This window comes from Streptomyces lavendofoliae, assembly GCF_014649735.1.
Classification (GTDB): domain Bacteria; phylum Actinomycetota; class Actinomycetes; order Streptomycetales; family Streptomycetaceae; genus Streptomyces; species Streptomyces lavendofoliae.
In genome coordinates, this window is record NZ_BMTP01000007.1 from 169524 (window position 1) to 227194 (window position 57671).

At 71.7% G+C, this 57671-nt stretch carries 45 protein-coding genes, 2 tRNA genes and 1 pseudogene (2 of these 48 cut by a window edge); 14 read left to right on the plus strand and 34 right to left on the minus strand.

What is annotated here, in order from left to right:
• Window positions 1–896, plus strand: the 3' end of a protein-coding gene (locus IE109_RS15475; protein ID WP_189551453.1) for a glycosyltransferase family protein. Its footprint begins 1237 nt before the window's first position; only the last 896 of its 2133 coding nucleotides appear in the window; the start codon falls outside the window, past its left edge; the stop codon is at window positions 894–896.
• A gap of 58 nt (window positions 897–954) precedes the next feature.
• On the opposite strand, the gene galE is transcribed toward IE109_RS15475, so the two are convergent.
• From galE to IE109_RS15570, 19 genes and pseudogenes are all read right to left on the minus strand, one after another.
• Window positions 955–1923, minus strand: a complete 969-nt coding sequence (gene galE, locus IE109_RS15480; RefSeq protein ID WP_189551454.1) for a UDP-glucose 4-epimerase GalE — start codon at window positions 1921–1923, stop codon at window positions 955–957.
• Between the two features lie 86 nt (window positions 1924–2009).
• Window positions 2010–3293, minus strand: a complete 1284-nt coding sequence (locus IE109_RS15485; protein ID WP_189551455.1) for a nucleotide sugar dehydrogenase — start codon at window positions 3291–3293, stop codon at window positions 2010–2012.
• Window positions 3290–4918, minus strand: coding sequence for a glycosyltransferase family 2 protein (locus IE109_RS15490; protein WP_189551456.1), 1629 nt, complete (start codon window positions 4916–4918; stop codon window positions 3290–3292). Before IE109_RS15490 ends, IE109_RS15485 begins: the two co-directional genes overlap by 4 nt.
• On the minus strand, window positions 4915–5928 hold the full coding sequence (locus IE109_RS15495; protein WP_189551457.1) for a Gfo/Idh/MocA family protein: 1014 nt from the start codon (window positions 5926–5928) through the stop codon (window positions 4915–4917). Before IE109_RS15495 ends, IE109_RS15490 begins: the two co-directional genes overlap by 4 nt.
• A complete protein-coding gene (locus tag IE109_RS15500; protein ID WP_189551458.1) occupies window positions 5925–7046 on the minus strand; it encodes a DegT/DnrJ/EryC1/StrS family aminotransferase in 1122 nt (373 codons plus the stop codon). The genes IE109_RS15495 and IE109_RS15500 overlap by 4 nt, the downstream gene beginning before the upstream one ends.
• 397 nt (window positions 7047–7443) lie before the next feature.
• Window positions 7444–11668 (minus strand): annotated as a pseudogene (locus tag IE109_RS15505) (Rne/Rng family ribonuclease).
• Between the two features lie 183 nt (window positions 11669–11851).
• Window positions 11852–12634 (minus strand): TIGR03936 family radical SAM-associated protein, encoded by a 783-nt coding sequence (locus IE109_RS15510; protein WP_189551459.1) that lies wholly within the window; start codon window positions 12632–12634, stop codon window positions 11852–11854.
• A 125-nt stretch (window positions 12635–12759) separates the two neighbouring features.
• On the minus strand, window positions 12760–13734 hold the full coding sequence (locus IE109_RS15515) for a hypothetical protein (RefSeq protein WP_189551460.1): 975 nt from the start codon (window positions 13732–13734) through the stop codon (window positions 12760–12762).
• A 71-nt stretch (window positions 13735–13805) separates the two neighbouring features.
• Window positions 13806–15731 carry a TIGR03960 family B12-binding radical SAM protein gene (locus IE109_RS15520; protein WP_189551461.1) on the minus strand — a complete coding sequence of 642 codons (1926 nt, stop codon included), beginning with the start codon at window positions 15729–15731 and terminating at the stop codon, window positions 13806–13808.
• A 133-nt stretch (window positions 15732–15864) separates the two neighbouring features.
• A complete protein-coding gene (locus IE109_RS15525) occupies window positions 15865–17376 on the minus strand; it encodes a CYTH and CHAD domain-containing protein (RefSeq protein ID WP_189551462.1) in 1512 nt (503 codons plus the stop codon).
• Between the two features lie 38 nt (window positions 17377–17414).
• A complete protein-coding gene (rodA, locus tag IE109_RS15530; protein ID WP_189551463.1) occupies window positions 17415–18614 on the minus strand; it encodes a rod shape-determining protein RodA in 1200 nt (399 codons plus the stop codon).
• Between the two features lie 6 nt (window positions 18615–18620).
• On the minus strand, window positions 18621–20810 hold the full coding sequence (mrdA, locus tag IE109_RS15535; protein ID WP_189551464.1) for a penicillin-binding protein 2: 2190 nt from the start codon (window positions 20808–20810) through the stop codon (window positions 18621–18623).
• 19 nt (window positions 20811–20829) lie between these two features.
• Window positions 20830–21495, minus strand: a complete 666-nt coding sequence (gene mreD, locus IE109_RS15540) for a rod shape-determining protein MreD (protein ID WP_189551465.1) — start codon at window positions 21493–21495, stop codon at window positions 20830–20832.
• Window positions 21496–21497: 2 nt separating this feature from the next.
• The gene (mreC, locus tag IE109_RS15545; protein ID WP_189551466.1) at window positions 21498–22445 is read right to left on the minus strand and encodes a rod shape-determining protein MreC; all 948 of its coding nucleotides are present in this window, start codon (window positions 22443–22445) and stop codon (window positions 21498–21500) included.
• A gap of 131 nt (window positions 22446–22576) precedes the next feature.
• Window positions 22577–23596, minus strand: a complete 1020-nt coding sequence (locus IE109_RS15550; RefSeq protein WP_189551467.1) for a rod shape-determining protein — start codon at window positions 23594–23596, stop codon at window positions 22577–22579.
• Window positions 23597–23859: 263 nt separating this feature from the next.
• Window positions 23860–24273 carry a nucleoside-diphosphate kinase gene (ndk, locus tag IE109_RS15555; RefSeq protein WP_126884896.1) on the minus strand — a complete coding sequence of 138 codons (414 nt, stop codon included), beginning with the start codon at window positions 24271–24273 and terminating at the stop codon, window positions 23860–23862.
• A gap of 287 nt (window positions 24274–24560) precedes the next feature.
• Window positions 24561–24896: a DUF4233 domain-containing protein gene (locus tag IE109_RS15560; RefSeq protein WP_189551468.1), complete on the minus strand. Its 336-nt coding sequence runs from the start codon at window positions 24894–24896 to the stop codon at window positions 24561–24563.
• A gap of 8 nt (window positions 24897–24904) precedes the next feature.
• Window positions 24905–26413, minus strand: a complete 1509-nt coding sequence (folC, locus tag IE109_RS15565; RefSeq protein ID WP_189551469.1) for a bifunctional tetrahydrofolate synthase/dihydrofolate synthase — start codon at window positions 26411–26413, stop codon at window positions 24905–24907.
• Between the two features lie 93 nt (window positions 26414–26506).
• Window positions 26507–29128, minus strand: coding sequence for a valine--tRNA ligase (locus IE109_RS15570; RefSeq protein WP_189551470.1), 2622 nt, complete (start codon window positions 29126–29128; stop codon window positions 26507–26509).
• Window positions 29129–29266: 138 nt separating this feature from the next.
• On the opposite strand from IE109_RS15570, the gene IE109_RS15575 reads away from it, so the two are divergent.
• Window positions 29267–30217, plus strand: coding sequence for a hypothetical protein (locus IE109_RS15575; protein ID WP_189551471.1), 951 nt, complete (start codon window positions 29267–29269; stop codon window positions 30215–30217).
• A gap of 75 nt (window positions 30218–30292) precedes the next feature.
• Here the strand turns inward: IE109_RS15575 and clpX are convergent, their stop codons facing one another.
• The 5 genes from clpX to IE109_RS15600 form a co-directional block, all read right to left on the minus strand.
• Window positions 30293–31576, minus strand: a complete 1284-nt coding sequence (gene clpX, locus IE109_RS15580) for an ATP-dependent Clp protease ATP-binding subunit ClpX (RefSeq protein ID WP_031070473.1) — start codon at window positions 31574–31576, stop codon at window positions 30293–30295.
• A 136-nt stretch (window positions 31577–31712) separates the two neighbouring features.
• Entirely contained in the window at window positions 31713–32387 is a 675-nt protein-coding gene (locus IE109_RS15585; RefSeq protein WP_031070475.1) for an ATP-dependent Clp protease proteolytic subunit, read from the minus strand.
• Window positions 32388–32430: 43 nt separating this feature from the next.
• The gene (locus IE109_RS15590) at window positions 32431–33036 is read right to left on the minus strand and encodes an ATP-dependent Clp protease proteolytic subunit (protein WP_189551623.1); all 606 of its coding nucleotides are present in this window, start codon (window positions 33034–33036) and stop codon (window positions 32431–32433) included.
• Between the two features lie 271 nt (window positions 33037–33307).
• Entirely contained in the window at window positions 33308–34681 is a 1374-nt protein-coding gene (gene tig, locus IE109_RS15595; RefSeq protein ID WP_189551472.1) for a trigger factor, read from the minus strand.
• 174 nt (window positions 34682–34855) lie between these two features.
• Window positions 34856–34932: transfer RNA gene (locus IE109_RS15600), tRNA-Pro, on the minus strand.
• 132 nt (window positions 34933–35064) lie between these two features.
• Here IE109_RS15600 and IE109_RS15605 point away from each other — a divergent pair.
• Window positions 35065–35135: transfer RNA gene (locus tag IE109_RS15605), tRNA-Gly, on the plus strand.
• Between the two features lie 122 nt (window positions 35136–35257).
• On the opposite strand, the gene IE109_RS15610 is transcribed toward IE109_RS15605, so the two are convergent.
• Window positions 35258–35452 (minus strand): hypothetical protein, encoded by a 195-nt coding sequence (locus IE109_RS15610; protein WP_189551473.1) that lies wholly within the window; start codon window positions 35450–35452, stop codon window positions 35258–35260.
• A gap of 410 nt (window positions 35453–35862) precedes the next feature.
• Between IE109_RS15610 and IE109_RS15615 the strand changes: the two genes are divergently transcribed.
• Window positions 35863–36966: an acyltransferase family protein gene (locus IE109_RS15615; protein ID WP_189551474.1), complete on the plus strand. Its 1104-nt coding sequence runs from the start codon at window positions 35863–35865 to the stop codon at window positions 36964–36966.
• On the opposite strand, the gene IE109_RS15620 is transcribed toward IE109_RS15615, so the two are convergent.
• Entirely contained in the window at window positions 36963–37424 is a 462-nt protein-coding gene (locus IE109_RS15620; RefSeq protein WP_189551475.1) for an HD domain-containing protein, read from the minus strand. The two genes, IE109_RS15615 and IE109_RS15620, sit on opposite strands and share 4 nt — an antisense overlap.
• 10 nt (window positions 37425–37434) lie before the next feature.
• A complete protein-coding gene (locus IE109_RS15625) occupies window positions 37435–38580 on the minus strand; it encodes a PP2C family protein-serine/threonine phosphatase (protein WP_189551476.1) in 1146 nt (381 codons plus the stop codon).
• A 107-nt stretch (window positions 38581–38687) separates the two neighbouring features.
• Between IE109_RS15625 and IE109_RS15630 the strand changes: the two genes are divergently transcribed.
• Complete coding sequence (locus tag IE109_RS15630) at window positions 38688–39917, plus strand: GNAT family N-acetyltransferase (RefSeq protein ID WP_189551477.1); 1230 nt, start codon at window positions 38688–38690, stop codon at window positions 39915–39917.
• Here IE109_RS15630 and IE109_RS15635 read toward each other — a convergent pair.
• Both IE109_RS15635 and IE109_RS15640 read right to left on the minus strand, forming a co-directional pair.
• Window positions 39905–40714, minus strand: coding sequence for an Fpg/Nei family DNA glycosylase (locus IE109_RS15635; protein WP_189551478.1), 810 nt, complete (start codon window positions 40712–40714; stop codon window positions 39905–39907). The genes IE109_RS15630 and IE109_RS15635 overlap by 13 nt on opposite strands.
• Window positions 40714–41208: a ribose-5-phosphate isomerase gene (locus IE109_RS15640; protein WP_189551479.1), complete on the minus strand. Its 495-nt coding sequence runs from the start codon at window positions 41206–41208 to the stop codon at window positions 40714–40716. Before IE109_RS15640 ends, IE109_RS15635 begins: the two co-directional genes overlap by 1 nt.
• Before the next feature lie 149 nt (window positions 41209–41357).
• Between IE109_RS15640 and IE109_RS15645 the strand changes: the two genes are divergently transcribed.
• Window positions 41358–42791, plus strand: a complete 1434-nt coding sequence (locus IE109_RS15645) for an amino acid permease (protein ID WP_189551480.1) — start codon at window positions 41358–41360, stop codon at window positions 42789–42791.
• Between the two features lie 272 nt (window positions 42792–43063).
• Here IE109_RS15645 and IE109_RS15650 read toward each other — a convergent pair whose 3' ends face one another.
• Window positions 43064–43648, minus strand: coding sequence for a biotin transporter BioY (locus tag IE109_RS15650; RefSeq protein ID WP_189551481.1), 585 nt, complete (start codon window positions 43646–43648; stop codon window positions 43064–43066).
• Between the two features lie 252 nt (window positions 43649–43900).
• Here IE109_RS15650 and IE109_RS15655 point away from each other — a divergent pair, with 252 nt between their 5' ends.
• The 4 genes from IE109_RS15655 to IE109_RS15670 all read left to right on the plus strand — a co-directional run bounded on the left by IE109_RS15655 (window position 43901) and on the right by IE109_RS15670 (window position 48799).
• Window positions 43901–45286: an amino acid permease gene (locus tag IE109_RS15655; protein ID WP_189551482.1), complete on the plus strand. Its 1386-nt coding sequence runs from the start codon at window positions 43901–43903 to the stop codon at window positions 45284–45286.
• Between the two features lie 162 nt (window positions 45287–45448).
• Complete coding sequence (locus IE109_RS15660) at window positions 45449–46861, plus strand: amino acid permease (RefSeq protein WP_189551624.1); 1413 nt, start codon at window positions 45449–45451, stop codon at window positions 46859–46861.
• A 146-nt stretch (window positions 46862–47007) separates the two neighbouring features.
• Complete coding sequence (locus tag IE109_RS15665) at window positions 47008–48078, plus strand: glycerophosphodiester phosphodiesterase family protein (protein ID WP_189551483.1); 1071 nt, start codon at window positions 47008–47010, stop codon at window positions 48076–48078.
• A 76-nt stretch (window positions 48079–48154) separates the two neighbouring features.
• Entirely contained in the window at window positions 48155–48799 is a 645-nt protein-coding gene (locus IE109_RS15670) for a superoxide dismutase (RefSeq protein WP_189551484.1), read from the plus strand.
• A gap of 175 nt (window positions 48800–48974) precedes the next feature.
• Here IE109_RS15670 and IE109_RS15675 read toward each other — a convergent pair whose 3' ends face one another.
• The gene (locus IE109_RS15675) at window positions 48975–49616 is read right to left on the minus strand and encodes a mycothiol-dependent nitroreductase Rv2466c family protein (RefSeq protein WP_189551485.1); all 642 of its coding nucleotides are present in this window, start codon (window positions 49614–49616) and stop codon (window positions 48975–48977) included.
• A gap of 148 nt (window positions 49617–49764) precedes the next feature.
• Here IE109_RS15675 and pepN point away from each other — a divergent pair, with 148 nt between their 5' ends.
• Both pepN and IE109_RS15685 read left to right on the plus strand, forming a co-directional pair.
• Complete coding sequence (gene pepN / locus IE109_RS15680) at window positions 49765–52314, plus strand: aminopeptidase N (protein ID WP_189551486.1); 2550 nt, start codon at window positions 49765–49767, stop codon at window positions 52312–52314.
• A gap of 310 nt (window positions 52315–52624) precedes the next feature.
• Window positions 52625–53614 (plus strand): putative endonuclease domain-containing protein, encoded by a 990-nt coding sequence (locus tag IE109_RS15685; protein WP_189551487.1) that lies wholly within the window; start codon window positions 52625–52627, stop codon window positions 53612–53614.
• 168 nt (window positions 53615–53782) lie between these two features.
• On the opposite strand, the gene IE109_RS15690 is transcribed toward IE109_RS15685, so the two are convergent.
• From IE109_RS15690 to IE109_RS15700, 3 genes are read right to left on the minus strand one after another with little or no spacing between them, the layout of a single operon-like run.
• Window positions 53783–54238, minus strand: a complete 456-nt coding sequence (locus IE109_RS15690; protein ID WP_189551488.1) for an NUDIX hydrolase — start codon at window positions 54236–54238, stop codon at window positions 53783–53785.
• A gap of 9 nt (window positions 54239–54247) precedes the next feature.
• Window positions 54248–55153, minus strand: a complete 906-nt coding sequence (locus IE109_RS15695) for a pyridoxamine 5'-phosphate oxidase family protein (protein ID WP_189551489.1) — start codon at window positions 55151–55153, stop codon at window positions 54248–54250.
• A 23-nt stretch (window positions 55154–55176) separates the two neighbouring features.
• Window positions 55177–55644 carry a VOC family protein gene (locus tag IE109_RS15700; RefSeq protein ID WP_189551490.1) on the minus strand — a complete coding sequence of 156 codons (468 nt, stop codon included), beginning with the start codon at window positions 55642–55644 and terminating at the stop codon, window positions 55177–55179.
• Between the two features lie 127 nt (window positions 55645–55771).
• On the opposite strand from IE109_RS15700, the gene IE109_RS15705 reads away from it, so the two are divergent.
• Window positions 55772–56314 carry a CGNR zinc finger domain-containing protein gene (locus tag IE109_RS15705; RefSeq protein ID WP_189551491.1) on the plus strand — a complete coding sequence of 181 codons (543 nt, stop codon included), beginning with the start codon at window positions 55772–55774 and terminating at the stop codon, window positions 56312–56314.
• 195 nt (window positions 56315–56509) lie between these two features.
• Window positions 56510–57671, plus strand: the 5' portion of a protein-coding gene (locus tag IE109_RS15710) for a S8 family serine peptidase (protein ID WP_373297712.1). The gene runs 2159 nt beyond the window's last position; only the first 1162 of its 3321 coding nucleotides appear in the window; its start codon is at window positions 56510–56512; its stop codon lies beyond the right edge, outside the window.

Here is a 57671-nt window from a genome sequence, read left to right on the forward strand (position 1 = left end):
AAGTCGAGCGGCTGATGCGGCCGTACCTGGACTGGGCGGACACCGTCTTCCTGGACTGGTCGGTGGGCCCGGCGGCGATGCTGACGACGATCGACCCGGGCGACACCCGGATCGTGGTCCGTCTGCACAGCTACGAGGCGTTCACGCGCTGGCCGCACATGACGGACTTCTCGCGGGTCGACGACCTGATCTACGTCGCCCCGCACGTGAAGGACCTCGTCGAGTCGCTGGTGCCGATGCTGCGCGGTGACAGCGCGCCGCGTGCGCACCTCATCGACAACGCGATGGACCTGTCGGGCTTCGCCCGCCCGAAGCCGGCCGACGCCCGCTTCAACCTGGGCCTGGTGGGCATCAGCCAGGTCGCCAAGGACCCCATGTGGGCCGTGGACGTGCTGCGGCGGGTGCGGGAGCACGACGAGCGGTACCGGCTGCTGCTGGTGGGCGGCGACATGAACCCGAAGACCAGCCGGGCCACCCGCGACTACCGGCGCCAGTTCGACAAGGAGATCGCCCCGCTCATCGAGCAGGGCATCGTGCTGAAGCTCGGCCCGACCGACGACGTGCCGTCGGCGCTCACCGACATCGGCGTGATCCTGTCCTCGTCGGTACGCGAGGGCTGCCACGTGGGCCTGATGGAGGGCGCGGCGAGCGCCGCCGTCCCCGTCGCCCGTGACTGGCCCTTCTACGCGGGCAAGCCCAACAGCGCCCGCACGCTGTACCCGGAGGGCTGGGTCGTCGGCTCCACCGAGGAGGCCGCGAAGCGGATCCTGGAGACCACGGCGACCGAGCAGGCGTGGCAGGACGCCGGGAAGCTGGCGTCGGAGTACGCCCTGTCGACGTGGGACTGGCCGGTCGTGAGCAAGGCCTTCGACAAGCTGTTCCTCGGCGAGGGCTAGACCGTACGGGAAAGGGCCCCGGGAGCGATCCCGGGGCCCTTTCCCGTGCCTGCCGTGGTCACGGGTGGCGCAGCCGCCAGCCCGCCCACGCGGACTCGACCATCTCGCGCACCCCGTGGCGGGCGCTCCAGCCGAGTTCCTCGGCGATGCGGTCGGCGGAGGCCACCACGCGGGCCGGGTCGCCGGGGCGGCGGCCGGTGACGAGCGGCTTGACGTCGGTGCGGCCGGTGACGTCCTGGATGATGTCGACCATCTCCGTGACGGAGACGCCCTCCCCGCGCCCGATGTTCAGGACCAGGGACGCCTCGGGGTCGGCGACCAGCCGGCGGGCGGCGGCGACGTGCGCGGAGGCGATGTCCTCGACGTGGATGTAGTCGCGGATGCAGGTCCCGTCGGGCGTCGGGTAGTCGTCCCCGAAGACCAGCGGCTGCTCGCCGGCCGTGAGGCGTTCGAACACCATCGGTACGAGGTTGAAGACGCCGTCGTCGCCCAGTTCGGGCGTGGCGGCGCCCGCCACGTTGAAGTACCGCAGCGACGCGGTCGCCATGCCGTGGGTCCGCCCCGCCGCGGCGACCAGCCACTCGCCGGCCAGCTTGGTCTCGCCGTACGGGTTGATGGGCGCGCAGGGAGTGGTCTCGGTGACCAGGTCCACGTCGGGCATCCCGTACACGGCCGCGGAGGACGAGAACAGGAACCGGGTCACCCCGGCCTCGACGGCGCCCTCCAGGAGCGTGCGCAGGCCCTCGACGTTCTCGCGGTAGTAGTGCAGCGGCTTGGCGACCGACTCGGCGACCTGCTTCTTGCCCGCGATGTGCACGATGCCGGTGACGGCGTGCTCCCGCAGGACGCGGTCGACGGTGTCCCGGTCCAGGACGGTGCCCACCTCCAGGGGCACGCCGTCGGGGAGCCGCTCGGGCCGGCCGGTGCTCAGGTCGTCCAGGACGACGATCCGCTCGCCGCCGGCGGCCATCGCCTTCACCACGTGGGAGCCGATGAATCCGGCGCCGCCAGTAATCAACCAGGTCATGGGTTAACCCTCTGCAAACCGGCCCTGCCCCACAAGTGCGCGGGGCAGGGCCACTGTTCGTTGTTGTACGGGATCGGCCTCGGGGGTCAGCCGCCGATGACGACGCGGCGGACGCCCTCCCAGCGGGCCGGGTCCGTGGTGCGGCGGCCGTCGACCAGGACGGTGACGTCCGGCAGGTCGGAGGCGGCCAGCTCCTTGTACTCGGCGTGGTCGGCCTGGAGGATCGCGGCGGTGACCTTCTCGCCCTGGTGGGGGGTGAGGCCGTGCGCGGCCAGCTCCTCGGCCGTGTACATCGGGTCGGAGACGTACGGGACGGCGCCGCGGGCCTTGAGGGCCTCGACGGTGCCGAAGACGCCGGAGAACGCGGTCTCCTTGACGCCGCCGCGGTAGGCGGCGCCCAACACGAGCACGCCCACGTCCTTCAGGTCGCCGTAGGCGGCGGCCAGCAGGTCGACGGCGTACTCGGGCATCGCGGCGTTGGCCTCGCGCGCCGAGCGCACGACCGTGGCCTCCGGGTCGTTCCACAGGTACATCCGCGGGTAGATCGGGATGCAGTGGCCGCCGACGGCGATGCCCGGCTGGTGGATGTGGCTGTAGGGCTGCGAGTTGCACGCCTCGATGACCTTCAGGACGTCGATGCCCTGCTGGTCGGCGAACCGGGCGAACTGGTTGGCCAGGCCGATGTTGACGTCGCGGTACGTGGTCTCGGCCAGCTTGGCGAGCTCGGACGCCTCGGCGGTGCCCAGGTCCCACACGCCGTTGGCGCGCGGCAGGTCGTCGCGCTCGTCGAAGTCGAGGACCTGCTCGTAGAACTCGACACCGTGCTTCGCCGACGCGTCGTCGATGCCGCCGACGAGCTTGGGGTAGCGGCGCAGGTCGGCGAAGACGCGGCCGGTGAGGACGCGCTCCGGGGAGAAGACCAGGTGGAAGTCCTCGCCGGCCTTGAGGCCCGAGCCCTGCTCCAGCATCGGCGCCCAGCGGGTGCGGGTGGTGCCGACGGGGAGGGTGGTCTCGTAGGAGACGAGGGTGCCCGGCTTGAGGCCCTTGGCGATGGCCTTGGTGGCGGAGTCCATCCAGCCGAAGTCCGGGGTGCCCTCGGCGTCCACGAACAGCGGGACGACGACCACGACGGCCTCGGACCGGGCCACGGCGGCCGCGGTGTCGGTGGTCGCGGACAGCAGACCGGCGTCGACGGTCTGCTTGAGCAGCCGGTCGAGGTCGTGCTCGCCGGGGAAGGGCTCGGTGCCGGCGTTGACCAGCTCGACGACCTTCTCGTTGACGTCGGCGCCGATGACCTTGTGGCCCTTGGCGGCGAACTGCACGGCGAGCGGCAGGCCGATCTTGCCGAGCGCGACTACACAGATATTCATCGGGTCAGTTTCCTCTTCACACGGGACATCAGTTGACGCAGTCGCTTGCCCACGCCGAGCGAGGGCTCCCAGAGCGGAGCCGTGGTGATCACCAGCCGCCCCTTGGGGTTGGCGTTGGCGGAGATCCGGTACGGGATCCTCTCCCGCCAGCGCCGGGCCAGGGGCAGCGGCCTGCCGCGGACCGGCACGGGGACCTCGTACGTCGAGCCTGCCACGTCGGCGTACACGCGCACACCGAGCTTGGCACTCTTCGGTTTGACCGGGATGCGGGCGGTCAGCAGGGTGCCCTCGCCGTCCTCGGTCGGCTTGCGGGTGAACTCGCCCACCAACGCGGGCAGTTCATGTCCTACGGGGAGCCGGCGGGCGCCCGGCTTGTCGGCGCTCTTCGGCATGGCCTTGGTGGCGAGCCGCACGACGGCGGAGCCGGTCTCGCCGGCCAGCCCGAGCCGTACCGTCAGATCGACGGCCATGTCGTCGCCGCTCTGGTCCCACTCGGCCGACACCAGCGACGCGCCCTCGGCCAGCCGGCCGGGGACGGCCTCGCCGATCACCTCGTACACCCGGTCGGGCAGTCCGACCGAGGGGTCGCGGAAGCCGGGGTACCGGACGTACGCCCGGCCGTCCTCCAGCAGCAGCGGCGGTGAGCCGTGCGCGGCCTCGTCCTCGATGGCCTTCACGAGCAGGTCGACCGCGCCGCGCCGGGCCAGGCAGATCCGCACCCGCCGCTTGACGTCCATCGAGTCGCGCAGCCCGTCGGTGAAGTACGCGTCGGCCAGCTTCGCGATGCCCGCGCACACCTCGGCACGCGTCACCGCGTCCAGCGCCGGGAAGTCGTCCTGGACGAGCTTGGCCAGCTCCCAGGTGAAGTGGCGCTCCAGGACCGCGTCCCGCTTCGGGCCCGCCTCGATCAGCGAGGCCGCGAAGTGCATGATCCGCTCGGTGCAGCGCAGCCGGGACAGGTGGTTCGCCCGGTAGGTGATGTTGCTGGCGTCGCCGCGCTTGACGGCGTAGTAGTACGTGTAGTCCGCCAGGACCGAGATCCTCGCGGCCCGTACGCACGCCTCCAGGGTGAACGGCTGGTCGGAGCCGACCGGCAGGTCCTCGGGGAAGCGCAGGCTGTACTTCTCCACCAGCTCGCGGCGGAAGAGCTTGGTGTTGGCCAGCGTGAACGGCAGGGCCGACTCGTACAGCGAGACGTCCGGGTCGCTCTTCTTGTACAGCGCCTGGTGGACGTAACGGCCGTTGGTGCCCACCATCTTGCCGACGACCACGTCGGAGCCGTGCTCGTCGGCACAGGCCACCATCCGGGCGAGGGCTTCCTTGCCCAGGTAGTCGTCGGACCCGATGAAGTACACGTAACGACCGGTGGCCAGCTCCAGGGCCCGGTTGCTGGGAGCGGCCGGGCCACCGGAGTTGGCCTGATGGATCACCTTGACAGTGTTCGGGTACTTCTCCGCGAAGCGGTCCAGTTCCCGGCCACTGTCGTCGGTCGAGCCGTCGTCGACGGCCACGACCTCGAGCCGGTCCAGCCCGATGCTCTGCCCCACCAGCGAGTTCAGGCACTCGGTGAGGTACGGCATCGTGTTGTACACGGCTACCACGACGGTGACATCGGGTGTGGTCAACTGGCCACGTCCTCCGGGGCGAGCCGCACGGTGACGCCGCGGTCGGCGGAGTCGATGACGGCCGCGGCCACCTCCACCGTACGCAGACCCTGGCGCAGCGTGCAGATGTCGTCCGACTCGCCGAGGACGGCGTCCCGGAACAGCTCGTGCTCGACGAGGAGCGGCTCGCGCTTCGGGATGGCGTAGCGGATCATGTCGCCCTCGGACACCCCGCGGAACGCGCGCAGCGCCTCCCACTCGGTGGCGACGGCGGCGTTGGAGTAGAAGGTGAGGTCGGCGGTGAGGGTGTCCGCGATGAAGCAGCCCTTCTCGCCGGTGACCGACGTGAAGCGTTCCTTCAGCGGGCTCAGCCAGTTGACGAGGTGGTTGACCATCGTGCCGTCGGAGAGCTGGCCGACGGCGGAGACCATGTCCTCGTGCGGGCGGCCCGACTTGGACACCGTGTGCGCGGCGATCGACGTGTACTGCTGGCCGGTGACCCAGCCCGTCAGGTCGATGTCGTGGGTCGCGAGGTCCTTGACCACGCCGACGTCCGCGATCCGGTGCGGGAAGGGGCCCTGGCGGCGGGTGACGACCTGGAAGACCTCTCCCAGCTCCCCGGCCTCCAGGCGCGAGCGCAGGGACCGCAGCGCCGGGTTGCAGCGCTCGATGTGGCCGACGCCGGCCACCAGGCTCCGCGACTCGAACGCCTCGACGAGGCGGCGGGCGCCGTCGACGGTGTCGGCGACCGGCTTCTCGATCAGCGCGTGGACACCGGCGTCGGCCAGCTTCAGGCCGACTTCCTCGTGCAGCGCGGTCGGGCAGGCGACGACGGCGTAGTCGATGCCCAGCGCGATCAGTTCCTCGACGGTGGACAGGACGGGTGCGCCCTGGGCCCAGCCGTTCTTGTCGCCCATCGGGTCGACGACGCCGACGAGGGTGACGCCGTCCAGCCCGGCCAGTACGCGGGCGTGGTGGCGTCCCATCGAGCCGAGGCCGATCAGGCCGGCCCGCAGTCCAGCAGCAGTCACAGGTTCTCTCCCAGCGCGTTCACGGCGGTGACGATGCGCTCAAGGTCGTTCTGGGTCAGCGAGGGGTGCACCGGCAGCGAGACGACCTCGGCGGCGGCCTTCTCCGTCTCGGGCAGGTCCCAGTTCCGGCCGGCCTTCTGGTCCGGCTCCCAGTACGGCTTCAGCCGGTGGATGGGGGTCGGGTAGTACACGGCGTTGCCGATGCCGGCCTCGGTGAGCTTCGCCATCGCGGCGTCGCGGTCACCGCCCCGCACGCGGATCGTGTACTGGTGGTAGATGTGGCGCGCGCCCTCGGCGACGATCGGCGTGACGACGTTCGGCGCGGTGATGTGCTCGCTGAGGTACGCCGCGTTGGCGATGCGCGTCTCGGTCCAGCCGTGCAGCTTGGCCAGCTGGACACGGCCGACGGCGGCGGCCACGTCGGTCATGCGCATGTTGGCGCCGACGATCTCGTTGGCGTACCGCTGCTCCATGCCCTGGTTGCGCAGCAGGCGCAGGGTGCGGGCGATCTCGGCGTCGGCGGTGGAGATCATGCCGCCCTCGAGGGAGTGCATGTTCTTCGTCGGGTAGAAGCTGAACGTGCCGCCCGAGCCGAACGCGCCGACCGGGGTGCCGTTCAGGGCCGCGGCGTGCGCCTGGCAGGCGTCCTCGACGACCGCGAGCTTGTGCTTCGCCGCGATGGCCATGATCTTGTCCATGGCGGCCGGGTTGCCGTAGATGTGGACCGGCATGATCGCGGCGGTGCGCGGGGTGATGGCGGCCTCGACCGCGGCCGGGTCGATGTTGAAGCTGTCGGCCTCGATGTCGACGAAGACGACGTCGGCGCCCACGAGACGCACCGCGTTCGCCGAGGCGGCGAACGAGAAGGACGGGACGATCACCTCGTCACCCGGGCCGATGTTCAGCGCCATCAGAAGGAGGTGCAGCGCCGACGTACCGGAGTTGACGGCGACGCAGTGGCGCCCGTCGACCAGCTCGGAGAATCCCTCCTCGAAGGCGGCCACTTCGGGGCCCTGTACGACGCGGCCGGTGCGCAGTACGCGTACGGCGGCCTCGATCTCTTCTTCACCGATGACCGGGCGGGCAGCGGGGATGGGCTGCTCGTTGATGCTCGGCATGGACGTCCTCCTTGAACACCGCAAGAGCTCTTTGTGGCAGAGGTCTGAAGGGTGTTGCGGAGGCTGACAAGGCCGCGCTTACCCCTCCGGCGCGATGCCGACGCCCTACCGAGGAATGCTGGGACCGGTCTGTCCCGGAACCGGGTCGGTCACCGACCGTAGTCTTCGGGCGGGGCCCGCCGACGGCAGCGACCGGCGTCACATTATCAGGAATTTCCTGGTCAATTTCGGGGCCGTTAACTGCTGGAGGCATCGATTCCGAAACAAAATCCCGCCTCGGGCCGGGGTAATCCCGGGTCCGACATGGGACGTTCGACCGGCGCTCACCAACCGTTCGGCGGCCGGGCCGCCCCGGTCCGCCGTGAGCGCTGTCACGGCGGACCGGGGCCCCGCCCGTCTACTGCTCGGCCGGTACGGTCTCCTTCGCGGCCGACTTGGCGGTCTTCGCCGCCTTCGCCGTCTTCGCCGTCTTTGTCGCCGCCGACTTGGTGGCGGTCTTCTTGGCCGTCGTCTTCTTCGCCGCGGTCGTCTTCTTGGCCGTCGTCTTCTTGGCGGCGGCCTTCTTCGCCGGGGCCTTCTTGGCGGTCTTGCGCGCCGCGGCCTTCTTCGCCGGGGCCTCGGCCTCGCCGGCCTCCGCCTCCGGTGCCTCGGCCTCGCCGGCCGGGGCCGCCGCCTTCGGCTCCGGTGCCTCGTCCGTCGCGGGCCGCGCAGTCGAGCCGCTGCTCACGACGATGACCGCGGCTTCCGCGGCACCCGCCGGGGAGGCGGCCGGAGCGGTGACCTTGCGGACCACGCGGCGGCGCGCACGCGGCGGGGCGGCCGCGGGGGCCTCCTCGGCGGCGGGCTGCTGCTCCTGGACCGGCTCGGGGCGCGGCTCCTCGGCCTGCTGGGCCTCGGCCGGCTCCGGCCGGCTCCGGCTGGACCGGCGCGGACCGGACCGGCTCGGACTCCTCGGACGCCACCGGCTTCGGCGGACCCGCCGGGGCGGACGCCTTCCTGGTGGCGCGCCGACGGGTACGGCCCTGCGGAGCCTCGGAGGCGGGAGCCGCCTCCGGGGTGGCCGCCTCGGAGGCGGTCGTCTCCTCGGCGGTCGTCTCTTCGGCGGTCGTCCCGGCGGCCGCGGTGGCGAGCGCCGGAAGCGCCTCCACCTCGATGGCCTCCGGGGCCACTTCGGCGACGCCCGGACGCTGCTCGGGCTCCGCGGCGGCCCTCGGCGCACCGGCCGGAGCCGTCGCCTTGCGGGACGCCCGGCGACGCGAACGGCCCCGGCCCGCGGCCGCCTCGGCCTCCGCGACGCTGGAGTACAGCTCCTCGTCCGGACGGAACGGCTCCTCGACCGCCACCGGGGCGGCGACCTCGGCCGCGAGCTCGGCCTCCGTCTCGGTCTCGGCCTCCGTCTCGACGCCGGTCCCGGTCTCGGTCTCAAACTCGGCGCCGGTCGTCTCCTGCTCCGCGTCGGAGGAGCGGCCACGCTTCTTGGACCGCTTGCCGCCGTTGCCGCCGCCACCGGTGGTGGACGGCTGCTCCATGTGCACGATGACGCCACGGCCGTTGCAGTGGACACAGGTCTCGGAGAAGGACTCCAGCAGGCCCTGGCCCACCCGCTTACGGGTCATCTGGACCAGGCCCAGCGAGGTGACCTCGGCGACCTGGTGCTTGGTGCGGTCCCGGCCCAGGCACTCCAGCAGACGCCGCAGCACCAGGTCCCGGTTGGACTCCAGCACCATGTCGATGAAGTCGATGACGACGATGCCGCCCAGGTCGCGCAGCCGCAGCTGGCGCACGATCTCCTCGGCCGCCTCCAGGTTGTTCCTGGTGACGGTCTCCTCCAGGTTGCCGCCCTGGCCGGTGAACTTGCCGGTGTTGACGTCGACGACGATCATCGCCTCGGTCTTGTCGATCACCAGCGAACCGCCGGACGGCAGCCAGACCTTGCGGTCCAGCGCCTTCATCAGCTGCTCGTCGATCCGGTACGTCGCGAAGACGTCGGTCTCCGACGTCCAGCGCTGGAGCCGGTCCGCCAGGTCGGGCGCCACGTGCGACACGTACCCGTGAATGGTCTTCCACGCCTCGTCGCCGCTGACGATCACCTTCGAGAAGTCCTCGTTGAAGATGTCGCGGACGACCCGGACGGTCATGTCGGGCTCACCGTAGAGAAGGGTCGGGGCGTTGCCGCTCTTCGCCTTCTTCTGGATGTCCTCCCACTGCTCCTGGAGGCGCTCGACGTCACGGCGCAGCTCGTCCTCGCTCGCGCCCTCGGCGGCGGTGCGCACGATGACGCCCGCGTCCTCGGGGACGATCTTCTTGAGGATGGTCTTCAGCCGGGCCCGCTCGGTGTCGGGCAGCTTGCGGCTGATGCCGGTCATCGAGCCCTCGGGCACGTAGACCAGGTAACGGCCGGGCAGGGAGACCTGGCTGGTGAGACGCGCGCCCTTGTGGCCGATCGGGTCCTTCGTCACCTGGACGAGGACGGACTGGCCCGACTTGAGCGCGGTCTCGATACGGCGCGGCCCGTTGGCCATGCCGAGCGCCTCGAAGTTGACCTCACCGGCGTACAGGACGGCGTTGCGGCCCTTGCCGATGTCGACGAAGGCGGCCTCCATGGACGGCAGGACGTTCTGGACCTTGCCCAGGTAGACGTTGCCGACGTAGCTGGTGGCCTGCTCCTTGTTGACGTAGTGCTCGACGAGCACGTTGTCCTCGAGGACGCCGATCTGGGTGCGCTCGCCGCTCTGGCGGACGACCATCACGCGCTCGACGGCCTCGCGGCGCGCCAGGAACTCCGCCTCGGTGATGATCGGCACCCGGCGGCGGCCCTGCTCGCGCCCCTCGCGGCGGCGCTGCTTCTTGGCCTCCAGACGGGTCGAGCCCTTGATGGACTGCACCTCGTCGGACGGCTCGGCCTTCTCGCGGGCGGGACGCGGCTCGCGGACCTTGACGACCGTACGGACGCCGTCGTCCTCACCGGCCGCCTCCGGCTCGGCGCCGGTGTCACCGCTGCGACGGCGGCGGCGACGGCGACGGCGCGAGCTGCTGGTACCGGCGGCGGAGGGAGTGCCGGCCTCGTGCTCGTCGGCCTCCTCGTCCTGCTCCTCGTCCTCCGCCTCGTCGTCGGCTCCGCCGTCCTCGGCGCGGGCGGCCTCCTCGGCCTCCTCCGCCTCGGGGGCGTCGCCACGACGGCGGCGGCGGCCACCACGACGGCGGCGGCGCGACGGGCGGTCACCGTACTCGTCGGTGTCCTCGCCGTCGGCGGCCTCCGCCTCGGCGTCGGCCTCGGGCTCCTCGTCCACCTCGGCCTCGGGCGCGGGCTCGCGGGCCGGGCGTACCACCGGCTCGGCCTCGGCGGCCGGCTCGGCGGACTCGCCGCGACGACGGCGGCGGCGACGGCCACCGGTCGTCTCGGGCTGCTCGGCGACGACCTCGGCCACGGGCGTCTCGGCGACCTCCGCGGTCTCCTCCTGCTCGGCGGCCTCGGCGGCGGCAGCGGCAGCGGCGGTCTCCGGGGTCTGGAACATCGGCTCGGCGAAGACCGGGGCCTGGAACACGGGCACGGCGGGCCGCTCGGCACGGCGGCCGCGGGACTGCTCGGCCCGCTTGACCGGCTCGGCCGTGAACTGCGGGGTGGTGGCGCGACGGCGCGTACGGCCGCGCGACGCGGCCTGCTCTGCGGCGGCGACCTCGGTCCCGGCGTCGTCGGAGGAGATCTGCGCGACGGTGTCGGCCGGCAGGGTCTCGCCCGCCTCGGCGGCGTCCTCGTCCTCGGCCGGGCTCTCCGTGCGTGCCTGCGGGGCGCCGGCGGGCGCGGTGGCCTTGCGGGTGGCACGACGACGCGTACGGCGCGGAGCGGCCTCCGGCTCCTCGGCGGGAGCGGCGGCGGGGGCCTCGGCGACCGGAGCGGTGTCCTGCGGCTCCTCGACGGGAGCCTCGGCGGCCTGCGGGGCACCCGCCGGGGCGGTCGCCTTACGCGTGGCACGACGACGCGAACGCGCCGGAGCGGCCTCCGGCTCCTCGGCCGGAGCGGCAGCGGGGGCCTCGGCGGCCTGCGGGGCACCCGCCGGGGCGGTCGCCTTACGCGTGGCACGACGACGCGGACGCGCCGGAGCGGCCTCGGCGGTCTCTCCGGGCTCCTCGGCGGGAGCGGCGGCGGGGGCCTCGGCGACCGGAGCGGTCTCCTGCGGCTCCTCGACGGGAGCCTCGGCGGCCTGCGGGGCACCCGCCGGGGCGGTCGCCTTACGCGTGGCACGACGACGCGGACGCGCCGGAGCGGCCTCGGCGGTCTCTCCGGGCGCCTCGGCCGGAGCGGCGGCGGGGGCCTCGGCGGCCTGCGGGGCACCCGCCGGGGCGGTCGCCTTACGCGTGGCACGACGACGCGAACGCGCCGGAGCGGCCTCGGCGGTCTCTCCGGGCGCCTCGGCGAGGGAGGCCACGTCGGCCACCTCGGCGGCGGGCGCCTCGACCACGACCTCACCGGCCGGGGCGTCCCCGGCGGTCGCCGTCACCGGCGGTCCCGCGGGGCGCGACGCGGCGCGGCGACGGCGTCGCGGCGGCAGCGTGTCGCTGGGAGAGGTGTTCTCCTCGTTGTGGTTACCGGCGGTGGCGCCGGTTTCGTTCGGCTCGAGCATGCGGGCGGTTCTCCCGTCACGCTCCCGGGCGCCGCGCCTGGCGCGGCGCCGCACGGGAGCTGTTATGTCTGGCTCGCCGGTTCCGTACGCGTTGTACGCACGGCCTGGCGAAAGTCTCCTGTGGGTGTACGCGGCCGGACCCAGGTGGCTCCCGAGTGCCAGGGCCGCGCTACGACGACCGCCCTACGCGGAACCTGCACCTGTCGGCTCCGGGGCGGCGGCGGGTCCGGCGGCCTTTTGTGGGGCGGCCGTGACTGCCTCGCGGTCGGGCGCGAGCGGGTCGGTCACCGTGCCGGACTCCTCGTCGAAGAGCCCCTGCGCCAGCCTGGTCACCGCTGCGGGGACCGGCGGCGCCAGGTCGGCCACAGCTCGGAGACCGGACAGGACGTCGTCGGGTCGTACGGCAGGTGTCACGTGCCGAACAACCAGCCGCAGTATCGCACAGGGGCCCTGCCCGGGCCTATCGGACGGAGCGGGAGTGGCTTGCAGTCCTGCCACGGCGGCCCGCGCGTCGAACGTGCGCATCCCGTTCTTCGTCCTGCGCTGCACCTCGACGGCGTCGGCCGCGAGGAAGGCGGCGACGGCGCGCTCGACGTCCTCGGCCGCCACCCCCTCCAGCCGCAACTCCCAGACGGAGGCGGTCAGCCGGTCGGCGAGACCCGGGGTACGGGCCTCGACGGCGTCGGTGATGTCGAGTCCGTCCGGCAACGACTCGTCGAGCAGTTCGCGCAGCTTCTCCGGGTCACGACGCTCGGTGAGCGCGATCTCCAGGAACTCGGCCTCGGAGCCCGTGCCGGTGGGAGCGGCATTGGCGTACGAGACCTTGGGGTGCGGGGTGAAGCCGGCCGAGTACGCCATGGGCACCTCGGCGCGGCGCAGCGCACGCTCGAAGGCACGCTGGAAGTCGCGGTGGCTGGTGAACCGGAGGCGGCCGCGCTTGGTGTAGCGCAGACGAACGCGCTGCACTGCCGGTGCGGGCGGCGGGCCTTCGGGCTGTCGCTTGCCCAGTGGTTCTTCTCCTCGGTGCGGGGCGGGCGCGGTGGCGCTCCGCCCACGAAAATTCGGGCGGCTCCCGGGGGGCCCCGCCCGGCTCACCCCCGCTTTCGCGGGGAGATCTCGGATGCGGGCGCCACGCCGGGCGCAATCGTTGTACTACCCAGACTACGCGCCGGAGCACCCGTCGGTTCCCCGGCCCGTCCCGGCGCCGGTCCGCCGACCAGCGCCCGCCACGCGTCCCGGCGGGCCCGGCGCACCGTTTCGGCGGCCGAGGCGAGCGCCGCGCGGGTGGCGCGCCCCGCCTCGGCGACCACGTTCCGGACCGGCCGCCACAGGTGGTCGCGCAGCGCGTGCCCCACCGGGGTGCACACGGACCGGTAGCACCAGGCGAGCGGCCGTACCAGCAAGGTCAGGCCCAGCCACGCCAGCGCGCGCCACAGGGCCCGCGAGACGTATCCGGCGCCCCGCCAGGCCATGACGAGGGTCCACCCCACCGGCGCGAGCACCCACCGGTACAGCCACCGCGCGGACGGGACGACCACCCACCGGTGGAGCCACACCAGCGGCACGACGACCCCGTACCACGCCACGGGCACGACGACGTACCGCCACAGCGCCACCCACGGCCACACGAGCAGCGCCTTCGCCAGCCACCGCAGCGCCCACCCCAGCGGGGCGAGTCCCCACCGGTACAGCCACCGCGCCGGTACCACCACCAGGATGTCCGCCAGCCACCGCAGCGCCCGCCCGACGGGGGCGAGGACCCACCGGTACAGCCGGTCGGCCGGCTTCACCAGCCCGTACGTCACCAGCGCGCCGGCCAGCCACGCCAGCCCCCGCCCGAGCGGCACCAGGACGTGCGCGTACAGCCACACCACGGGGAGGACGAGCAGCGCGTACAACACCCGGCCCAGCGGCCGGAGCACGAACCGGTCGCATGCCCGGCCGCACGCGGTCAGGGCGTCCCACACCACACGCACGGGCAGGACGACGAGCAGCACCACGATCCGCACCGGGATCCTGATGGCCGCCGTCAGGCATCCCTCGGGTTCACGCTTCTCCACGTCCATGCCCGACAGGACGCGAGCGGCCCGGCCTGGGGTTCTTCCCCGGGCCGGGCCGTTGCGCGGACGTTACGCGACTACTTGACGACCGTGAGCGGCAGCAGCTTCTTGCCGGTGGGACCGATCTGGATGTGGGTGTCCATCTGCGGACACACGCCACAGTCGAAGCACGGCGTCCAGCGGCAGTCCTCGACCTCGGTCTCGTCGAGGGCGTCCTGCCAGTCCTCCCAGAGCCAGTCCTTGTCGAGGCCGGAGTCGAGGTGGTCCCAGGGCAGGACCTCCTCGTAGGTGCGCTCGCGGGTGGTGTACCAGTCGACGTCCACGCCGAAGGCCGGCAGCGTCTTCTCGGCGCACGCCATCCAGCGGTCGTAGGAGAAGTGCTCGCGCCAGCCGTCGAAACGGCCGCCGTCCTCGTAGACGGCGCGGATGACGGCGCCCACGCGGCGGTCGCCGCGCGAGAGCAGGCCCTCGACGATGCCGGGCTTGCCGTCGTGGTAGCGGAAGCCGATGGAGCGGCCGTACTTCTTGTCGCCGCGGATCTTGTCGCGGAGCTTCTCGAGGCGGGCGTCGGTGTCCTCGGCGGACAGCTGCGGGGCCCACTGGAAGGGGGTGTGCGGCTTGGGCACGAAGCCGCCGATGGAGACCGTGCAGCGGATGTCGTTCTGCCCGGAGACCTCGCGGCCCTTCTGGATGACGCTCATCGCCATGTCGGCGATCTGGAGGACGTCGTCGTCGGTCTCGGTGGGCAGGCCGCACATGAAGTACAGCTTCACCTGGCGCCAGCCGTTGCCGTACGCGGTGGCGACCGTGCGGATCAGGTCCTCCTCCGAGACCATCTTGTTGATGACCTTGCGCATGCGCTCGGAGCCGCCCTCGGGGGCGAAGGTGAGACCGGACCGGCGGCCGTTCCTGGTCAGCTCGTTGGCCAGGTCGACGTTGAAGGCGTCCACGCGGGTGGACGGCAGCGACAGGCCGACCTTGTCCTCCTCGTACCGGTCGGCGAGGCCCTTGGCGATGTCACCGATCTCGGAGTGGTCGGCGGAGGACAGCGAGAGCAGGCCGACCTCCTCGAAGCCGGTCGCCTTGAGACCCTTCTCGACCATCTCGCCGATGCCGGTGATGCTTCGCTCCCGCACGGGGCGCGTGATCATGCCGGCCTGGCAGAAACGGCAGCCGCGGGTGCAGCCGCGGAAGATCTCGACGGACATCCGCTCGTGGACGGTCTCGGCGAGCGGGACGAGCGGCTGCTTGGGGTAGGGCCACTCGTCGAGGTCCATGACGGTGTGCTTGGACACGCGCCACGGGACGCCGGACCGGTTCGGTACGACGCGGCCGATCCGGCCGTCGGGGAGGTACTCGACGTCGTAGAACGCCGGGATGTACACGGAGCCGGTCTTCGCGAGGCGCAGGAGGACCTCCTCGCGCCCGCCGGGGCGGCCCTCCGCCTTCCACGCGCGGATGATCGCGGTCATGTCGAGCACGGCCTGCTCGCCGTCACCGATGATCGCGGCGTCGATGAAGTCGGCGATCGGCTCGGGGTTGAAGGCCGCGTGGCCGCCCGCGAGGACGATCGGGTCGTCGAGCGTGCGGTCCTTCGACTCCAGCGGGATGCCCGCGAGGTCGAGGGCGGTGAGCATGTTGGTGTAGCCCAGCTCGGTGGAGAAGCTCAGGCCGAAGACGTCGAACGCCTTGACCGGCCGGTGGCTGTCCACGGTGAACTGCGGCACCCGGTGCTCGCGCATCAGCGCTTCGAGGTCGGGCCACACGCTGTACGTGCGTTCGGCGAGCACGCCCTCGCGCTCGTTCAGTACCTCGTAGAGGATCATGACGCCCTGGTTGGGCAGCCCGACCTCGTAGGCGTCCGGGTACATGAGCGCCCAGCGCACGTCGCAGTCGTCCCACTCCTTCACCGTGGAGTTGAGTTCACCGCCGACGTACTGGATCGGCTTCTGCACATGCGGAAGCAGAGCTTCGAGCTGAGGGAAGACGGACTCGGCAGGCATCTCGCGACCTTCGTGAGCTGGCAGGGCGACTCTCAAGCGTAACCCGCTCGGAGTCGCCCTCCTGACGACGATCACGTCCCTCCGCCGTCGCTGGCCGGCCGGGCCCCGGCGCGGCGGGCGGGCGCCCGCCCGGTCACGCCAGCGGCCTGCCCGGCCGTGAGGCCCTCGCCCACACCTCCGGCAGCTCCCGCTCCCGCTCGGTCCCGCAGGCCTCCTCCTGGCCGTACAGCAGGCCCCAGGTGAAGGCGGTCTCGCCGGACAGGTGGGCCTGGACGGCGAGGTCGCGCAGGGTGTCGCGGGCGACGACGCTGTCCTGGTGGTCGCCGAGCACCTTCTGCACCGCCTTGACCCGCTTGACGGACCGCCGCGCGGGCCCGCCCAGCACCGGTACGGCGGCCTCGGCGGCGTACCGGGCCCGCTTGGCGGCCTTGCGGGCCTCGTGCAGGGCGACGTCGCGGTCGTGGCCCGCCGGGAGGGCGAGCGCGCGGTCGACGCGCGTGGCCAGCCGGTCGTGGTCCTTCCGGAGCGCGCGCGCCAGCACGGCGCTCGCGTCCTTCCGGGCGGCGGGCCGCAGCGGCGGATCGGCGAGCAGGGCGGCCAGCGAGTCCAGGAGGGCGGTGTAGCGGTCGCTGTCGAGGGCGGCGAGGGTGCGTTCGCGCGCCGCGGCGCGGCCGGCGCCGGTCCAGGCGCGCAGGCGGCCGCGGACCGGGCCGAGGAGCAGGGTGACGGGCAGGGCGTCGACGCGGGCGGTGAGGCGCTCGGTGAGGACCTCCTGGTCGCGGTCGACGCCGAGCTCCCGGGCCAGCCACTTCAGCTCGTCGGCGACGGGCCCGGTGGCAGCGGGGTCGAGGACCTTGCGGTACGTGCTGAAGGCGCTGCGCAGGCGGCGGGTGGCGACGCGCATGCGGTGCACGGAGTCGGGGAGGTCGCGGCGTACGGCGGCGTCGTAGGTGGCGAGCTTGTCGGCCTGCTCGCGCAGGTGGGCGAGGACGCGGCCGCCGGCGGTGGCGTCCTTCGCGGGGGGCGGCGCGGCGGTCGGGGCACCGGTGTCCCGGAGCGCCCTGGCGAGTTTGGACGCCGCCCGGGAGGGTTTGAGGCCCTTCTTGCGAAGCCGTTTGTCGACGGCGTCGAGGAAGGCGGGGTCGCCGTCGTCGGCGAGTTCCACCTCGATCTCGGTCCACTCGGCGGTGCCGCCGTCCCCGCCGGCCAGGCGTTCGGCGCGGACCGTGTCGGTGCTGGCCTCGGCGAGCAGGGCGCCGTCGCCGCCGACCAGGTGGCGCACGTCGCGGCGGGACCGCAGCCGTACCAGCGGCACGAGCGGCGCGCCGCGGGTCCTGGCGCGGACCAGGCCGGCCAGGGAGCCGGGTACGCCGTCCTCCAGCGGGGCGCGCAGTTCGTCCCGCACGCCGGGCGCGACCGGCAGTTTCAGGTGCCAGCCGGCGTCCTCTCCGCCGGTGCGGCGGCGCAGGGTGATGGACGCCGCCGCGAGGCGGAGGTCCTCGGTGTCGTAGTAGACGGCGTCCAGCTCGATGACGCCCCGGTCCAGGACCGCCGTGACACCGCGCACACCGGTGAGGTCCGGGAGCCGGGTGTCGGGGTCGGCCTCGTACTTCCGCTCGATCTCGCGCTTCGTATCGGCCCTCATTCGCATTCAAGTGCCCACGACCGGGCCGTCCATGCGGCCTACGCGGTGAGTGGTCGTTGCACCCTGATCGACTGGAGCAGTCCGATGGCCACCCAGACGGCGAACATCGACGATCCGCCGTACGACACGAACGGCAGCGGCAGGCCGGCGACCGGCATGATGCCGAGCGTCATGCCGATGTTCTCGAAGGACTGGAAGGCGAACCAGGCGATGATCCCGGCGGCGACGATCGTGCCGTACAGCTCGGTCGTCTCGCGGGCGATCCGGCAGGCGCGCCACAGGACGACGCCGAGGAGCGCGATGATCGTGACTCCGCCGATGAAGCCGAGCTCCTCGCCGGCGACGGTGAAGATGAAGTCGGTCTGCTGCTCGGGGACGAACTGGCCGGTGGTCTGGTGGCCGTTGAACAGCCCCGCCCCGTACAGGCCGCCGGATCCGATGGCGATGCGGGCCTGGTTGGTGTTGTAGCCGGCGCCGGCCGGGTCGAGCTCGGGGTTGGCGAAGGCGGCGAACCGGTTGATCTGGTACTGGTCGAGGACGCCGAGCGCGGCGACGAGCACCGCGCCGACGACGCCGGCGCCGATCAGCCCGAAGATCCACCGGTTGGAGGCGCCGGAGGCGAGCAGCACGCCCAGGACGATGACGACCATCACCATCACCGAGCCGAGGTCGGGCATCAGCATGACGATGGCCATCGGCAGGACGGCGAGGCCGAGGGACTTGGCGACCGTCCGGTGGTCGGGGTGGAGCTGGTCGCCCGCGTCGACCTTGGCGGCCAGCAGCATCGCCATGCCCAGGATGATCGTGATCTTGACGAACTCGGAGGGCTGGAGGGAGAAGCCCCCGCCGATCACGATCCAGGCGTGCGCGCCGTTGATGGTGGCGCCGAGGGGGGTGAGGACGAGCAGGACGAGCACCACCGACAGTCCGTAGAGCACCGGCACCGCGCCGCGCAGGGTGCGGTGGCCCAGCCAGACGGTGCCGACCATCAGGGCGAAGCCGATGCCGGTGTTGAGGACGTGGCGGAACAGGAAGGCGTACGGGTCACCGTCGGTGAGTTCGGTGCGGTTGCGGGTCGCCGACCACACCAGCAGGGAGCCGATGAACGACAGGGCGATCGCGGAGAACAGCAGCGGCCAGTCGAGCCTGCGCACCATCGAGTCGCGGGCGGTGAGCCGGCCCCAGGCGCCACGCTCGGGGGCGTAGCGGGAGACGGAGAAGTTGTTGGTTCCGGCCATCGTGGGTCAGTCCCTCCAGGCTGGGGGCGGGCCGGCCAGCTGCGGCTCTCCCTCGCCCTGGCGGTCCGGGTCGACCTCCTGGGCGCTCGGGTCGTAGGGCTTGACGACCGGGGCTTCGATGGAGCCGTCCGGCTGGATCTTGGGCAGTGCGGCCTGCGGCCTCGGCAGCAGGGCGCGCTTGAGGTCCTGGTTGCCGGCGTCGTCGAGGCCGTAGAGGGCGTCGTAGATGTTGCGCACCGCGGGGCCGGACGCGCCCGAGCCCGTGCCGCCCTGGGAGATCGTCATGACGATGGTGAAGTCGTCGGTGTAGGTGGCGAACCAGGAGGTGGTCTGCTTGCCGTAGACCTGGGCGGTGCCGGTCTTGGCGCGCATCGGGATCTTGTCCTGGGGCCAGCCGCCGAACCGCCAGGCGGCGGTGCCGCCGGGCTCCACGACGGACCGCAGACCCTTGTCGAGGTCGCTGATGGTCTCGGCGTCGACGGGCAGCCGGCCGCCGGGACGGGGCTTGATCTCCTCGATCTTCTTGCCGTCGGGGCTGATCACGGCCTTGCCGATGGTGGGCTTGAAGAGGGTGCCGCCGTTGCTGATGGCGGCGTAGGCGGTGGCCATCTGGACGGGGGTCACGAGGACGTCGCCCTGGCCGATGGCGTAGTTGATGCTGTCGAAGGCCTTCAGCTGGTTGCCCTCCAGGCAGCTTTCGAAGGCGATCTGCTCGACGTAGCTGCCGCCCTTCTTGCCCTGCTTGCACCAGGCGTCCTTGTTGGCCTCCCAGAACGCCTGCTTCCACTGGCGGTCGGGGATGCGGCCCTTGACCTCGTTGGGCAGGTCGATGCCGGTCTCGGAGCCCAGGCCGAACTCACGGGCGGTCCGGTAGAACCAGTCGTGGGCGTTCTTCTTGGGCTTGAGGCCGCCGTCGCGCTGCCACTCCTTGTGGCCGAGGGCGTAGAAGACGGTGTTGCAGGAGAACTTCAGGGCCTCGCCGAGGGAGATGGGGCCGTGCCCCTTGGACTCGAAGTTGGCGAAGCTCCGGCTGCCGAGGCTGTAGGAGCTGCTGCAGTTGTAGCTGCCGTCGAAGGGGTAGCCGGCCCGCACGGCGGCGCTGGCGGAGACCACCTTGAAGATGGAGCCGGCCGGTGCCTGACCCTGGATGGCCCGGTTGAGCAGCGGGTAGTTGGAGTTCTTGCCGGTGAGCTTGGCGTACTCCTTGCCGGAGATGCCGCCGACCCAGGCGTTGGGGTCGTAGTCGGGCTGGGAGGCCATGGCGACGACCCGGCCGGTCTTGGACTCCATGACGACGACGGCGCCGGCGTCGGCCTTGTACGGGCGGCCGGTGATCTTGTCGGTCTCCCCGCGGACCTTCTTCATCGCCGCGTGGAGTTCGTACTCGGCGACGGCCTGGACCCGGGCGTCGATGCTGGTGACGACGGTGGACCCGGGCCGGCCGGGGTCGCTCTCCGCCTCGCCGAGGACCCGGCCGAGGTTGTCGACCTCGTAGCGGGTGACCCCCGCCTTGCCGCGCAGCGCCTTGTCGTACGTGCGCTCCAGGCCGGAGCGGCCGACCATGTCGGAGCGGAGGAACGGGGAGTCGGAGTCCTTGGCCTTCTCGATCTCCTCGTCGGTGACCGGTGAGAGGTAGCCGAGGACCTGTGCGGTGCGGGCGCCGCCGGGCGCGGTGTAGCGGCGTACGGCGGTGGGTTCGGCGGTGATGCCGGGGAAGTCCTCGGCGCGCTCGCGGATCTGCAGGGCCTGCTGGGTGGTGGCCTCGTCGGTGACGGGGATCGGCTGGAAGGGCGAGCCGTTCCAGCAGGGCTGGGGGGTCTGGGAGTCGCAGAGGCGGATCTTGTCCATGACGTCCTTGGGCTTCATGCCCAGGACGCCGGCCAGCCGGGTGAGGACGCCCTTGCCGTCGTCCTTCATCTTCAGCAGCTCGGTGCGGGAGGCGGACACCACGAGGCGGGTCTCGTTGTCGGCGAGCGGGACGCCGCGGGCGTCGAGGATGGTGCCGCGCACGGCGGGCTGGACCACCTGCTGGACGTGGTTGTTCTTCGCCTCGTCCGTGTACTCCTTGCCCTGCCGGATCTGGAGGTACCAGAGGCGGCCGCCGAGGGTGAGGAGCAGGGAGAAGACCAGGACCTGGATGACGATCAGCCGGATCTGGACCCGGGGGGTCCGCCCGGTCTCGGGGATGTTGCTCATGACGCGGTTGCCCCCTGGGTCACAGTCGCTTGACGCCCTTGATGCGTCCGGCCCGCGCCGCCCGGTTGCGGGCGGCCTTCATGCGCAGTACGCCGCGCTGCTCGCCGATCCTGAGGCCGGTGCCGTTCGCCATGAAGCCCGAGGCGACGTCGGTGCCGGTGCCGGGGGACTCGGCGAGGGGGTCGTTCTCGGCGCGTCTGGCGAGCGCCATGATCAGCGGCACGGTGAAGGGGGCGAGCAGCAGGTCGTAGACGACGGCGGTGATCAGCAGGGAGACCAGGCCGACGTGGCGGGCCGCGGTGTCGCCGACGAGGGCGCCGACGCCCGCGTACAGCAGGGTCGAGCCGGCGGCGGCGACGACCACCATGACCATGGGGCCGGTGGCGGAGCGCAGCTGGCCGTTCTCGGGCTTGGCGAGGCCGACGAGGTAGCCGATGACGCACAGCACCAGGGCGTACCGCCCGGCGGCGTGGTCGGCGGGCGGGGCGAGGTCGACGAGGAGTCCGGCGCCGAAGCCGATGAGGGCGCCGCTGACGTGCCCGTACACCAGGGAGAGGCCGACGACGACGAGCAGGAGGAGGTCGGGGACGGCGCCGGGGAGCTGGAGGCGCGCCAGGATCGACACCTGGACGACGAGGGCGACGACGACGAGCGTCGTGGAGAGCAGGATCCGGTTGAAGCGCATGGTCACTCCCCCTCCGGCGGCCCGCTCGGGGCACCGCTGGGCGCGGCCGGGGACGGGGTCACCGTCACCGTGACGGTCGGCTCGGGTGTGGGCTTGGGCGGCAGGACGGTGTCGCGGGGGTCTGTGCGCGGGGCCTGGACGACCACGCCGACGATGTCGAGCTTGCTGAAGCCGACGTACGGGCGCACGAAGATGTTGCGGGTGAGGTTGCCGGTGGAGGGGTCGACGCGGATGACCTCACCGACCGGGACGCCGGGCACGAACGGCCGGTCGGCCCGTGAGCCGAAGGTGACGAGCCGGTCGCCCGGCTTGACCTTGGCCTTGCCGTTGAGGAGCTGCACGGACAGCGGGCGGTCGCCCTGGCCGGTGGCGAAGCCCAGCTCGTCGGACCGCTCCATGCGGGTGCCGACGGTGAAGTCGGGGTCGCTGGCGAGGAGCACCGTGGAGGTGCCGGGGCCGACGGTGGTGACGCGGCCGACGAGCCCGTCGCCGTTGATGACGGTCATGTCCCGCTTGATGCCGTCGTCGGAGCCGGCGTCGATGGTGACCGTCCAGGAGAACCCCTGGGCGGCTCCTATGGCGATGACCTCGGCCGCCTTGATGCCGTACTGGCCGGCGCCGGCCTTCTTCAGCAGGTTGTCGAGTTCGCGCACGCGGCTGCGGTTGCGGTCGTCGCTGCCGAGTCTGGCCTTGAGCGCGGCGTTCTGCCGCTCCAGCTCCGCGATGCGGTCGTGGCGTTCGCCCGAGTCCCGTACGGCCGCGATGGCGTTGCCGACCGGGTTGACGGCGGACGCGACGCCGTCCTCGACGGGGCCGAAGACCGTGGCGGCTGCCCGCCGGGCGCCGTCGACGGGTGACTCCTCGCCGCCGCGGATGTCCACCGTGATCAGCGCGAACGCGATGGCGACCAGCAGCACCAGGAGCAGCCGGCTCTCTCGTGTGTCCCTCACGTGGGGCGGCCGTGCCTTCCTCGTAGGAATCTCGTAGGAGATGTTTGTGCCGTTATACCAAGCGAAGCAACCGGATCAACGAGCAGCCGTACGGGTACGACAGCACCCGTACGGCTGACTCGACGGCTCCGCTACCTGCGGGGCTGGGCGTCCAGCACCTGCTGGAGCGCCTCGAACTCCTCGACGCACTTGCCGGATCCGAGCGCCACCGAGTCCAGCGGGTCCTCGGCGATGTGGATCGGCATGCCGGTCTCCCGGCGCAGCCGCTCGTCGAGGCCGCGCAGGAGAGCGCCGCCGCCGGTGAGGACGATGCCGCGGTCCATGACGTCGCCGGACAGTTCCGGCGGGCACTTGTCGAGGGTGGTCTTCACGGCGTCGACGATCGCGTTGACCGGCTCCTCGATGGCCTTGCGGACCTCGGCGGCCGAGATGACGACGGTCTTCGGAAGGCCGGAGACCAGGTCCCGGCCGCGGATCTCGGTGTGCTCGTCGGCGTCGAGGTCGTACGCCGAACCGATGGTGATCTTGATCTGCTCGGCGGTCCGCTCGCCGAGGAGGAGGCTGTACTCCTTCTTGACGTGCTGGATGATCGCGTTGTCCAGTTCGTCGCCGGCCACCCGGATGGACTGCGCCGTGACGATTCCGCCGAGCGAGATGACGGCGACCTCGGTGGTGCCGCCACCGATGTCGACGACCATGTTGCCGGTGGCCTCGTGGACCGGGAGGCCGGAGCCGATGGCGGCGGCCATGGGCTCTTCGATGATGTGCACCTGGCGGGCGCCCGCCTGGGTGGACGCCTCGATGACGGCGCGGCGCTCGACGCCGGTGATGCCCGAGGGCACACAGACGACGACCCGCGGGCGGGCGAGGTAGCGGCGCTTGTGGATCTTGAGAATGAAGTAGCGGAGCATGCGCTCCGTGATCTCGAAGTCGGCGATCACGCCGTCCTTCAGCGGCCGGACGGCCACGATGTTGCCGGGCGTCCGGCCGATCATCTTCTTCGCTTCGGCGCCGACCGCCAGGATGCCGCCGGTGTTGGTGTTGATCGCGACGACGGACGGCTCGTTCAGGACGATGCCGCGACCCCTCACGTACACCAGCGTGTTGGCGGTCCCGAGGTCGACAGCCATGTCACGGCCGATGAACGACATTGAGTTCCCCTTGTTTCCCATGAGGATGCGTCGGGCCTTCCCAATTAGAGCGTTGACGGCTTCTCAGGTCGGCGAGGTGGGTGGTGTGGCGAGGAGTTTCACATCGTAGTCCCGCCTACGCGGACACCGCGCGGTGGCCCGCCTCTGTATAGGTGACGATGTGTCGGAGCGATGCGTTCCCGGTCGGCGCGTTCATATGCCGAAGGGCGACCGAAATTCCTTCGGTCGCCCCAGGTCATGAGCGCTGTATGGCTGACAGCCGCTCAGGAAATACCGGGGAAGAAAATCTTCAGTTCCCGAATGGCGGACTCCTCGGAGTCCGAGGCGTGGATCAGGTTCTCCCGGACGATGGTGCCGAAATCACCACGGATGGACCCGGGTGCCGCGGCGATCGGGTCGGTCGGTCCCGCCAGCTGGCGCACACCCTCGATGACCCGCTCGCCCTCGACCACCAGCGCGACGACCGGCCCGGACGACATGAACGCGACCAGCGGCTCGTAGAAGGGCTTGCCCTTGTGCTCGCCGTAGTGCTGCTCCAGCGTCTCCTGGTCCAGGTGGCGCAGCTCCAGCGCGGTGATGGCCCATCCGGCCTTGCGCTCGATGCGGCCGATGATCTCGCCGATCAGGCCGCGGCGTACGGCGTCGGGCTTGAGGAGGACGAGCGTGCGCTGGGTCATGTGTGTACGGCTCCTTGCAGGCATACATGTGCGGTGAGCCGAGGCTACAGGGGCGGCGGTCCGGCCCGGCACGGGGTCCCGGCTTCCCCGCGCCGGTGGTGCGCTGCCGGGTGCCGGGGCCTGCGGCGGGCGCTCGGCCCACCCCGCGGGGGGACACCCCCCACGGAGCGGCACCCCACGGAGCCGTGCCCCCACGGGCGCGAACCCCGACGGCTACCGCACCGGACGGGCGCGGCCGGCGCGGGTCGCCCGCGAAGAGGCACTGCCCCGCAGGGGCGGGGCGGCCGTCAGGGGGCCTGGGCCGCCCACTTGGCCTTGGCCTCGTCGATCCTGCGGCCGAAGTGGACCGACGCCCACCACAGGCCCGCGAACACCGCGCCCAGGAAGAACATCACCGGCACGACGAAGCCGCTCAGGATCAGCGCGACCTGGAGCGCCCATCCGAGCTGTATCCCGCCCGGCCGGGTGATCATGCCGCACAGCAGCACGCTCAGGACCATGAGGACGCCGCACACCGTCCAGACGGTGCCCATCGACAGGCTGTCGTCCTTCATGGCCACCAGCCCGGCGAAGCCGATCACGAAGAACTCGCCGATCAGCGTGGAAGCACAGAGCGTACGCATCGGAAACCTCAGCCCTTCCCGAGCAGCAGCCGGGCCTCGCCGACCGTGATCACCGAACCGGTCACCAGGACGCCCGCCCCCGCGAACTCGGACTCCTCCTCCGCCAGGGTGATCGCCGCCTCCAGCGCGTCGTCCAGCCGCGGCTCGACGACCACGCGGTCGTCGCCGAAGACCTCGACGGCGATCGCGGCCAGCTCGTCCGCGTCCATCGCGCGGTGGCTGGAGTTCTGTGTGACGACGACCTCCGCGAAGATCGGCTCGAACGCCTCCAGCAGGCCCCGGACGTCCTTGTCGCCGCTCGTGCCGACGACACCGACCAGCCGGGAGAAGCCGAACGCCTCGCTGATGCCCTCGGCCGTGGCCCGCGCGCCCGCCGGGTTGTGCGCGGCGTCCAGCACCACGGTCGGGCTGCGCCGCACCACCTCCAGGCGGCCCGGCGAGGCGACGGCGGCGAACGCCCCGCGGATGCGGTCCACGTCCAGCGTCCGCGCTTCCTGGGCACCCACGCCGAAGAACGCCTCGACCGCCGCCAGCGCCACCGCCGCGTTGTGCGCCTGGTGCGCGCCGTACAGCGGCAGGAAGATCTCCTCGTACTCGCCGCCGAGCCCGCGCAGGGTGAGCAGCTGCCCGCCGACGGCGACCTCGCGGGAGACGACGCCGAACTCCATGCCCTCGCGGGCGACGGTCGCGTCGACCTCGACGGCCTTCTTCAGCATCACCTGCGCCGCGTCCACCGGCTGCTGGGACAGGATGACGGTGGCGCCCTGCTTGATGATCCCGGACTTCTCGCCGGCGATCTCGGCGGGCGTCGAGCCCAGCCGGTCCGTGTGGTCCAGGTCGATGGGGGTGATCACGGCGACGTCGCCGTCGATCACGTTCGTCGCGTCCCAGCTGCCGCCCATGCCGACCTCGACGACCGCCACGTCCACGGGCGCGTCGGCGAAGGCCGCGTACGCCATTCCGGTGAGGACCTCGAAGAAGGACAGCCGGTACTCCTGGGAGCCGTCGACCATCTCGACGTACGGCTTGATGTCCTGGTACGTCTCGATGAACCGCTCGTGGCTGATCGGCGCGCCGTCCAGGCTGATCCGCTCGGTGATCGACTGCACGTGCGGCGAGGTGTACCGCCCCGTGCGCAGGTCGAACGCGCCCAGCAGCGCCTCGATCATCCGGGCCGTGGACGTCTTGCCGTTGGTGCCGGTGATGTGGATCGAGGGGTACGCGCGCTGCGGCTCGCCCAGCACGTCCATCAGGGCCGCGATCCGCGACACCGACGGCTCCAGCTTGGTCTCGCCCCAGCGGGTGGCCAGCTCCTGCTCCACCGCCCGCAGCGCCTGGTCGACCTCCGGGTCGGCGGGCCGCTGGGGCACCGCCTCGGCGGCGTCGGGCGGACCGGCCTGGGCGCGCAGCGTACGGCTGCCGGCCTCGATCACCGCCAGGTCGGGATCTCGGTGGGTCTCGGCTTCCACGATGTCGTCGAAGTCGTCGCTGTCGCTGGACGGGGGCTGCTCACTCACGGGGCCAGTCTACGGAGCCCCGCCGACAGTGCCGGGACCGGTGCCGCGACGGCGGGGGTGCGGGGTGTGTTCCCCGCGCCCCCGCCGTCCGGGTCACGCCTCGGGGAGGCTCGCCAGCTGGTTCTCGATGCGGGCGATGTCCTCGTCGGCCTTGGCCAGGCGGGTGCGGATCTTCTCCACGACGTTGTCCGGGGCCTTGGCGAGGAACGCCTCGTTGCCGAGCTTCGCCGTCGCCTGGGCCTTCTCCTTCTCGGCCGCCGCCAGGTCCTTGGTCAGGCGCTTGCGCTCCGCCGCCACGTCGATGGTGCCGGACAGGTCGAGCGCGACGGTGGCGCCCGCCACCGGCAGGGAGGCGGTGGCGTGGAAGCCCTCGCCCTCCGGCTGGAGGCGCAGCAGCTGGCGGATGGCCGCCTCGTGCGGCGCCAGCGCCGTACCGGTGAGGTCCAGGCGGGCCGGGACCTTCTGGCCGGGCTGGAGGCCCTGGTCGGAGCGGAAGCGGCGGACCTCGGTGACGACCCGCTGGACCAGCTCGATCTCGCGCTCGGCGGCCTCGTCGCGGAAGCCGGAGTCGGCCGGCCAGTCGGCGATGACGAGGGACTCCTTGCCGGTGAGGGAGGTCCACAGCGTCTCGGTGACGAACGGGACCACCGGGTGCAGCAGTCGCAGCGTCACGTCCAGGACCTCGCCCAGGACGCGGGCCGAGACCTCGGCGGGCTCGCCGCCGCCGAAGAAGGTGGTCTTCGACAGCTCGACGTACCAGTCGAAGACCTCGTCCCACGCGAAGTGGTAGAGCGCGTCGGAGAGCTTCGCGAACTGGAAGTCCTCGTAGAACGCGTCGACCTCGGCGACCGTGGCGTTGAGGCGCGACAGGATCCACCGGTCGGTGGCGGACATCCGCGACGGCTCGGGCAGCGGTCCGTCCACCGTCGCGCCGTTCATCAGCGCGAAGCGGGTGGCGTTCCAGATCTTGTTGGCGAAGTTGCGGGACGCCTGGACCCAGTCCTCGCCGATCGGGACGTCGGTGCCGGGGTTGGCGCCGCGGGCCAGGGTGAAGCGGACGGCGTCGGAGCCGTAGGCGTCCATCCAGTCCAGCGGGTCGACGACGTTGCCGAACGACTTCGACATCTTCTTGCCGCGCTCGTCGCGGACGAGACCGGTCAGCGCGATCGTCTTGAACGGGACCTCGCCGTCCATCGCGTACAGGCCGAACATCATCATCCGGGCGACCCAGAAGAAGATGATGTCGTGGCCGGTGAGGAGGACGTCGGTGGAGTAGAACTTCTCCAGGTCCGGCGTCCGCTCCGGCCAGCCGAGGGTGGAGAACGGCCACAGGCCGGAGGAGAACCAGGTGTCCAGGACGTCGGTGTCCTGGGTCCAGCCCTCGCCGGTGGGCGCCTCGTCGTCCGGTCCGACGCAGACGACCTCGCCGTCGGGGCCGTACCAGACGGGGATGCGGTGGCCCCACCACAGCTGGCGCGAGATGCACCAGTCGTGCATGTTGTCGACCCAGTCGAAGTACCGCTTCGACATGTCCTCCGGGTGGATCTTCACCCGGCCGTCGCGGACCGCGTCACCGGCGGCCTGGGCGAGCGGGCCGACCTTGACCCACCACTGCATCGACAGGCGCGGCTCGATGGTGGTCTTGCAGCGCGAGCAGTGGCCGACGGAGTGGACGTACGGGCGCTTCTCGGCGACGATCCGCCCCTGCGAGCGCAGCGCGCCGACGACGGCGCTGCGCGCCTCGAACCGGTCCAGGCCCTGGAAGGGACCGTGGACGGTGATGACCCCGCGCTCGTCCATGATCGTCATGGACTCCAGGCCGTGGCGCTGGCCGATCGCGAAGTCGTTCGGGTCGTGGGCGGGGGTCACCTTGACGGCGCCGGTGCCGAACTCGGGGTCGACGTGGGTGTCGGCGACGACCGGGATCGTGCGGTCGGTGAGCGGCAGCTTGATGCGCTTGCCGACGAGGTGCCGGTAGCGCTCGTCGTCCGGGTGGACGGCGACCGCGGTGTCACCGAGCATCGTCTCGGCGCGGGTGGTGGCGACGACGAGCGTCTCGTCGCCCTCGCCGTACCGGATGGAGACGAGCTCGCCGTCGTCCTCCTGGTACTCCACCTCGATGTCCGAGATGGCGGTCAGGCAGCGCGGGCACCAGTTGATGATGCGCTCGGCGCGGTAGATGAGCTCGTCGTCGTACAGCCGCTTGAAGATGGTCTGGACGGCCTTGGACAGGCCCTCGTCCATGGTGAACCGCTCGCGCGACCAGTCGACGCCGTCACCGAGGCGGCGCATCTGGCCGAGGATCTTGCCGCCGTACTCCTCCTTCCACTGCCAGACGCGCTCGACGAACTCCTCGCGCCCCAGGTCGTGGCGGGACTTGCCCTCCTCGGCGAGCTGCTGCTCGACCTTGTTCTGGGTGGCGATGCCGGCGTGGTCCATGCCGGGCAGCCACAGCGCCTCGTACCCCTGCATCCGCTTGCGGCGGGTGAGGGCGTCCATCAGCGTGTGCTGGAAGGCGTGGCCCAGGTGGAGGCTGCCGGTGACGTTCGGCGGGGGGATGACGATGGTGTACGGCGGCTTCTCGCTCTTCGCGTCCGCCGTGAAGTAACCGCGCTCTACCCAGCGCTCGTACAGCTTCCCCTCTACCTCGGCCGGCGCGTACTGGGTCGGCAGTTCGGGAACGGATGCTGGCTGCTGCTGAGTGTTCTCGGTCACGGGCCACAGTTTAGAGGTGTCACAGGGCCGTACTGAAACGGGAATGTTCGGTAACGGTGTGACCCCCGCCGTCCCGCCGGACAAGGGTTTCGGCCAGGATGTGAGGAACGCATAAGCATTCGGAGGGGGAACCCCTTAATGAGTTACAACCAGCCGGGCCCGTACGGCGGACAGCCCCAGCAGCCCGGACCGTACGGTCAGCCGGGTCCTTACGGCCAGCAGCCGCAGGCGCCCCAGCCCGGCTACGGCTACCCCCAGCAGGCCCCGCCCGCGCAGGGCGTTCCCCCGCAGGGTTACGGCTACCCCCAGCAGCAGCCGGGCCAGCCGGGCCCCTACGGCCAGCCGCCGCAGCAGCCCCCCTACGGCGCGGGCCCCGGCGCCTATCCCCCGCCCCCGCCGGCCCCGGGCGGCGGCAAGAAGAAGACGGGCCTGATCCTCGGCGCGGTGGCGGCGGTGGCGGCGATCGCCGTGGGCGCGTACTTCGTCCTCGGCGGCTCCGGCGGCGGCGCGGACCTCGCGGACGACGGCCCGCACAAGCTGGTGACGCCGGCGACGGTGCTCGGCGAGTACAAGAAGGGCAAGAGCGACGGCGGTTCGTCCGACGACGAGGACCTCCTGAAGGAAGCCGCGCAGTGGGGCGTGAAGAACGCCAAGGAGGTCGAGGCGGGGTACCAGTCCGGCGACGAGAGCAACCCGTTCGCGTCCAAGATGCTGCAGTTCGGTGGCGTCTACGGTCAGATCGAGGACCCCGAGAAGGTGGTGGACGCCTTCTTCGCCCATATGAAGACCGAGTCCGAGAAGGACGCCGACGGCGAGGCCAAGCTGGTCGGCAGCCCGAAGGCCTACGAGCCCGCGGGCCTGGAGAACGCCGTCCTGAAGTGCCAGCAGATGAAGGGCCCCACGGGCGCCTCGGCCGGCCAGGGTCCCAAGGACGTCACGCTCACCGTGTGCGTCTGGGGCGACCACAGCACTCTCGGCATGGTGATGCCGATCGACATGGCCAGTGCCATGACCGGCAAGGGCGGCGACCCGGCCACGGCCGCCGACACGACCGCCAAGCTCCGCAAGGAGGTCCGCGTCAAGGCCTGACGTGACACACCGAAGGGCGCCCCGCCGGTTGCTGGAACCGGCGGGGCGCCCTTCGGTGTGTGCGGCCCGGTGCCGCTACGCGGACTTCTCGTGGCGGCCCGGGTCCTTGACGACCCTCGGGACCAGCGTCGGGTTGACGTTGTTGTGGACGACGTCCTCCGTGATGACCACGCGGGCCACGTCCTTGCGGGACGGGACCTCGTACATCACCGACATCAGGACCTCCTCCATGATGGCGCGCAGGCCGCGCGCGCCGGTGCCGCGGAGGATGGCCTGGTCGGCGATGGCTTCGAGGGCCGGGCGGTCGAAGTCCAGCTCCACGCCGTCGAGTTCGAACAGCCGCTGGTACTGCTTGACCAGCGCGTTGCGGGGCTCGACGAGGATCTTCAGGAGTGCCTCGCGGTCCAGGTTGTGGACCGAGGTGATGACGGGGAGGCGGCCGATGAACTCGGGGATCATCCCGAACTTCACCAGGTCCTCCGGCATGACCTCCTGGAACTGGTCGCTCGCCTCGATCTCGCGCTTGGAGCGGATCGTCGCGCCGAACCCGATGCCCTTGGCGCCGGCACGCGACTCGATGATCTTCTCCAGACCGGCGAAGGCTCCGCCCACGATGAACAGCACGTTCGTCGTGTCGATCTGGATGAACTCCTGGTGCGGGTGCTTGCGGCCGCCCTGCGGGGGGACCGAGGCCGTGGTGCCCTCGAGGATCTTGAGCAGGGCCTGCTGGACGCCCTCGCCCGACACATCGCGGGTGATCGACGGGTTTTCGCTCTTACGGGCGACCTTGTCGATCTCGTCGATGTAGATGATGCCCGTCTCGGCCTTCTTGACGTCGTAGTCGGCGGCCTGGATGAGCTTCAGCAGGATGTTCTCGACGTCCTCGCCCACATACCCGGCCTCCGTGAGCGCCGTCGCGTCGGCGATGGCGAACGGGACGTTGAGCATCCGGGCCAGCGTCTGGGCCAGGAGCGTCTTGCCGGAGCCCGTGGGGCCGAGCAACAGGATGTTGGACTTGGCCAGTTCGATCGCGTCGTCCCGGCCCTGCGCGCCGCCGTTCTCACCGGCCTGGACGCGCTTGTAGTGGTTGTACACAGCGACGGAGAGGGCCTTCTTCGCGGGCTCCTGCCCGACGACGTACCCCTCGAGGAACTCGTAGATCTCGCGCGGCTTGGGAAGTTCCTCCCACCGCACCTCGGAGGTCTCGGCGAGCTCCTCCTCGATGATCTCGTTGCAGAGGTCGATGCACTCGTCGCAGATGTACACACCGGGGCCTGCGATGAGCTTCTTCACCTGCTTCTGGCTCTTTCCGCAGAACGAGCACTTGAGCAGGTCGCCGCCATCACCGATGCGTGCCACGAGGTGCTTCCCCTTCGCCTGGGAGCGGCTTGGTTCAGCCGACTCCTGGTGCCTCATATCCGACGGTACCTTGCCGGGCCCCGTGTTCGGGCCCCCCTTGGCACGGTTCACACCGTGCCAAGGGAAGGCGGGGCCGTCAGGCAGCCGCCGCTGCGGTGCTCTTGCGGGTGGAGACGATCTGGTCCACCAGGCCGTACGCCAGGGCGTCCTCGGCCGTGAGGATCTTGTCGCGCTCGATGTCGTCGCGGATCTTCTCGATCGGCTGGGTGGAGTGCTTGGCCAGCATCTCCTCCAGCTGCGTGCGCATGCGCAGGATCTCGTTGGCCGCGATCTCCAGGTCGGAGAGCTGCTCGCGGCCGGTGCCGCCGGACGGCTGGTGGATCAGCACACGCGCGTTCGGCAGGGCCATCCGCTTGCCGGGGGTGCCGGCGGCCAGCAGCACGGCCGCCGCGGACGCCGCCTGGCCCATGCAGACCGTCTGGATGTCCGGCTTCACGAACTGCATCGTGTCGTAGATGGCCGTCAGCGCGGTGAAGGAGCCACCGGGGCTGTTGATGTAGATGGAGATGTCACGGTCCGGGTCCATCGACTCCAGGCACAGCAGCTGCGCCATGACGTCGTTGGCGGAGGCGTCGTCGATCTGCACGCCGAGGAAGATCACGCGCTCCTCGAAGAGCTTCGCGTACGGGTCGTACTCGCGCACGCCCTGCGAGGTGCGCTCGACGAAGCGCGGGACGACGTAACGGTTGTCCACCTGCGGGCCGGTGTAGAGGCCGCTCGCGGAGAAGTTGCTCATATGGGTGTTCACCATCCTGGTGGCGTTCGGCGGGGCTGGGAGGCAGGGGCGGGCCGGCTCAGGCGCCGGTGCCGCCACCGCCCGGAACGCCCGCGGCGGCAGACATGATGTCGTCGATCAGGCCGTACTCCTTGGCCTCCGTCGCGGTGAACCAGCGGTCGCGGTCACCGTCCCGGATGATCGTCTCCACGCTCTGGCCGGAGTGGCGCGCGGTGATCTCGGCCATGCGCTTCTTCGTGCGGAGGAGGTACTCGGCCTGGATCTTGATGTCCGAGGCGGTACCGCCGATACCGGCGGACCCCTGGTGCATCAGGATGTCGGTGTTCGGCAGCGCGAAGCGCTTGCCGGCCGCGCCGCCGGTGAGCAGGAACTGGCCCATGGAGGCCGCCATGCCCATACCGATGGTGACGACGTCGTTCGGGATGTACTGCATGGTGTCGTAGATGGCCATACCGGCCGTCACCGAGCCACCCGGGCTGTTGATGTACAGGTAGATGTCCTTGTCCGGGTCGGCGGCAAGGAGCAGCATCTGCGAGGTGATCTTGTTCGCGATCTCGTCGTCGACCTGCTGGCCGAGGAAGATGATCCGCTCGCCGAGCAGCCGGTTGTAGACATGGTCGCCGAGGCCACCACCGATGGACGGCTCACCCGCGGCGTAAGGCATCAGATTCGTCACGTATCCACCTGCTCGTCTCTGACGGCTCCGGCCGTCTCAGCGTGTTGCGTACTGGGGGCGGGTACTCCCCTGCCCTCGTATTCATGGACCCTAACGCGCAGGTCGGACAACGCCATCCCGGTTCCCGAACTGTTCGCTGGGAGCGCAAGGTAGTTGGGCCGACGAGGGGCGGCCCCGGTCCGTACGGCGACGGGCCCGATCGCACGCGGGTGCGGATCGGGCCCGTCGGACCGTTCGTGCCGGGACCGGCGCCGGGCCGTCAGGCCTCGGGCTTGTCCTCGGACTCCTCGGCGGAGGCGTCGACCGTCTCGGCGGTCTCGTCCTCGTCGTCGAGCTCGACCGGCTCGCCGTTGGTGTCGACGACCTTGACGGCCTCCACGACGACCGCGAGGGCCTTGCCGCGGGCGACCTCGCCGACGAGCATCGGCACCTGGCCGCCCTCGACGACGGCCTTGGCGAACTGGTCGGGGCTCATGCCGGAGGAGGCCGCACGCCGCATGAGGTGCTCGGTGAGCTCCTCCTGGTTGACGTTGAGCTTCTCCTTGTTGACCAGCTCGTCCAGGATGAACTGGGTCTTGATGCCCTTGACCGCCTGCTCGCGGGTCTCGGTCTCGAACTCCTCGACCGTCTTGCCCTGGAGCTCCAGGTACTTCTCCAGGGTCAGGCCCATCTGACCGAGCTGGTGGTGCTCCAGGTTGTGCTTGCGGGTGTTGACCTCGTCCTCGAGGAGCTTCTCGGGGATCGGCACCTCGGCCAGCTTCAGCAGCTCGTCGAGGACGCGCTCCTGGGCCTGGGTGGCCTGGTCGTACTGCTTCATGTTCTCCAGGCGCTTGCGGCTGTCGGCCTTCAGCTCCTCGAGGGTGTCGAACTCGGACGCCATCTGGGCGAAGTCGTCGTCGAGCTCGGGGAGCTCACGGGCGGCGACCTGGGTGACCTTGACGGTGACCTCGGCCTCCTTGCCCTCGGCGGAGCCGCCCTTCAGCTCGGAGGTGAAGGTGGCCTCGCCGCCGGCCTCCAGGCCGGTGACGGCCTCGTCGATGCCGTCGAGGAGCTCACCGGAGCCGATCGTGTACTGCACGCCGCTCGCGACGCCGTCCGGGAGGACCTCGCCGTCGACCTTGGCCTCCAGGTCGACCGTCACGACGTCGCCCTCGGCGGCGGCGCGCTCGACCGGGTTGGTGGAGGCGAAGCGGTCGCGCAGCTGCTCCACGGACTTCTCGACGTCCTCGTCGGTGACCTCGACGGCGTCGACCGTGACCTCGATGCCGGAGTAGTCCGGGATCTCGATCGCCGGGCGGATGTCGACCTCGGCGGTGAAGGCCAGCAGCTCGCCGTCCTTCAGCTCGGTGATGTCGACCTCGGGCTGGCCCAGCACGTTGACCTCGGCCTCGTTGACGGCCTCGGTGTAGAACTTCGGGAGGGCGTCGTTGACGGCCTCCTCCAGCACCGCACCACGGCCGAACCGCTGGTCGATGACACGAGCCGGGATCTTGCCCTTGCGGAAGCCCTTGACCGTGACCTGCTGGTTGATCTTCTTGTACGCCGCGTCGAGGCTGTCCTTGAGCTCCTCGAAGGGCACCTCGACAGTGAGCCGAACCCGGGTCGGGTTCAGGGTCTCCACGGCGCTCTTCACGGTTCGGTCTCCTTGGTGGCTGATTCTTGGATTCTGCCGATGCCGCTTGCGGCGGTTCCGGCGGATTCGGCCCGGTCAGAGAGACACACGGGCACGCAGCTTGCATAGTAACCGCAAGCGGGATGAGGCCCACAATGTGATCTTGGTTGCGCGCGTGATCCGGCGCTCCCGGTGTGGTCGGGGTGGCGGGATTTGAACCCACGGCCTTCCGCTCCCAAAGCGGACGCGCTACCAAGCTGCGCCACACCCCGTCGGTGCGACACGTAGGGTACATGTCCCACGGCGCTGAGTCGGCACGATCGAGGGGTGTGCGACGACCGGGCGCGACCCGCTACGATGACCATGCGTTCGCGCCGGGGTCGGTGACCCACGGTGCGTTGCTCGCGGGCGTAGCTCAATGGTAGAGCCCTAGTCTTCCAAACTAGCTACGCGGGTTCGATTCCCGTCGCCCGCTCAGTCCGGCTCAGGGCCGGGCGGAGGATGCTTCCTCCGCCCGGCCCTGACGCGTATGCGGTACCGCTTCCGGGCGGCGGAACGACCGGCCGGCCGGGGAGACTCGGCGACGGAGCCCGGCCCTCAGAAATTGATCTGGTTGATCGTGGCCGCGATCGAGTCGAGGAACCGCTGTATGGACGGCGCCATGCCGGACGAGGCGAGGAAGAAGCCGAAGAGCACGGCGACTATCGCGGGCCCCGCTTTGAGGGAGCCGCTGCGGATCAGCACCACGAGGATGACCGCCAACAGCACCACCACGGACAGTGAAATGGCCACAACTGATCACACACCCTCGGTCGGTCCGCCTTGCCGGCCCCGGGGTGCGCGGCCCCGCGCCCCCCGTTCGGTCCATCGTGCCATCAACATCTCCCCGTGTGGGGCCCGCTGACACATCGTTCGCACGAGTTCACGGACGGGCTCCGGGCGCCCCGGCGGGCGGCCGTAATGCGGACCGGCGAATTCGGCGGACCCGCTTCTCGCCCGTTGCCCGGCACTCACATATTGGTCACAGGAAATTCGCAGCGTGTCCGGCGAGTAATTCTCCGCCGAAGATGGCGTATTGATACGCCCCATTTAAGGGGGATTAACCGGGGCATAAGGTGCGAGGGCAGGTGGGGCCGGAGAGGAATGGACAGGGGTTTCGGCGGGTTTTACGAATGGGTGGCGGCGTGGCTAGGGTGCCTCAGATGTTCCAGGCGCCGCATGGAAATCAGCAGACCCTGCTCCCCCCGCTCAGGGAGCCCGAGACCACCCCGAGCGTCCGCCGGGGCGGGGCGGAAGGACCCGGCCGGGACCCGTTCTTCGACAACGCCAAGTACCTGGCGATCGTGCTCGTGGCCATGGCGCACGCGTGGGAGCCCGTCATGGACGGCAGCCGGGCCACCCGGGCGCTCTACATGTTCGTCTACGCCTTCCACATGCCGGCGTTCATCCTGATCTCCGGATACTTCTCGCGTGGCTTCACCGGCCGGCCCGACCAGCTGAAGCGCCTGGTCACCGGGCTCGTCGTGCCGTACGTCGTGTTCGAGGTGGCGTACTCGCTCTACCGGCGCTGGGCCGGTCACACGCCCGACCAGGCCATCAGCCTGACCGACCCGATCTACCTCACCTGGTTCCTGATCGCGCTGTTCGTCTGGCGGCTGTCCACACCCCTGTGGCGCGGTCTGCGCCACCCGCTCCCCGTCGCCCTGGCCGTCGCGGCGCTCGGCTCGCTCACCCCCGGCATCGGCCAGGACCTGGACCTCCAGCGGGTGCTGCAGTTCCTGCCGTTCTTCGTGCTGGGCCTGTCGCTGAGGCCCGGGCACTTCGCGCTCCTCCGGCGCCGCGCGGTCCGGGTGGCGGCCGTGCCGGTGGCGCTGGGCGCCCTGACGCTCACCTACTGGATCGCGCCGGACGTCCGGATGGGCTGGTTCTACCGCAGGACCAGCGCCGAGGAGCTGGACGCGCCCTGGTGGGCGGGGCCGGTCATGACCTTCGCGCTGTTCGGCTGCGCCCTGGTGCTCACCGCGGCGTTCCTCGCCTGGGTGCCGCGCCGGCGGACCTGGTTCACCGTCCTCGGGGCGGGCACCATCACCGGTTACCTGCTGCACGGGTTCCTGGTGAAGGCCATGGACTACTGGGCGCTCGTGCCCGGGTACGGACTCGGCACACGGCTCGGCAGGGTGGCCGTCACGGCGGTGGCCGCCGCCGCGGTGACCGCCCTGTGCGCGCCGCCGGTGCGGCGGGCACTGCGGTGGGTGACCGAGCCGCGGATGGAGTGGGCCTTCCGGCGGGACGCGACCGCGCCCTAGCCGCCGCCGGGCCGGCCGCCGAGCCCCAGCAGGGCGCGGGTGCGCGCGTACTTGGCCGCGAGCCGGGCCCGGGTCGCCTCGTCCAGGACCGCGAGGCGGTCCGGGTCGGCGTTGTGCGCGAGGTCTGCCTCCTTGACGAGGAGGGCGCCCGGCACGGCCAGCACGCGGGCGGTGTACGCCTCAAGGTCCTCGCCCGGCCGCTTGGTGAGCGCCAGCACCATGTCCTTGACGGCCTGCGGCAGGGCGGCGTCCCGCAGCCAGGTCTCCGACAGCCTGTCGTCCTCCACCGCGTCGTGCAGCCACGCCGCGGCCACCTGCTCGTCGCCGCCGCCCCGGGCCCGTACGCCCTCGGCGACCGCCCGGAGGTGCTCGGCGTAGGGGCGGCCCGCCTTGTCGGTCTGGCCCGCGTGGGCCTGCCGGGCGATCGCCTCGACCTCGGCCGGTGTCAGGTACGGCATGGCGGCGCTCCTACGCTTCGCGGGTGATGAGCAGCAGCGCGCGGTCGTCGTTGACGTCCTTGGCGCACGCCTCGATCAGGTGCCAGGCCGCGCCCTCGAAGCCGGACGCCACATAGCGGTCGGCCTCGCCGGTGAGCCGGTCGATGCCCTCGGCGATGTCCCGGTCCGCGGCCTCCACCAGGCCGTCGGTGAACAGCATCAGGACGTCCCCGGGCCGCAGCGACCCCTTGACCGGGTGGAAGTCGGCACCGTCGTACACGCCCAGCAGCGGGCCCTCGCCGGACTTCTCCTCCCACCGGCCGCTGCCGGCGTGCAGCTGGAGCGCCGGGAGGTGACCCGCCGACAGCAGCTCGTAGTCGCCCGAGTCGAGGTCCAGCACCAGGTGGATCGAGGTGGCGAAGCCCTCGTCCCAGTCCTGGCGCAGGAGGTAGCCGTTGGCGGCCGGCAGGAAGCCGTGCGGGGGCAGCGAGCCGAGCAGTCCGCCGAAGGCGCCGGACAGCAGCAGAGCCCGGGAGCCGGCGTCCATGCCCTTGCCCGACACGTCGGTCAGCACGACCTCCAGGGTGCGGCCGCCGTGCGTCCGGGCCGCGACGACGAAGTCGCCCGAGAAGGACTGGCCGCCCGCCGGCCGCAGCGCCATCTCGTGGTGCCAGCCCTTGGGCAGCCGGGGCAGGGCGCTCTGCACCCGGATGCGTTCGCGCAGGTCGAACAGCATCGTCCCGCCCCGCCGCCAGGGCACGCCGACCCTGGCGCGGAACTGGGCGATCAGCAGGCCGAACAGCCCGCACGCGGCGACCACCAGGACGGTGCCGGGGGTGACGCGGGCGGCACCCTCCGGGTAGGGGCCGAGGACGGCGGACTCGACGATCAGGGCGCCGGCCGCCGCCGCGTACAGGGCGAGCAGGCTCGCCGGGCGCAGCAGCAGGCCGCCGGCCACGATGGGCAGCACGAGCGCGGCCGGGTCCGCCCACACGGGGGTGGTGACGGTCAGGAGGGTGATCGCCGGGACGGTGAGGAGCAGTCCGGCCAGGGCGATCCAGTCGGAGCCGTCACCGCGGAAGTAGTCGACGCCGGATTTGCGCAGGACGACCTTGACCCGGCGGACGGACCTCCGCAGCCGGGCCGGGTACGCGTCCAGTCGTGCGCCTCGGGCCATTGGGCTGGACCCTATCCATCCGGCCGGGTCCCGTGCAGGGGGACCCCTGTGACATTGCGTTCGAAATTGGGTCGCCCTGGTGGCGTGGGCCCTGGTACCCATGGCATATGACGACAGACTTACGAGTGCTGCGCGCGGCCGAATGGGACCACTGGTACGGGCAGTTGGAGGTGGCGTTCGGCGGGGTTCCGGAGGCCCCCCAGGAGCGCGAGCTGTGGGAGGCGCTCACCGAGCGCGAGCGCTCGATCGGCGTCTGGGACGGGGACGTGTGCGTCGGTACGGCCGGGGCGTTCTCGTTCCGGCTGTCGGTGCCCGGCGGCGCGCTGGTGCCCGTGGCGGGCGTGACGATGGTCGGTGTGGTGCCGACGCACCGGCGGCGGGGCATCCTCACGTCGATGATGCGGCGCCAGCTCGACGACGTGTTCGCGCGGGGTGAGCCGCTGGCCGTGCTGACGGCGTCGGAGCCGGGCATCTACGGGCGGTTCGGGTACGGGATCGCCACCCGGCAACTGCGCGCGCGGATCGACACGGACCGGGTGCGGCTGTCCGTGCCGGACGGGACGGACGACGTGGCGCTGCGGCTCGTGGCGCCGCAGGACGCGAGCGCCGCGTGCGAGGCCGTGTACGAGCGGCTGGTTCCGCTGCGGCCCGGGATGCTCGCCCGCCGCCCCGGCTGGGAGCGGCTGCCGGTGCTGGACCCGCCGGGCGGCCGGGACGGCGGCTCGCCGCTGACCTGCGTCCTGGCGGAGCGGGACGGCGAGGTGGCCGGGTTCGCGCTCTACAGCGTCAAGCCGGACTGGGAGCCCGCGGGGCCGCAGGGGACGGTGCGGCTGCGGCACCTGGGGGCGCTGGACCCGGTGACGTACGCGGCGCTGTGGCGGTTCCTGTGCGGGATCGACCTGACGTCGACGCTCCAGGTGGGCAACCGCCCGGTGGACGACCCGTGGCAGCACCTGGTGTCCGACCTGCGGCGCTGCAACCTTCGGGAGCAGGACGGTCTGCACGCGCGGCTGGTGGACCTGCCCGCCGCGCTGGAGGCGCGCACCTACCAGGTGCCGGTGGACGTGGTCCTGGAGGTGGACGACGCCTTCTGCCCCTGGAACACGGGGCGGTGGCGGCTGTCGGGCGACACCAAGGGGGCGGCCTGTTCGCGCACGGACGACGCCGCGGACCTGGCGCTGTCGGTGCGGGAGCTGGGCGCGGCGTACCTGGGCGGGGTGTCGCTCGCGTCGCTGGCGGGCGCCGGTCTGGTGCGCGAGCTGCGGCGGGGCGCGCTGGCGGAGGCGTCACCGGCCTTCGGCTCGGCGGTCGCGCCCTGGCTGCCTCACGGCTTCTGACAGGCGGGACACCAGAAGAGGTTGCGGGCGGCGAGGGCGGCGGTGCGGATCTCGCCGCCGCACACGTGGCAGGGCAGGTTCGCGCGCCGGTAGACGTACACCTCGCCGCCGTGGTCGTCGACGCGTGGCGGGCGGCCCATGGCGTCGGGGGTGTGCTCGGGGCGGACGGTGTCGATGCGGTTGGCGCGCACGCCCTCGCGCATCAGCGTCACGAGGTCGGCCCAGATCGCGTCCCACTCGTCGCGGGTGAGGTCCCTGCCGGCCCGGTAGGGGTCGATGCCGTGCCGGAAGAGGACCTCGGCGCGGTAGACGTTGCCGACCCCCGCGATGACCTTCTGGTCCATCAGGAGGGCGGCGACGGTGGTGCGGCTGCGGGAGATCCGCCGCCACGCCTTGCCGGGGTCGTCGCCGTCGCGCAGCGGGTCGGGCCCGAGGCGGTCGTGTATCGCGGCCTTCTCGGGGTCGGTGATCAGCGCGCAGGTGGTGGGGCCGCGGAGGTCCATGTACGCGTCGGGGGCGGCGATGCGCAGGCGGACCGTGTCGGTGGGCGGCGGGGCGGGCGCGCCGCCGAAGGTGACCTTGCCGAACAGGCCGAGGTGGATGTGGACCCACTCGTCGCCACCGAAGCCCAGGAAGAGGTGCTTGCCGTGGGCCTCGGTGGTCTCCAGCACCGTGCCGTCGAGCAGGGCGGCGGCGTCGGCGAACTTGCCCTGCGGGCTGGTCACCCGCACGGACCGGCCGCCGAACCGTTCGCGGTGGTCGGCGGCCAGTCGGTGGATCGTGTGCCCTTCGGGCATCAGGCGGTCGGCTCCTGCGGGTGGTGGGCCGGGATCGCGGGGAGCTCGCCGGTGGTCTCGTACGCCGAGAGCATCTCGATACGGCGGGTGTGACGTTCCTCACCCGAGTACGGGGTGTTGAGGAAGGTCTCCACGAACTTCGTGGACTCCTCCACGGAGTGCATGCGACCGCCGATCGCGACGACGTTGGCGTTGTTGTGCTCGCGGCCGAGGGCCGCGGTCTGCTCGCTCCAGGCGAGGGCGGCCCGTACGCCCTTGACCTTGTTCGCGGCGATCTGCTCGCCGTTGCCGGAGCCGCCGATGACGATGCCCAGGCTGTCGGGGTCCGCGGCGGTCCTCTCGGCCGCGCGGAGGCAGAACGGCGGGTAGTCGTCCTGGGCGTCGTAGATGTGGGGTCCGCAGTCGACGGGCTCGTGGCCATGGGCCGTCAGCCACTCGACGAGGTGGTTCTTGAGTTCGAAGCCGGCATGGTCGGAGCCGAGGTACACGCGCATGGGTCCGAGTGTGGCACGCGCGCGGTGCGGGGCGGGCCGGTGGGGCCCTCGTATCACGATCCGGAATCGGCTCTTTCGGCCTCTCCCGTTCTCGTGTTTGCATGCACGGGCTCGTGACCCGAGTGCACCCCAGACGTAAGGAATCGTCCATGACGACGCAGCAGAGCCTGCAAAGGGAAGGCGGAGCGGCCGGCGAACCCGGTACTCCGCAGCCCTCCGACGGTCTCAAGGCGGGGCTGAAGAACCGCCACCTGTCCATGATCGCCATTGGCGGAGTGATCGGCGCGGGCCTGTTCGTCGGGTCCTCCGGCGGCATCGCCAAGGCCGGCCCCGCCATCCTCGTGTCGTACCTGCTCGTCGGCGCGATGGTCGTGTTCGTGATGCGGATGCTCGGCGAGATGGCGGCCGCGAGCCCCAACTCGGGTTCGTTCTCCGCGTACGCCGACCGGGCCCTCGGCCGCTGGGCGGGCTTCTCCATCGGCTGGCTGTACTGGTTCTTCTGGGTCGTCGTGCTGGCGGTCGAGGCGACCGCGGGCGCGGTGATCCTGGAGGGCTGGATACCGGCCGTACCGCAGTGGGCCTGGGCGCTCATCGTGATGGTGGTGCTGACCGCCACCAACCTCGCCTCGGTCTCGTCCTACGGCGAGTTCGAGTTCTGGTTCGCCGGCATCAAGGTCGTGGCCATCGGCGCCTTCGTCGTCATCGGCCTGCTGGCCGTGTTCGGCTTCCTGCCGGGCTCCGACAACCCGGGTGCGGGCCTCGCCCACCTCACGGACGCCGGCGGCTTCATGCCGAACGGCGCGGGCGCCATCCTCACCGGCGTCCTGATGGTCGTCTTCTCCTTCATGGGCAGCGAGATCGTCACGCTGGCCGCCGGTGAGTCCGAGGACCCGCGGCGCGCCGTCACCAAGGCCACCAACAGCGTGATCTGGCGCATCGCCGTCTTCTACCTGGGCTCGATCTTCGTCGTCCTGACCCTGCTGCCCTGGAACGACGAGTCGATCGTCAAGAAGGGCTCGTACGTCGCCGCCCTGGACTCCATCGGCATCCCGCACGCCGGCCAGATCATGAACGTGATCGTGCTGACGGCCGTGCTGTCCTGCCTGAACTCGGGCCTGTACACCGCTTCCCGCATGGCGTTCTCGCTGGGCGAGCGCGGTGACGCGCCGAGGGTGTTCGCCAAGGCCAACGCCAAGGGCGTGCCGACCGCGGCGATCCTGGCCTCGGTCGCCTTCGGGTTCGCCGCCGTCTACTTCAACTACGCGTTCAAGGACACGGTCTTCGACTTCCTGCTGAGCTCCTCCGGCGCGGTCGCCCTGTTCGTCTGGCTGGTCATCTGCTTCACGCAGCTGCGGATGCGCGGCATCCTGCTGCGCGAGGTGCCCGAGAAGCTCACGGTGAAGATGTGGCTCTTCCCCTACCTGACCTGGGCCACCGCCGCGATGATCACCTTCGTGCTGGCGTACATGGTCTACGACAAGGACAACCGTGAGGTCGTGCTGCTGTCGACGCTGGTCGCGGCGGTCGTGGTGGCCGTCGGCGTGGTGCTCGACCGTACGCGCAAGGCGCGGCTGCGCGCCTGAGGGCCCCGGTCGTGATGCCCGACGGCCCCTGATACCCGACGGCTCTTGATGCCCGACAGCTCCTGTCGGGCACCGGCGAGAGGCTCCCCGCGCACACCGTGTGCACGGGGAGCCTTTTCCATGACCTGGTACCGCCGGGTACGACGCCGCTCTCGCCCAACGGCCCGGACCCGCCCCGTCCGCGCGCCGGGCGCGGCCCCGGAACGCGGAAGAGGCCCGCCCGGGTCGGGGAGCGTAAGACCCGGCGGACCTCTTCTCGCGGAACCTCGGGGTCAGCCCTTGCGGCCGATGGCCTTCCACGCGGTGGGCAGGACGCCCATCGCCAGCGCGGCCTTGAGGGCGTCGCCGATCAGGAAGGGCGTCAGACCCGCGGCCACCGCCTGCGGCAGCGTCATGCCGGTCGCCAGGGCCAGGTACGGGACGCCTACCGCGTAGATGATCAGCGAGCCGAGCGCCATGGTGCCGGCCATGCGCGGCACGGAACGGTCGGCGCCGCGCCGGGCGAGCGCGCCGACGACGGTGGCGGCGAGCAGCATGCCGAGGATGTAGCCGAAGGACGGCATGGCGTACCCGGAGGTGGCCTGGGCGAACCACGGCATGCCCGCCACGCCCGCCACCGCGTACAGGGCGAGGGACAGGAAGCCGCGGCGGGCGCCGAGCGCCGTGCCGACGAGCAGGGCGGCGAAGGTCTGGCCGGAGACCGGGACCGGCGAGCCGGGGACCGGCACGGCGATCTGGGCGGCGATGCCCGTGAGCACGGCGCCACCGGCGACGAGCGCGATGTCGCGGGCGCGGGTGGCCGGGAGCAGGTCGGCGAGGACCACTCCGTGGCGGACGGGGGCGGCGGCAGTGCTCATCGGGACTCCGGCGGGGGCTCAGGGGCGTACGGAACAGGCTGACGGTAGCCCACGGGTGAACGCCCGATCACCGTCCGCCGACCACAAAGCGGCTGCGGCGGGGTTGGTGGGGTTCGCACAAAGAGGCGGGATACACCCCGATCGGCGTGATGCTCGTCACTGGGGAGGCCGAGCGAACGGTCCCTTTTGCACCCGGGGCGCCTGAGTGGAGAGACTGTGGGGTCCTTCCAATGACCTGAGAGTACGAGTGCCATGCCCGATGTCCCCGCCCCGCCGCTCGCGCCGGCGCCCGAGCCCCTGTCGCACGGGCTGAAGCAGCGGCACCTGACGATGCTCGGCCTGGGCGGGGTGATCGGCGCCGGGCTGTTCGTCGGCTCGGGCGCGGGGATCGCGGTCGCCGGACCGGGGATCGTGCTGTCGTACCTGATCGCGGGTGCGCTCGCGATGCTGATCATGCGGATGCTCGGGGAGATGTCGGCGGCGATGCCGGCGTCGGGCGCCTTCTCGGTGCACGCGGAGCGGGCGCTCGGCCGGTGGGCCGGCTTCTCGGTCGGCTGGCTGTACTGGTTCCTGCTGGTGGTCGTGCTGGCGGTGGAGGCCACCGGCGCGGCCCGGATCGCGAACGGCTGGGTGCCCGGCGTCCCGCAGTGGGCCTGGGTGCTGGTCTTCATGGTGCTGTTCACCGTCGCCAACCTGGCGGCGGTGAGGAACTTCGGCGAGTTCGAGTTCTGGTTCGCCGCGCTGAAGGTCGGCGCGATCGTGCTGTTCCTGCTGCTGGGCGTGGCGGCCGTCGCCGGATGGCTGCCGGACACGGACCCGGTGGGGCTCGCGAACCTGACCGGCCGGGGCGGCTTCCTGCCCAACGGCTGGGACGGGGTCGTCTCCGGGGTGCTCGCGGTGGTGTTCGCGTTCGGCGGGCTGGAGGTGGTGACCATCGCCGCCGCCGAGTCGGAGGACCCGGCCCGCAATGTGGCGCGTGCGGTGCGCAGCGCGGTGTGGCGCATCCTCTTCTTCTACGTCGGTTCGATGCTGGTCATCGTGACGCTGCTGCCGTGGACGTCGATGGAGCCGGGGCGCAGCCCGTACGTGGCGGTGCTGGACGCGATCGGGGTGCCGGGAGCCGGCCAGATCATGAACGTCGTGGTGTTCGTGGCGCTGCTGTCGGCGCTCAACGCGAACCTGTACGGCTCGTCCCGGATGATCTTCTCGCTCGCGGAGCGCGGCGAGGCGCCCGGCGGGCTGCTGGCGGTGTCGGAGGGCGGGGTGCCGCGCAGGGCGGTGCTGGCGTCGGTGGCGTTCGGCTTCGCCTCCGTCCTGCTCAACCTGAAGTGGCCGGATTCGGTCTTCCTCTACCTGCTGAACGCGGTGGGGGCGGTGCTGCTGTTCGTCTGGAGCCTGATCGCCGTGTCGCAGCTGCGGCTGCGGCGGCGCATCGAGCGCGAGGCACCCGAGCGGCTGACGCTGCGGATGTGGGGCTTCCCGTATCTGACCTGGGCGGCGCTGGCGGCGATGGCGGCGGTGCTGGTGCTGATGCTGCTGGACGACGGATCGCGGCCGCAGGTGCTGTGGTCGGCGGCGGCCACCGGGGCCGTGCTGGCGGTGGCGTGGGCCCGGGAGGCCCGTAAGCAGACTACGTGAAGGTTGTGTGCCCGATCCTTCACTTTGTGTGAGCACGGTGTCCGTATAGCGGGCGGCTGTTCCCTGTGAACGGTGCGCCCGCCCAGACTGTGGGCCGCGCCCTGACCTCTCGGGCGCGACCCCTTACCGCACCCGGTCTCAGCTACTGAACAGGGCATGCCCATGTCTCGGACCTCCGCGCCCGCCGACTCGACCCCGGTCGAGCCGGCGCCGGCCGACGCGCCGCTCACGCACGGCCTCAAACAGCGCCACCTGTCGATGATCGCCCTCGGCGGTGTCATCGGCGCGGGCCTGTTCGTCGGCTCCGGTACCGCCATCGCCGCCGCCGGGCCCTCGATCGTCCTCGCGTACGCGCTCTCCGGCGCGCTCGTGATGCTGGTGATGCGCATGCTGGGCGAGATGTCGGCGGCCAACCCGGCGTCCGGCTCCTTCTCCGTGCACGCCGAGCGCGCCATCGGGCCCTGGGCGGGCTTCACCGCCGGCTGGTCGTTCTGGTTCCTGCTGTGCGTGGCCGTGGGCCTGGAGGGCATCGGCGCGGCGAAGATCATGACGGGCTGGTTCCCGGGGACCCCCGAGTGGGCCTGGGTGGCCCTGTTCATGGTGGTCTTCTGCGCCACCAACCTCGCGGCCGTGAAGAACTTCGGCGAGTTCGAGTTCTGGTTCGCCGCGCTCAAGGTCGGCGCGATCGTGATCTTCCTCGGCATCGGCGCGCTGGCGATCGCGGGCCTCCTGCCCGGCACGGACGCCCCCGGCACGGCGAACCTCACCGGGCACGGCGGCTTCATGCCCAGCGGCTCCGAGGGCCTGATCGTCGGCCTGCTCGCATCCGTGTTCGCGTACGGCGGTCTGGAGACGGTCACCATCGCGGCGGCCGAGTCCGAGCAGCCGGTGCAGGGCGTCGCCAAGGCCGTCCGTACGGCGATGTGGCGCATCGGCGTCTTCTACATCGGCTCGATGGCCGTGGTGGTCACGCTGCTGCCGTGGACCGACAAGGCCGTCGCCCAGAAGGGCCCGTACGTCGCCACACTGGAGCACCTGGACATCCCGTACGCCGGCCAGATCATGAACATCGTGGTGCTGGTCGCCCTGCTCTCCGCGATGAACGCCAACATCTACGGCGCCTCCCGCATGGCCAACTCGCTGGTGGCCCGGGGGCAGGGCCCCAAGGCCCTCGGCAGGATCTCCGGCGGCGTGCCGCGTATCGCGGTCCTGATGTCGTCGGTCATCGGCTTCGTGTGCGTGCTGCTCAGCTACTGGCGCCCCAACGACGTCTTCCTCTGGCTCCTCAACATGATCGGCGCGATCATCCTGGTCGTCTGGATCTTCATCGCGGTCTCACAGCTGGTGCTGCGCCGCCGGCTGGAGCGCGAGACGCCGGAGAAGCTGGTCGTGCGGATGTGGGCGTACCCGTACCTGACGTACGCGGCGCTGGCGGGCATGGCGGCGGTCTTCGTGCTGATGGCTCGCGAGGAGGGCACGCGCGACCAGCTGTACGCGACGGGCGCGCTGACGCTGGCGCTCGCGGTGGCCGGCTACGTCCTTCAGGTGACCCGCAAGGAGTCCCCGAAGGTCTGACACGGTGGCGGTGCGAGGAGCCCCGGCGCGGCGCGCGCCGGGGCTCCTCCTTTCGCGCGGTCCGGTGCGGTACGTCAGGTGAAACCCGGCCGCACGGGGGGTGAACCGGCCCGGCGACGGCCCCCGGCGGGCCTAGCGTCCGGGCCATGAGACGTCGCTCGGTACTGCTCGCGGCCGGCGCCACCGCCGCCGCTTCCGTGTCCACCTCCCCCGCCCGCGCCTCGGCCGCCCCGGTTCCGCTGGTCATCGGCCACCGGGGCGCGGCCGGCTGGCGCCCGGAACACACCGCCGCCTCCTACCGCCACGCCGTCGAGACCGGCGCCGACTGGATCGAGCCGGACCTGGTCGCGACCCGCGACCACCACCTGGTGGTCCGCCACGAGAACGAGATCTCCGCGACCACGGACGTCGCCCGGCGGCCCGCGTTCGCCGGGCGCCGCACCACGAAGACCGTCGACGGGCGGACCGTCACCGGCTGGTTCACCGAGGACTTCACGCTCGCGGAGCTGAAGACCCTCCGGGCGGTCGAGCGGCTGCCCCTGGTACGGAACCGGAACACCGTCCTCGACGGCCACCAGCAGGTGCTGACGTTCCAGGAGGTCGTCGACCTGGCGCGGCGGCTGTCCCGGCGCCACGGGCGGACGGTCACGGTGTTCCCGGAGACCAAGCACCCCACGTACTTCCGCTCCCTGGGCCTGCCCCTGGAGCCGGTCCTCGCCGCCGCCGTGCGCCGCAACCGGCTGGGGCCGCGCGAGTGCGTGATCCAGTCCTTCGAGCCGTCGAGCCTGCTGCGGCTCGCAGCGGAGGGGCTGCGCGTGCCGCTCTGGCAGGCTCTCGGCACCACCGGCGGCCCGTACGGGCACCCGCGGACGTACCAGGAGATGACGACTCCGGCCGGGCTGCGGGCGATCGCCGCGTACGCGCGGTGGATCGGGCCCGACAAGGCGTCCCTGGTGCCGCCCTCGACGCTGGTGGCGGACGCCCACGAGGCGGGGCTCAAGGTCGGCGCCTACACCTTCCGGGCCGAGAACCGGTACCTGCCCGCCGAGCTGCGGCGCGGCACCGACCCGGACGCCTTCGGGGACGCCCTGGCCGAGTACGCCCGGCACTTCGCGCTCGGGGTGGACGCCGTGGTGACCGACTTCCCCGACCTCGCGGTGTTCGCCCGGGACGCGCGGCCGGGGACGCGGGACGCGCGGCCGGAGACACGTGGGTGATCAACCACCCACCCTTACTGCTGTTAGCCTGCACTTGCATAGTATTCGCAATAAGCAGCAGTCGGAGGGCTCGGACATGGCGATCTACACACTCCCTGAACTTCCGTACGACTACGCGGAGCTCGAGCCGGTCATCGACCCGCAGATCATCGAGCTGCACCACGACAAGCACCACGCCGCCTACGTCAAGGGCGCGAACGACACCCTGGAGCAGCTGGAGGAGGCCCGCGACAAGGAGCAGTGGGGCTCGATCAACGGCCTGGAGAAGAACCTGGCGTTCCACCTCTCCGGCCACATCCTGCACTCCATCTACTGGCACAACATGGCGGGCCGGCGGAACGGCGGCGGTGGCGAGCCGCTGGCGGCGGACGGCGTGGGCGAGCTCGCCGACGCGATCACCGAATCCTTCGGCTCCTTCGCCAGGTTCCGCACCCAGCTGTCCAAGGCCGCCGCGACGACCCAGGGATCGGGCTGGGGCGTCCTGGCGTACGAGCCGGTCAGCGGCCGCCTGATCGTCGAACAGGTCTACGACCACCAGGGCAACGTCGGCCAGGGCTCGGTGCCGATCCTGGTCTTCGACGCCTGGGAGCACGCCTTCTACCTGCAGTACAAGAACCAGAAGGTGGACTTCATCGAGGCGATGTGGGAGGTCGTCAACTGGCAGGACGTGGCGAAGCGTTACGCGCAGGCCAAGGAGCGCACCCCGCTGATCGCGCCCTGACGCCCGGCCTCTCCCCCCGAACGCCCTGCTCGTGATCGTCTTCTCAACCTTCACCGGGCGGGCGAATGGCGGAAGGCCCCCTGCGAGGACGTGACTCGCCGGGGGCCTTCCGTACGCGCGTGGGCCTTGTCGTACGCGCGTGGGCCTTCTCGTACGCGCGTGGGGCCGGGCGGGGCTAGAGGTTGCTGAAGTCGGGGCCCTGGGTGCGGGTCCGCTTGATCTCGTAGAAGCCGGGGATCGACGCCACCATCAGCGTGCCGTCCCACAGCCGCGCCGCCTCCTCCCCCTTGGGGGCGGGGGTGACGACGGGGCCGAAGAAGGCGATCTGCTCACCGTCCGCGCCGGGCACCGCGATGACCGGGGTGCCCACCTCCTGGCCCACCTTGCTGATGCCCTCGTGGTGCGAGGCGCGCAGCTCCGCGTCGTAGGTGTCCTTGTCGGCGTACTCGGCGAGGGACACCGGCAGGCCGGCGTCCTCCAGCGCCTCGCGGATCGCCGTGGGGGTCGGGCCCTCGCCCTTGTTGTGGAAACGGGTGCCGAGCGCGGTGTAGAGCGGGCCGACCACCTCGTCGCCGTGCAGCTGCTGGGCGGCGGCTACGACCCGGACCGGACCCCACGCCTGGGTCTCCAGCATCTCGCGGTACTCCGGCGGGACCTGGTCCAGCTTGTCCTCGTTGAGGACGGCGAGGCTCATCACGTGCCAGCGCACGTCGACCGGGCGGACCTTCTCGACCTCCAGCATCCAGCGTGAGGTCATCCACGCCCAGGGACACAGCGGGTCGAACCAGAAGTCGGCGGTGGTCCTGCTCTCGGACATGTCACTCCTCGTGGTCTGCGCTCGTGAGAGGCCGTGTTCGTCCCCGGCACAACGCGGGCGGGCGCCTGGGCATTCCCCTGCGCTGCGGGGCGTCAGCTCCGCATGGCAGGATCGCTCCTGTCCAACGAGCCACGAAGGAGTGCCGCCCGTGCCCGGTGAGAATCTGTCCCGCGACGAGGCCCGCGCGCGGGCCGAGCTGCTGTCCGTCGACGGGTACGAGGTCGCGCTCGACCTGCGGTCCGCCGTCGGGGGGAGCGAGTCCGGGCGGCGGACGTTCCGTTCGGTGACGACGATCCGGTTCCGCCGCGTCGCGCCGGGCACGGCCACGTTCGTGGACCTGATCGCCCCGTCGGTGAACGCGGTGACGCTCAACGGGCGGGAACTGGACCCGGCGGCCGTCTTCGACGGCTCCCGGATCTCCCTGGACGGCCTCGCCGACGAGAACGTGCTGGTGGTGGACGCGCAGTGCGCGTACAGCCGGACCGGTGAGGGTCTGCACCGGTTCGTCGACCCGGAGGACGGCGAGGTCTACCTCTACACGCAGTACGAACCGGCCGACGCGCGCCGGGTGTTCGCCAACTTCGAGCAGCCCGACCTGAAGGCGCCGTTCCGGTTCGAGGTGACGGCGCCCGAGGGCTGGTCGGTGTGGAGCAACGGGGTGGAGGAGTCGCGGGACGGCGAGGTCCGCCGGTTCGCCGAGACGGCACCGATCTCGACGTACATCACCTGTGTCGTGGCCGGTCCGTACCACCGCGTGACGGACACCTACCGGCGCGGGGACCTGGAGATCCCGCTGGGCGCGATGTGCCGCAGGAGCCTGGCGAAGCACTTCGACGCGGAGGACGTCTTCCTGGTCACCAAGCAGGGCTTCGACTTCTTCCACGACAACTTCGACTACCCGTACCCCTTCGGGAAGTACGACCAGGCGTTCGTGCCCGAGTACAACCTGGGCGCCATGGAGAACCCGGGCATGGTGACCTTCCGCGAGGAGTACATCTACCGGGGCAAGGTGACCCAGGCGGCGTACGAGCGCCGGGCGAACGTCATCCTGCACGAGATGGCCCACATGTGGTTCGGCGACCTGGTCACCATGACCTGGTGGGACGACCTGTGGCTGAAGGAGTCCTTCGCGGACTTCATGGGCTCCTTCTCGCTGGCCGAGGCCACCCGGTTCACCAACAGCTGGGTGACCTTCGCCAACAGCCGCAAGGCGTGGGCCTACCGCGCGGACCAGCTGCCGTCGACGCACCCGGTCACGGCCGACATCCGTGACCTGGAGGACGCCAAGCTGAACTTCGACGGCATCACCTACGCCAAGGGCGCCGCGGTGCTCAAGCAGCTGGTGGCGTACGCGGGCCGGGACGCGTTCATGGAGGGCGCCCGCCGCTACTTCAAGCGGCACGCGTACGGCAACACGCGCCTGGAGGACCTGCTGTCGGTGCTGGAGGAGACGTCCGGCCGCGACATGCGGGCCTGGTCCCGTTCCTGGCTCCAGACGTCGGGCGTCAACATCCTGACGCCGGTCGTCACCCATGACGCGGACGGGCGGATCTCCGAGCTCGCCGTGCTCCAGGAGGGCGACGAGCTGCGGCCCCACCGGGCGGCGGTGGGCCTGTACCGGCTGACGCCGGGAGGGGAGCTGGTGCGGTACGCCCGCGCGGAGGCGGACATCACCGGCGAGCGGACCGTGGTGGCCGAGCTGGCGGGGGCGGAGCGGGCGGACCTCGTGCTCGTCAACGACGACGACCTCACATACGGCAAGGTCCGCTTCGACGACGACTCGCTGGCCACCCTCCGGGCGCACCTGGGCGACCTGACGGACCCGCTCGCCCGGGCGCTGTGCTGGTCGGCGCTGTGGAACCTGACGCGGGACGCGGTGCTGCCGGCGCGGGACTTCGTGGCCCTGGTGCTGGCGTTCGCGGGGCGCGAGTCGGACATCGGCGTGCTCCAGATGCTGCACGCCTGGGCGCGGTCCGCGCTGGTGAACTACGCGGCGCCGCGGTGGCGCGAGGAGGGCGGCCGGCTGCTGGCCGGGGGCGCCCTGCGGGAGCTGCGGGCTGCGGAGCCGGGCAGCGAGCACCAGCTGACGTGGGCGCGCTTCTTCGCGGCGGTGGCCGCCTCGGAGGAGGACTTCCAGCTCCTGGAGGGGCTGCTGGACGGCGCGGCGAAGATCGACGGGCTGGACGTCGACCAGGAGCTGCGCTGGTCGTTCCTGGAGCCGCTGGCCGCGCACGGCCGGGCGGACGAGGCGGTGATCGCGGCGGAGCTGGCGCGGGACGACACGGCGTCGGGCAAGCGGCACCAGGTGCGCGCGCTGGCGTCCCGCCCGTCCGAGGCGGTCAAGGCGCAGGCGTGGGCGCAGGTGGTCGAGTCGGACGCCCTGTCGAACGCGCTGGTGGAGGCGACGATCGCGGGCTTCGTCCAGCCGTCGCAGCGGGCGCTGACCGCTCCGTACGCGCCGAAGTACTTCGCGGCGATCGAGCGCGTGTGGGCGGAGCGGTCCATCCAGATCGGCATGGACGTGGTGCGGGGCCTGTTCCCGTCGCTCCAGGACGACCCGGCCACGCTGGAGGCCACCGACGCGTGGCTCGCGGCCCACGAGTCGGCCGCCCCGGCGCTGCGGCGGCTGGTCCTGGAGGCCCGCGACGACCTGGCCCGCGCCCTGCGCGCCCAGGCCCGCGACGCGTCGGCGGGCTGACACCCGGCACGGCCGGCGCCCCGGTGCGCCGCGCCGCCCCCGTGTGCCGGGCTCCTGTGGGCCGGCGCCCGGGGGCTCGGGCGGCACGAGGGCGGGTGCGGGCGTGCGGGGCGCGGGCGTGCGGGGGCCCGGACGCATGTTCCCTGGGCGTACGCACGTCCGCACGGGTGGTCGCCGCGCAGGTCGGAGGCGTGATCGGGGCCCCTGATCGGCACTCGAACGCCCGTACTTTAGGACGGGGTCGTCCCGTTTTGTCGACGGACGTGTAACAGCGGTTAGCGCCAGGGCAGTTGGTGGGAACCCCCCGGGCATGACCAACACCCCGCTCTCCCCCCGCCCCCTGTCGCACCTGGCCGCCGAGCGCCGCCGCGTGATGTCCGCCGCGCAGTTGCGGGCGCACGGCGTGTCCGCCGCCGAGGCCGCCGCGCACTGCCGGCCCGGCGGGGCCTGGCAGCAGGCACTGCCGGGCGTGTACCTGCTGCACCCCGGCCCGCCCACCAGCGAGGAGCGGCTGCACGCCGCCCTGCTGTACGCGGACCGGCAGCCGCAGCCGTCCGACGCGATGGTCACCGGGCTCGCCGCCCTCGCGCTGTACCGGTTCTCGGCCGCGCCGCCGCTGCCGTCGCTGGACCGCATCGACGTCCTGGTCCCGCGCACCCGGCGGCTGCGGTCCACCGGGTACGTGCGGATCGTGCGGGCGGCGCAGGAGATGCCGAGGGCGGTGGAGGTCACCGGCCTGCCGGTCGCCCCGGTGGCCCGCGCGCTGGCGGACGCCGTCGCGCGGATCGACGACGCCCCCACCGTACGGCGGCTGCTGACGGAGGCCGTGCGGGACGGGCACTGCGAACCGACCGCGGTGGTGCGCGAGCTGAACCGGCTGCGGCTGCTGACCCGGCCGCACGTCGTGGACGCCGTCGACGCGCTGCTCGCCGAGGGGCGGGCGCTGGCCGAGGACCGGCTGTACCGGATGGTGCGCGCCCACGGCCTGCCCGAACCCTTGTGGAACGTCGACCTCCGATTGCCGGGCGGACCGCACCTGGGCGGGGTGGACGCGTACTGGCCCGACCAGGCGGTCGCCGTGGAGCTCGACACCCGTTCGCCGCGCCACGACGACGACGCGACGTGGTCGGAGTACACCCGCAAGCGCGAGCACCTGGAGCGGCTCGGCATCACGGTCGTCCACCTCACGCCCCGCAAGCTCCGGGACTGTCTGGAGCAGCAGGCGGTCGTGGTGCGTACGGCCCTGATGGCGGCAGGGGACCGGGCGCCGGCCGCCTACGTGGTGGTGCTGCCGCGGTAGCCGGCCGCGGCCCCCGCGCCCGGCCTCCGCGCCCGGCCTCCGCCCCCGCGTCCGGCCTCCGCGCCCGCCGCGAGCCCCGCCCCTCGTCCGCCGCGAGCCCCGGCCCGCGTCCGCCGCGAGCCCCGGCCCCTCGCGTACCGCCCCCGTCCCGCGCGGCCACCGGGCCGTTCAGCCGCCGAACGCGAGGCGCCCCTCGGCGGGCCGTTCACGCCAGAGCCGCAGCCCCACGTCGACGATCCCGGCCCGGGCGAGGTCCGGGACGGCGTCCAGCGGGTGCCAGCCGGCCAGGTCGGTGGAGCCGCCCACCTCCGGGCGCAGCTCGCCGCCGGTGACCCGGCCCTCGTAGAGGACCCGCAGGGCGTGGAAGTCGGTGCCGCCACCGAGGCGGCGGGGGTGATGGCGCCGTACCGAGTCGAGGCCGAGGAGCGCGGTCACCTCGGAGAGGTAACCGGTCTCCTCCTCGACCTCGCGGACGACCGTGTCGTAGGGGTCCTCCCCGTGGTCCATGCCACCGCCGGGCAGACTCCACTCCTTCGTGCCGTCGTCGGCGGTGCCCCGGGCCAGCAGGATCCGTCCGTCCCGGACGCACACGGCATAGGCGGCGACTCTCAACCTCTGGTTCATGCGCCGAGGTTAGTGCGGCGGCACCGGGTTCGCCGGGGAGTATTCCGGGGCGGACCAGCGCAGCGGGCTCGCGCCCTCCGCTTCGGCGACGCGGTCGACGGTGAAGCGGACGGTGCGGTCGCCGCCGTCGAAGAGCGTGCGGGCGGTACCGGTGAGCTGGAGCGTGGTGCCGGTGGCCCAGTCCAGGAAGAGCAGCCCGGCGCGGGCGTCGGCCGCGAGGTTGCCCAGGGTGAGGAACATGGCGTTGCCCGGGTAGTCGGGCCAGCTCAGCGCGGTGGGCGAGGCGACCGTCACGAAGCCGGGGTTGCCGCCCCGGTGGCTGGCGTCGACGGCGCCGCCCGGGGCGACGGTGGCGACGAAGAACGTGTCGGCGGCGCGGACCAGGTCCGCCTGTGCGGGGGTCAGTCGCGATCCGTACGTGACGGGGGTGGAGCCCGAGCCGGCGCCCGGGTCGTACAGCTCGCGCTTCTGGAGATATTTGGGGCAGTTGGAGAAGACCCGCTCGGCGTCGATCGCCAGCCCCCCGTGCGGGCCCGGCCGGGCCGTGCCGTTCAGCCGCATCCGCCGCCGGGTGCGCGGGTCCAGGGCGATCGTGCCGACGGGCGTGCCCTCCCGGGCGAGGGCGGCGCTGAGCGGGTCACCGTCCGGTACGCCGCCGGCGACCGAGACGGAGTGCGGCCCGGTGGCCCGGACGAAGCCGGGGCGACCGGTCAGGAGGGAGCTCCAGACCCGGCCGTCCCGGCCCCCGTCCGCCGCGCCGATCACGAGCATCGGCTGGAGTTCCAGGAAGGCGGCGGCGACCGGGCGGATGCCGGGGCCGATGGAGCGGCCGACGTGGTCGGCGAGCTCGCGCACGCCGACGCGCGTCTGCACCGCGAGCGAGCCGTGGTGGTACGGGCCGGCAGAGCCGTTCACGGTCGGGGACCTCCGTCCGGGGCCTAGAAGAAACCGCAGGCGGGCGCGGCGGCCTGGGGCGCGGGCGCGCCTTCGGCGCCGGTGGGGGCGTAGATCTCCAGGCGGGTGCCGTCCGGGTCGTGGAAGAAGATCCCGCCGGAGGCCGCCCCCTCGCTGTGGGCGACCACGCCGTCGTAGGCGAAGTCGACGCCACGCGCCTTCAGTTCGGCCTCCGCGGCCTTCACCCGGTCGATGGTGTCGACCTCCAGGGCGAGGTGGTGGAGACCGGCGAGGGCCGGGGCGTACGCACCGTCGGCCTGCTGCCAGAGGGCGAGGGTGAGCCGGCCCTCCCGGCCGAGCAGGGCGTGCCGTCGGCCCTCCTCCTTGTTCTCGTGGAGGACCTCGAAGCCCAGGACGTCGCCGTAGAAGGCGAGGGACCTGTCGAGATCGGTCACATTGAGGCCGATGTGGCCCAGGCGGCCGGTACGCAGCGTGCTGGTGGTCGCCGTCATGGCGGACCCCTCTCTTCGGCGGTTCTAACCTGTAAACGCGACTTTAGAAGTTAGATCTCCGGGCGTCAACCGGTCACGTACGCTTGAGGGGTTAGTACGGTCGGCCGCGCGCGAGGAGACGACGAAGATGACCGCCCCGGACCCCCGTCCGCTCGTCGGCGAACCGGTCAGCCTGGACCTGCTGAACACCCGCTGGGTCCTCGACGGCACCCCCCGGGACCTGCTGACCGGCACCGACGGACTGGCCGTCTGGCTGGCGAGCACCGGTCTCGCGGCCCGCTTCACGGCCGACGCGCCGACGCTGGAGCACACGCTCTCCGCGCGCGACGCCCTCGCCGCGCTCGTCGACTCCCCCGGCGACCGGACCGCCACCGGCCGGCTGAACGCGGTGCTCGACCACGGCCGCATCCGGGCGACGCTCACCCCCGGAGGCCCCGTCGAGGAAGCCGAGTTCGCCGACCCGTCCTGGGGACCGGCCTGGACCGCCGCCCGCGACTACCTGGACCTGCTGCGCACCGCGCCCGACCGGATCCGGGCCTGCGCCCACGAGGCGTGCGTCCTGCACTTCTTCGACACCTCGCGCAACGGCACCCGCCGCTGGTGCTCCATGGCGGTGTGCGGCAACCGCGCGAAGGCGTCCCGGCACTACGCGCGCACAAAAGAGGGCTGAAAGCCGAACGCTCAACCGAATAGGGGGCTTTGACCCCGGTTCGTTCCCAATGGCGCACATCCCGCGGTGGCGGGTGTGCGCCATCACCGCATCCCGATGTCCGGCAACCCTCCACAGGACCCCCTCGGTTGCGAAAGGGTGAGCGGTCATCCGGCACCGAATTCCGGACTGTCTCTTTCACATACAGGGATGCTGATGACCACCCTCGAATCCCCGGGCTCCATATCAGGGCGCCCGGCCCCCGGCCGCAGACGGGCGGCCCGCGTGGCCGCCGCGGCGGGCCTGGTGGCCGCGCTCGTCGCGGCCGGCACCGCCCCCGTCCTCGCCGCCGACCCGGCGGACCCCTCGCCCCCCAAGCCCGCCCCCTCGTCCGCCACCGCGGACAAGCTGGGCCAGGCCGACGCCGAACGGCTGGCCGAGGCGGAGGCCGCGGGCAGGAAGACGGTCACCGTCATGGTGGCCACCGCCCCCGGCCAGACCGAGCAGGTCGCCGGGCAGCTGGACGGCGTCGCCGGCGCCACGGTCGGCACCACCTACGACAAGCTCGGCTACGTCCGCGCCACCCTGCCCACCGCGAAGGCGGAGTCGGCGCTCGCCTCGGCGGCCAAGCTGCCCTCCGTCAAGGGCATCGACCTCCAGTACGAGATCGCGCTGGACGACCCGTCCCCCGACGCGGGCCAGTCCGCCGCACGGGGCGCCACCGGCGCCGCCACCGGTACGACGGCCACGTACCCGGGCCCCGGCGCGAGGACCCCGGCGAAGAACCCGTACAACCCGTCCTTCGAGACGGGCGCGGTCGAGTTCGTGCGGGACCACCCCAAGGCCGACGGACGGGGGGTGACCATCGGCATCCTCGACTCGGGCGTCGACCTGGACCACCCCGCGCTCCAGAGGACCACCACGGGCGAGCGCAAGATCACCGACTGGGTGACCGCGACCGACCCGGTCACGGACGGGGACGGCACCTGGCGCCGGATGAACGTGGCCGTGGAGGGGCCCACGTTCACCGCCGACGGGCGCACCTTCACCGCCCCGGCCGGCAAGCACGCCTACAGCCGCTTCGAGGAGGCCGTCACCCGCGGCGGCGACATGGCCGGCGACCTGAACCGCGACGGCGACACCACCGACGCGTGGGGCGTGCTGTACGACGCGGCCGCCGGCACCGTGCGGGTCGACCTGAACGACAACGCCGACTTCACCGACGACGTGGCGATGAAGCCGTACAAGGACGGCTTCCAGATCGGCCACTTCGGTACCGACGACCCGGCGACCGAGGTCGCCGAGCGCATCCCGTTCGTGGTCGAGATCCGCAAGGACGTCGTCTACAACGCCGCCGGCGACAAGGCCGACCACGTCA

Bases quoted from the DNA above. Each gene is read 5' to 3' on its own strand.
- galE (WP_189551454.1), bottom strand. From the start codon at position 1,923: ATGACCTGGTTGATTACTGGCGGCGCCGGATTCATCGGCTCCCACGTG.
- IE109_RS15485 (WP_189551455.1), bottom strand. From the start codon at position 3,293: ATGAATATCTGTGTAGTCGCGCTCGGCAAGATCGGCCTGCCGCTCGCC.
- IE109_RS15500 (WP_189551458.1), bottom strand. From the start codon at position 7,046: ATGCCGAGCATCAACGAGCAGCCCATCCCCGCTGCCCGCCCGGTCATC.
- IE109_RS15515 (WP_189551460.1), bottom strand. From the start codon at position 13,734: ATGGACGTGGAGAAGCGTGAACCCGAGGGATGCCTGACGGCGGCCATC.
- IE109_RS15520 (WP_189551461.1), bottom strand. From the start codon at position 15,731: ATGCCTGCCGAGTCCGTCTTCCCTCAGCTCGAAGCTCTGCTTCCGCAT.
- IE109_RS15525 (WP_189551462.1), bottom strand. From the start codon at position 17,376: ATGAGGGCCGATACGAAGCGCGAGATCGAGCGGAAGTACGAGGCCGAC.
- rodA (WP_189551463.1), bottom strand. From the start codon at position 18,614: ATGGCCGGAACCAACAACTTCTCCGTCTCCCGCTACGCCCCCGAGCGT.
- mrdA (WP_189551464.1), bottom strand. From the start codon at position 20,810: ATGAGCAACATCCCCGAGACCGGGCGGACCCCCCGGGTCCAGATCCGG.
- mreD (WP_189551465.1), bottom strand. From the start codon at position 21,495: ATGCGCTTCAACCGGATCCTGCTCTCCACGACGCTCGTCGTCGTCGCC.
- IE109_RS15550 (WP_189551467.1), bottom strand. From the start codon at position 23,596: ATGTCGTTCATCGGCCGTGACATGGCTGTCGACCTCGGGACCGCCAAC.
- ndk (WP_126884896.1), bottom strand. From the start codon at position 24,273: ATGACCCAGCGCACGCTCGTCCTCCTCAAGCCCGACGCCGTACGCCGC.
- IE109_RS15560 (WP_189551468.1), bottom strand. From the start codon at position 24,896: ATGCGTACGCTCTGTGCTTCCACGCTGATCGGCGAGTTCTTCGTGATC.
- IE109_RS15575 (WP_189551471.1), top strand. From the start codon at position 29,267: ATGAGTTACAACCAGCCGGGCCCGTACGGCGGACAGCCCCAGCAGCCC.
- IE109_RS15585 (WP_031070475.1), bottom strand. From the start codon at position 32,387: ATGGTGAACACCCATATGAGCAACTTCTCCGCGAGCGGCCTCTACACC.
- IE109_RS15590 (WP_189551623.1), bottom strand. From the start codon at position 33,036: ATGCCTTACGCCGCGGGTGAGCCGTCCATCGGTGGTGGCCTCGGCGAC.
- IE109_RS15615 (WP_189551474.1), top strand. From the start codon at position 35,863: ATGTTCCAGGCGCCGCATGGAAATCAGCAGACCCTGCTCCCCCCGCTC.
- IE109_RS15620 (WP_189551475.1), bottom strand. From the start codon at position 37,424: ATGCCGTACCTGACACCGGCCGAGGTCGAGGCGATCGCCCGGCAGGCC.
- IE109_RS15625 (WP_189551476.1), bottom strand. From the start codon at position 38,580: ATGGCCCGAGGCGCACGACTGGACGCGTACCCGGCCCGGCTGCGGAGG.
- IE109_RS15630 (WP_189551477.1), top strand. From the start codon at position 38,688: ATGACGACAGACTTACGAGTGCTGCGCGCGGCCGAATGGGACCACTGG.
- IE109_RS15635 (WP_189551478.1), bottom strand. From the start codon at position 40,714: ATGCCCGAAGGGCACACGATCCACCGACTGGCCGCCGACCACCGCGAA.
- IE109_RS15640 (WP_189551479.1), bottom strand. From the start codon at position 41,208: ATGCGCGTGTACCTCGGCTCCGACCATGCCGGCTTCGAACTCAAGAAC.
- IE109_RS15645 (WP_189551480.1), top strand. From the start codon at position 41,358: ATGACGACGCAGCAGAGCCTGCAAAGGGAAGGCGGAGCGGCCGGCGAA.
- IE109_RS15650 (WP_189551481.1), bottom strand. From the start codon at position 43,648: ATGAGCACTGCCGCCGCCCCCGTCCGCCACGGAGTGGTCCTCGCCGAC.
- IE109_RS15655 (WP_189551482.1), top strand. From the start codon at position 43,901: ATGCCCGATGTCCCCGCCCCGCCGCTCGCGCCGGCGCCCGAGCCCCTG.
- IE109_RS15660 (WP_189551624.1), top strand. From the start codon at position 45,449: ATGTCTCGGACCTCCGCGCCCGCCGACTCGACCCCGGTCGAGCCGGCG.
- IE109_RS15665 (WP_189551483.1), top strand. From the start codon at position 47,008: ATGAGACGTCGCTCGGTACTGCTCGCGGCCGGCGCCACCGCCGCCGCT.
- IE109_RS15670 (WP_189551484.1), top strand. From the start codon at position 48,155: ATGGCGATCTACACACTCCCTGAACTTCCGTACGACTACGCGGAGCTC.
- IE109_RS15675 (WP_189551485.1), bottom strand. From the start codon at position 49,616: ATGTCCGAGAGCAGGACCACCGCCGACTTCTGGTTCGACCCGCTGTGT.
- IE109_RS15685 (WP_189551487.1), top strand. From the start codon at position 52,625: ATGACCAACACCCCGCTCTCCCCCCGCCCCCTGTCGCACCTGGCCGCC.
- IE109_RS15690 (WP_189551488.1), bottom strand. From the start codon at position 54,238: ATGAACCAGAGGTTGAGAGTCGCCGCCTATGCCGTGTGCGTCCGGGAC.
- IE109_RS15700 (WP_189551490.1), bottom strand. From the start codon at position 55,644: ATGACGGCGACCACCAGCACGCTGCGTACCGGCCGCCTGGGCCACATC.
- IE109_RS15705 (WP_189551491.1), top strand. From the start codon at position 55,772: ATGACCGCCCCGGACCCCCGTCCGCTCGTCGGCGAACCGGTCAGCCTG.